40 protein-coding genes and 2 pseudogenes (1 of these 42 running past the window's edge) are annotated in these 47103 nt (G+C 55.5%); 15 read left to right on the forward strand and 27 right to left on the reverse strand.

What is annotated here, in order from left to right:
• Nucleotides 1-346 carry the start of a substrate-binding domain-containing protein gene (locus ACFQUU_RS10485; RefSeq protein WP_382246595.1) on the reverse strand. Its footprint begins 827 nt before the window's first position, so only the first 346 of its 1173 coding nucleotides appear in the window; it begins with the start codon at nucleotides 344-346; its stop codon lies off the left edge, out of view.
• Between the two features lie 240 nt (nucleotides 347-586).
• Here ACFQUU_RS10485 and ACFQUU_RS10490 point away from each other — a divergent pair, with 240 nt between their 5' ends.
• The 3 genes from ACFQUU_RS10490 to ACFQUU_RS10500 all read left to right on the forward strand — a co-directional run bounded on the left by ACFQUU_RS10490 (nucleotide 587) and on the right by ACFQUU_RS10500 (nucleotide 3017).
• On the forward strand, nucleotides 587-2065 hold the full coding sequence (locus tag ACFQUU_RS10490) for a DNA-3-methyladenine glycosylase 2 family protein (RefSeq protein WP_382246598.1): 1479 nt from the start codon (nucleotides 587-589) through the stop codon (nucleotides 2063-2065).
• A gap of 2 nt (nucleotides 2066-2067) precedes the next feature.
• Nucleotides 2068-2622 (forward strand): methylated-DNA--[protein]-cysteine S-methyltransferase, encoded by a 555-nt coding sequence (locus ACFQUU_RS10495; RefSeq protein ID WP_382246600.1) that lies wholly within the window; start codon nucleotides 2068-2070, stop codon nucleotides 2620-2622.
• 113 nt (nucleotides 2623-2735) lie between these two features.
• Nucleotides 2736-3017, forward strand: coding sequence for a hypothetical protein (locus tag ACFQUU_RS10500; RefSeq protein WP_382246603.1), 282 nt, complete (start codon nucleotides 2736-2738; stop codon nucleotides 3015-3017).
• A gap of 431 nt (nucleotides 3018-3448) precedes the next feature.
• On the opposite strand, the gene ACFQUU_RS10505 is transcribed toward ACFQUU_RS10500, so the two are convergent.
• Nucleotides 3449-3661, reverse strand: coding sequence for a glycine zipper 2TM domain-containing protein (locus tag ACFQUU_RS10505; RefSeq protein WP_382246719.1), 213 nt, complete (start codon nucleotides 3659-3661; stop codon nucleotides 3449-3451).
• A gap of 211 nt (nucleotides 3662-3872) precedes the next feature.
• On the opposite strand from ACFQUU_RS10505, the gene ACFQUU_RS10510 reads away from it, so the two are divergent.
• On the forward strand, nucleotides 3873-4280 hold the full coding sequence (locus ACFQUU_RS10510) for a GFA family protein (RefSeq protein ID WP_382246606.1): 408 nt from the start codon (nucleotides 3873-3875) through the stop codon (nucleotides 4278-4280).
• A 197-nt stretch (nucleotides 4281-4477) separates the two neighbouring features.
• Here ACFQUU_RS10510 and ACFQUU_RS10515 read toward each other — a convergent pair whose 3' ends face one another.
• The 4 genes from ACFQUU_RS10515 to ACFQUU_RS10530 form a co-directional block, all read right to left on the reverse strand.
• A complete protein-coding gene (locus tag ACFQUU_RS10515) occupies nucleotides 4478-7099 on the reverse strand; it encodes a DNA topoisomerase III (RefSeq protein ID WP_382246609.1) in 2622 nt (873 codons plus the stop codon).
• 267 nt (nucleotides 7100-7366) lie between these two features.
• Entirely contained in the window at nucleotides 7367-7843 is a 477-nt protein-coding gene (locus tag ACFQUU_RS10520; RefSeq protein ID WP_382246612.1) for a DUF494 family protein, read from the reverse strand.
• A gap of 208 nt (nucleotides 7844-8051) precedes the next feature.
• Nucleotides 8052-9164, reverse strand: a complete 1113-nt coding sequence (dprA, locus tag ACFQUU_RS10525; protein ID WP_382246615.1) for a DNA-processing protein DprA — start codon at nucleotides 9162-9164, stop codon at nucleotides 8052-8054.
• A 9-nt stretch (nucleotides 9165-9173) separates the two neighbouring features.
• Nucleotides 9174-10283: a LysM peptidoglycan-binding domain-containing protein gene (locus tag ACFQUU_RS10530; RefSeq protein WP_382246618.1), complete on the reverse strand. Its 1110-nt coding sequence runs from the start codon at nucleotides 10281-10283 to the stop codon at nucleotides 9174-9176.
• Between the two features lie 201 nt (nucleotides 10284-10484).
• On the opposite strand from ACFQUU_RS10530, the gene def reads away from it, so the two are divergent.
• Both def and fmt read left to right on the forward strand, forming a co-directional pair.
• On the forward strand, nucleotides 10485-11021 hold the full coding sequence (def, locus tag ACFQUU_RS10535) for a peptide deformylase (RefSeq protein WP_382246621.1): 537 nt from the start codon (nucleotides 10485-10487) through the stop codon (nucleotides 11019-11021).
• Between the two features lie 153 nt (nucleotides 11022-11174).
• Complete coding sequence (gene fmt, locus ACFQUU_RS10540; RefSeq protein WP_382246624.1) at nucleotides 11175-12128, forward strand: methionyl-tRNA formyltransferase; 954 nt, start codon at nucleotides 11175-11177, stop codon at nucleotides 12126-12128.
• 72 nt (nucleotides 12129-12200) lie between these two features.
• Here the strand turns inward: fmt and ACFQUU_RS10545 are convergent, their stop codons facing one another.
• Nucleotides 12201-12452: a hypothetical protein gene (locus ACFQUU_RS10545; protein WP_382246627.1), complete on the reverse strand. Its 252-nt coding sequence runs from the start codon at nucleotides 12450-12452 to the stop codon at nucleotides 12201-12203.
• Here ACFQUU_RS10545 and metH point away from each other — a divergent pair.
• The gene (gene metH, locus ACFQUU_RS10550; RefSeq protein WP_382246630.1) at nucleotides 12451-16194 is read left to right on the forward strand and encodes a methionine synthase; all 3744 of its coding nucleotides are present in this window, start codon (nucleotides 12451-12453) and stop codon (nucleotides 16192-16194) included. The two genes, ACFQUU_RS10545 and metH, sit on opposite strands and share 2 nt — an antisense overlap.
• Before the next feature lie 68 nt (nucleotides 16195-16262).
• Here the strand turns inward: metH and ACFQUU_RS10555 are convergent, their stop codons facing one another.
• From ACFQUU_RS10555 to ACFQUU_RS10565, 3 genes are all read right to left on the reverse strand, one after another.
• A complete protein-coding gene (locus ACFQUU_RS10555; RefSeq protein ID WP_382246722.1) occupies nucleotides 16263-17546 on the reverse strand; it encodes an EAL and HDOD domain-containing protein in 1284 nt (427 codons plus the stop codon).
• A gap of 268 nt (nucleotides 17547-17814) precedes the next feature.
• Nucleotides 17815-18600: a class II glutamine amidotransferase gene (locus ACFQUU_RS10560; protein WP_382246633.1), complete on the reverse strand. Its 786-nt coding sequence runs from the start codon at nucleotides 18598-18600 to the stop codon at nucleotides 17815-17817.
• A gap of 121 nt (nucleotides 18601-18721) precedes the next feature.
• Nucleotides 18722-19639, reverse strand: a complete 918-nt coding sequence (locus tag ACFQUU_RS10565) for a LysR family transcriptional regulator (RefSeq protein ID WP_382246635.1) — start codon at nucleotides 19637-19639, stop codon at nucleotides 18722-18724.
• A 1032-nt stretch (nucleotides 19640-20671) separates the two neighbouring features.
• On the opposite strand from ACFQUU_RS10565, the gene ACFQUU_RS10570 reads away from it, so the two are divergent.
• Complete coding sequence (locus ACFQUU_RS10570) at nucleotides 20672-21688, forward strand: LysR family transcriptional regulator (protein ID WP_382246638.1); 1017 nt, start codon at nucleotides 20672-20674, stop codon at nucleotides 21686-21688.
• Nucleotides 21689-21917: 229 nt separating this feature from the next.
• Here the strand turns inward: ACFQUU_RS10570 and ACFQUU_RS10575 are convergent, their stop codons facing one another.
• The 15 genes from ACFQUU_RS10575 to ACFQUU_RS10645 form a co-directional block, all read right to left on the reverse strand.
• The gene (locus tag ACFQUU_RS10575) at nucleotides 21918-23372 is read right to left on the reverse strand and encodes a sigma-54 interaction domain-containing protein (RefSeq protein WP_382246641.1); all 1455 of its coding nucleotides are present in this window, start codon (nucleotides 23370-23372) and stop codon (nucleotides 21918-21920) included.
• Nucleotides 23373-23693: 321 nt separating this feature from the next.
• Nucleotides 23694-24362: an SAM-dependent methyltransferase gene (locus ACFQUU_RS10580; protein ID WP_382246644.1), complete on the reverse strand. Its 669-nt coding sequence runs from the start codon at nucleotides 24360-24362 to the stop codon at nucleotides 23694-23696.
• Nucleotides 24363-24834: 472 nt separating this feature from the next.
• On the reverse strand, nucleotides 24835-25092 hold the full coding sequence (locus ACFQUU_RS10585; protein ID WP_057292409.1) for a DUF3567 domain-containing protein: 258 nt from the start codon (nucleotides 25090-25092) through the stop codon (nucleotides 24835-24837).
• Between the two features lie 166 nt (nucleotides 25093-25258).
• Complete coding sequence (locus ACFQUU_RS10590; RefSeq protein WP_382246647.1) at nucleotides 25259-25621, reverse strand: GTPase; 363 nt, start codon at nucleotides 25619-25621, stop codon at nucleotides 25259-25261.
• A gap of 6 nt (nucleotides 25622-25627) precedes the next feature.
• A complete protein-coding gene (locus ACFQUU_RS10595) occupies nucleotides 25628-26356 on the reverse strand; it encodes a response regulator (protein ID WP_382246650.1) in 729 nt (242 codons plus the stop codon).
• A gap of 82 nt (nucleotides 26357-26438) precedes the next feature.
• A complete protein-coding gene (locus tag ACFQUU_RS10600; RefSeq protein ID WP_382246653.1) occupies nucleotides 26439-28733 on the reverse strand; it encodes an ATP-binding protein in 2295 nt (764 codons plus the stop codon).
• Between the two features lie 2 nt (nucleotides 28734-28735).
• A complete protein-coding gene (locus ACFQUU_RS10605) occupies nucleotides 28736-29314 on the reverse strand; it encodes a DUF4390 domain-containing protein (RefSeq protein WP_382246656.1) in 579 nt (192 codons plus the stop codon).
• Nucleotides 29315-29529: 215 nt separating this feature from the next.
• Entirely contained in the window at nucleotides 29530-30837 is a 1308-nt protein-coding gene (gene rsmB, locus ACFQUU_RS10610) for a 16S rRNA (cytosine(967)-C(5))-methyltransferase RsmB (protein WP_382246659.1), read from the reverse strand.
• A 36-nt stretch (nucleotides 30838-30873) separates the two neighbouring features.
• On the reverse strand, nucleotides 30874-31512 hold the full coding sequence (locus tag ACFQUU_RS10615) for a LysE family translocator (RefSeq protein ID WP_382246662.1): 639 nt from the start codon (nucleotides 31510-31512) through the stop codon (nucleotides 30874-30876).
• Between the two features lie 101 nt (nucleotides 31513-31613).
• Entirely contained in the window at nucleotides 31614-32483 is an 870-nt protein-coding gene (locus ACFQUU_RS10620) for an alpha/beta hydrolase (protein WP_382246665.1), read from the reverse strand.
• Between the two features lie 17 nt (nucleotides 32484-32500).
• On the reverse strand, nucleotides 32501-32845 hold the full coding sequence (locus ACFQUU_RS10625) for a DUF1840 domain-containing protein (RefSeq protein WP_382246668.1): 345 nt from the start codon (nucleotides 32843-32845) through the stop codon (nucleotides 32501-32503).
• Between the two features lie 126 nt (nucleotides 32846-32971).
• On the reverse strand, nucleotides 32972-33514 hold the full coding sequence (locus ACFQUU_RS10630; protein ID WP_382246670.1) for a hypothetical protein: 543 nt from the start codon (nucleotides 33512-33514) through the stop codon (nucleotides 32972-32974).
• Between the two features lie 62 nt (nucleotides 33515-33576).
• Entirely contained in the window at nucleotides 33577-34557 is a 981-nt protein-coding gene (locus tag ACFQUU_RS10635; RefSeq protein WP_382246673.1) for a DMT family transporter, read from the reverse strand.
• A 31-nt stretch (nucleotides 34558-34588) separates the two neighbouring features.
• Entirely contained in the window at nucleotides 34589-35581 is a 993-nt protein-coding gene (locus ACFQUU_RS10640; RefSeq protein ID WP_382246676.1) for an AraC family ligand binding domain-containing protein, read from the reverse strand.
• Complete coding sequence (locus ACFQUU_RS10645) at nucleotides 35578-35910, reverse strand: hypothetical protein (protein WP_382246679.1); 333 nt, start codon at nucleotides 35908-35910, stop codon at nucleotides 35578-35580. Before ACFQUU_RS10645 ends, ACFQUU_RS10640 begins: the two co-directional genes overlap by 4 nt.
• Nucleotides 35911-36088: 178 nt before the next feature.
• Between ACFQUU_RS10645 and ACFQUU_RS10650 the strand changes: the two genes are divergently transcribed.
• Nucleotides 36089-37555 (forward strand): PLP-dependent aminotransferase family protein, encoded by a 1467-nt coding sequence (locus ACFQUU_RS10650; RefSeq protein ID WP_382246682.1) that lies wholly within the window; start codon nucleotides 36089-36091, stop codon nucleotides 37553-37555.
• A gap of 22 nt (nucleotides 37556-37577) precedes the next feature.
• Here ACFQUU_RS10650 and ACFQUU_RS10655 read toward each other — a convergent pair.
• A pseudogene (locus ACFQUU_RS10655) lies at nucleotides 37578-38906 on the reverse strand (YifB family Mg chelatase-like AAA ATPase); the annotation flags it as partial.
• A gap of 84 nt (nucleotides 38907-38990) precedes the next feature.
• On the opposite strand from ACFQUU_RS10655, the gene ACFQUU_RS10660 reads away from it, so the two are divergent.
• The 6 genes and pseudogenes from ACFQUU_RS10660 to ACFQUU_RS10685 form a co-directional block, all read left to right on the forward strand.
• Nucleotides 38991-40940, forward strand: a complete 1950-nt coding sequence (locus tag ACFQUU_RS10660) for a hypothetical protein (protein ID WP_382246685.1) — start codon at nucleotides 38991-38993, stop codon at nucleotides 40938-40940.
• A complete protein-coding gene (locus ACFQUU_RS10665; RefSeq protein WP_382246688.1) occupies nucleotides 40937-41458 on the forward strand; it encodes a hypothetical protein in 522 nt (173 codons plus the stop codon). Before ACFQUU_RS10660 ends, ACFQUU_RS10665 begins: the two co-directional genes overlap by 4 nt.
• 164 nt (nucleotides 41459-41622) lie before the next feature.
• Nucleotides 41623-43278 (forward strand): hypothetical protein, encoded by a 1656-nt coding sequence (locus tag ACFQUU_RS10670; RefSeq protein WP_382246690.1) that lies wholly within the window; start codon nucleotides 41623-41625, stop codon nucleotides 43276-43278.
• A 17-nt stretch (nucleotides 43279-43295) separates the two neighbouring features.
• Complete coding sequence (locus ACFQUU_RS10675) at nucleotides 43296-43925, forward strand: hypothetical protein (RefSeq protein ID WP_382246693.1); 630 nt, start codon at nucleotides 43296-43298, stop codon at nucleotides 43923-43925.
• 48 nt (nucleotides 43926-43973) lie between these two features.
• A complete protein-coding gene (locus ACFQUU_RS10680; protein WP_382246695.1) occupies nucleotides 43974-45245 on the forward strand; it encodes a hypothetical protein in 1272 nt (423 codons plus the stop codon).
• A gap of 345 nt (nucleotides 45246-45590) precedes the next feature.
• Nucleotides 45591-45878 (forward strand): annotated as a pseudogene (locus ACFQUU_RS10685) (transposase domain-containing protein); the annotation flags it as partial.
• Here ACFQUU_RS10685 and ACFQUU_RS10690 read toward each other — a convergent pair.
• Complete coding sequence (locus tag ACFQUU_RS10690) at nucleotides 45841-46845, reverse strand: integron integrase (RefSeq protein ID WP_382246698.1); 1005 nt, start codon at nucleotides 46843-46845, stop codon at nucleotides 45841-45843. The pseudogene ACFQUU_RS10685 and the gene ACFQUU_RS10690 sit on opposite strands and share 38 nt — an antisense overlap.
• Nucleotides 46846-47103 lie beyond the last annotated feature (258 nt).

Raw genomic sequence — 47103 nt, forward strand, 5'->3', positions numbered from 1 at the left:
TCTTGTATTCTTCGGCGATCGGCAGCATCGCCAGCGCCACACCGGAGCCGGTCGGGCCGACCGCGATGTCGGCCTTGTCGTCGGCATAGGCAGCGGAAAGCTGCGACTTGGCGACGTCAGGCTTGCCCTGGGTATCCTTTTCGATAACCACCAGCTTGTTGCCGTTCACCGTCATGGTGCCGCCTGTTGCATAGTCCAGGCCCATCATCAGGCCGATCTGCGTCTGCTTCGCGTAGGCTTCCAGCGGACCGGTCTTGTCGTACACGTGGGCGATCTTGATATCTTTGGCGTGGACTGCTGTGGTGCAGCAAAGCGCGGCGACTGCCGCAAGCAGGTGATGTCTCATGTCTCACTTCCTCTGAAGAGTTGTTGTTTTTACTGCCGTGATCTGTCGTGGAACCGTAGCGGACGGCGGACGGAATCAGGCTTGAAGCAGGTTACTCCAAGGCGTGTTTCGAGGAAAGTAGTAAAACTACGATGGACGTTGATCCGGCGCATTGTGAGCGCATTGCCGCAAAAAGGCAGGCGTCGGATGGTGTCCGAAAACGGCTAGACGCTGAGCCGGCCGGCGCGTATAACGTTCGACATGGATACCGTTACCCCCCTCTCTGTAGAGCCGCCAGATGCCATGGACAGCGCCAGCTGCTACCGTGCGCTCGCTGCGAAAGATACGCGGTTCGACGGCGTGTTTTTCACCGGAGTGACCACGACCGGCGTTTACTGCAGGCCGGTATGCACGGTGAAGACGCCGCGCGCTTCGTCCTGCCGTTTCTTCAGCAGCGCGGCGGCGGCCGAAGCTGCCGGTTTTCGTCCTTGCCTGCGCTGCCGTCCGGAACTGGCGCCGTACGCGCTTCAGGAAAACCTGGCGCATGCGGTGTGGCAGCGTATCGCCAGCGGTGCGTTAAATGATGGCGATGTCGAACGCCTGGCCGCGGAAGTCGGACTGTCGTCACGGCAGCTGCGGCGTGTGCTGTTGCAGCATTTCGGTGTTACCCCGGTTGAACTGGCGCAGACCCAACGACTGTTGTTCGCCAAGAAGCTGTTGCAGGAAACCCAGATGCCGATGACCGATGTGGCGTTTGCCGCGGGCTTCGGCAGTGTCCGGCGATTCAACGCCCTGTTTGCCCAGCGCTACGGGATGGCGCCCGGCAGCATTCGCCGTGCGGTGCCAAGACCCACGGCAACACCCGATGCATTGACGCTGCGCCTTGCCTATCGTCCTCCGCTCCAGTGGGAACGCTTGCTGGGCTACCTGTCCGGTCGCGCGATCGCCGGAGTCGAGGCGGTGGACCTGCAAGCGGCGGCTTACTTGCGCAGCGTGCGTCTGGATAGCGCCACCGGATGGGTGCGCGCCACGCATGTGCCATCGCGGCATCAGCTCGAACTGGAAGTCGCACCGTCGCTGGCCCCGGTCCTGATGCCGCTGCTCGGACGGATGCGCAAGCTGTTCGACCTCGATGCCAACCCGGCCATCATTGAAGCGCATCTGAAGCAGGACCCGTTGCTCGGCCCGCGTATCACCGCGACGCCGGGCCTGCGCGTGCCAGGTGCATTCGACGCTTTCGAGCTTGCCGTGCGGGCTGTGCTCGGGCAGCAGGTCAGCGTGGCCGGTGCCACCACGCTGTCGGGACGGCTGGTGCAGCGCTTCGGGACACTATCAGCCACGCCGTTTGCCGCCGTCACGCACGCCTTTCCGCTGCCGGCAGTGCTGTCACAGGCGGACGTCAGTGATATAGCGGCCATCGGCTTGCCGCAGACACGCGCGCAGACGATACGCAACCTTGCGCAATTTGCCGCGCAAGGCGGCTTGCATATGCGGCCAGGCATGACGCTGGACGATGCGGTGACCTGCCTGAGGACGGTACGTGGCATCGGTGACTGGACTGCGCATTACATTGCGTTGCGGGCGCTCCGTTTTCCTGATGCCTTTCCAGCCGGCGACCTTGGACTGCAAAAAGCAGCGGCCGAAGAGGGTGGCCGTCTCACGGAAAAGCAACTTGCCGCCCGGGCCAGTGCCTGGGCGCCATGGCGCGGTTATGCCGCACTTTCATTGTGGATGGGATAGACATGACTTCATACTCCGAATACCGCAGCCCCTTGGGCATCTTGCTGCTTGCCGCCACCGAGCGCGGCCTGTCGGGCCTGTATTTCGAGCAGCACAAATACTTCAAGGGCACGCAGGATTGGCGGCGCGACGATGCGCATGAACATCTTTTGCGTACGAAGGAACAACTCGATGAATACTTTGCCGGACAGCGACAGGTATTCGATGTCGCGCTCGATTTGCGTGGCACACCCTTCCAGCGTGCGGTTTGGGATGCTCTGGCATCGCTGCCTTTTGGACTAACCGCGACTTATCAATCCATTGCACAACGTGTTGCCAGTCCGAAGGCGGTACGTGCGGTGGGGACGGCGATCGGACGTAATCCGGTATCGATCATCGTGCCATGCCATCGGGTATTGGGAAGCTCGGGTGCATTGTCCGGTTATGCGGGCGGACTCGATCGCAAGAGGTACTTGCTGGCGCTGGAAGAAAAGAATGATCGTGGTACCGAAACGCTGATACCGGCTGCGGCGGATTTTTTCACTGGTGGTCAGCGGCAGCTTTTGCTGCAGGAATAGGGAAGGAATAGAGGGAAAAGAAATGGCTGGACTGGCCAGCCGCTTTGATCAGCAGTGTGCAGTGCTATCCGCGGCGTCTCGCGCATGGAGGGTTGCGCGTGAACCGCAGGTGCATGCAGCACACTGCCGAAAAGCTCGATTACTTCGCGCCAGCCGCTGCGCCAGCGCCACCGCCTGCGGCACCTGCGCCTGCGCCAGTGCCTGCACCGGAGCCAGTACCGGCGCCAACACCGGTAGTGCCAGTGGTACCCGCACCCGACATGCCGGATGAAGTGGTTGTGGACGAGCCTGCAGCGGAGCTAGGAGTCGGCACGTTGCTGCTCGGCGAAGACATGCCGGACGAGGACGAGCTGCTTGGGCTTGTGCTGGAAGCGCCGCTGGAGCTGGAGCCGTAGCCGCCGGAGCCGGACCTCATGCCGGAGCCAGAGGTGCCGCATGCGCTCAACACCAATGCGCATACCAGGGGGATAGTCCATTTCATCATAAGAATTCTCCTTAAGAATCGTTCAGTTACCAGAGACAACTGGATGACATGCTCATGCCAAAATTGCATGTTGCGAATGTGTAGAAACTTTCAATACTCGAAAGTTCCGGCAGATGCATTTGGTTACACGACACGGTCAATATGGCGTATCTGTGCGTCACTGGCGTACTCGTTGATCGACCTTATCGCTGCAGTCTGAACGCAATGGGAAGATCGATGAAAAAGCATGCGCAAGATCGCGGAAACCTTGGCACGCTATGGAAAGCCGTGGCAAATTACAGGCATCCGCGACAGGTGAAGCGAAGGTAAGGCCGGATTGACCAAGCCGGAATGGCTCTTCGATTACTTCGCTACCTCATTACCAAGCAGGCCACCCACTGCAGCACCGCCTACCGTACCCATGGTACTGCCGCCGGTTACTGCATGCCCTGCCACACCGCCAAGCACAGCGCCGGTGCCCACACCTACCTGCTGCCTTGTTGGTGTGCCGCATGCCGAGAGTGCGGATGCCAATGTGATGGCGCTTATTACTGAAATCAAAGTACGTTGTTTCATCATATCCTCCGGAACGTTGGAATCCATCGCTTCCCATCACCATCGGAAAACAATGTCTTATGGCTTTTGCAAAAGTTCGACCTTTGCGCTACGGTGATAGTTCCGGTTTGGCATTGTCTTGAAGAATGGCTTGTTGATATCGCGCATCTAGGATCTAAGCTTCCATGCACGCATGTACGGTACGGCAATCCTCACTATGGAAGGACGCAACATGATCAAGGGAAGTTGTATGTGTGGTGGCGTGCAATACGAATACGGCGGAAACTTCGGCACCATCACCGTATGTCACTGCAACGATTGCCGTAAGGCGCAAGGTACCAGCGCGGTCGTCGCCGCACCGGTCGACAGAAAGCAGTTCCAGTGGGTGCAAGGCGAGGAACTGATCACCGAATACGAGTCTTCGCCGGGCAAGAAGCGCGCATTTTGCAGCCGCTGCGGCTCGCCGTTGTATTCACGCCGGGATGACACGCCGGACGTATTGCGTTTGCGCATGGGGACGATAGACACCCCGACCGAAGCTACGCCTGCCGCGCATATTTTTACCTTAGGCATTCCGCCATGGGCTGCGATCAATGACGTGCTGCCGCAGTACGATACGCACGAACCGGGGCGGAGCTGAAGGCTTGAATTGCATGTTTGATTGTCGCGTATCGGATACCAAGAAGTACGTGACATTGCGAGGCATTGCAGGATCAATGGCCTGAAATGCAGAACGGCTTGCGCCTACGCGCATGCCGTTCTGTTTTTCTGTTTGGTTCATGTCCTTATCCGCAAACGAGCGAACCGAAACACGAACACATTCGCGAAATAAAGCGTTTAAGCGGCCTTCTTCGCTGATGCTTTTTTAGCGACGGCTTTCTTCGCAGCCGGCTTGGCGACACTCTTGGCCGGTGCCGCTTTCTTCGGTGCTTCCTCCGCTGCCGCGTCCTTTTCCGCAGCCTTGCCCTTGGCGGGTGCCTTGGCCTTGCGCTCTTCAAACTCGAAGCTCACCTTGCCGGCTTTGTCTTTTACCAGGTAAGCCTTGAAAGGCCTGCGGGTACGTTGCGAAATGAAACCTGGCAGCAGATCGGTCTTGCCATCATTGAGCAGCTTGGCCATCTGCTCGGGCAGGATTTCCTGTTGCAGGATAATACGACCGCTGCGGAAGTCGCAGGCCTTGGGTTTGGCGACAGTCTTTTCGCAGACATAGGCCAAGCCCATTTCGTACACGCCGCTGCCGCACTTGGGGCAAGCACCGAGCGCTGTCTGTCCAGTGAAATCGACACCTTCGCCATCTTCACCTTCATCCTGGTTCTGACCGAAATCGAATTCCAGCTTGAAGTTGTTGATTTCCTCGTCGCGTACGATCTTCAGGATGGCTGCAAACGGACGGCCCATCTTGGAACGGAAGCCTTGCAAGGGACCGATCTCGCGCTTCGCCAGCAACTCTTCGACTTCCGCAATTTCGAACTGGCGGCTGCCGGGGATTTTGCTCATCGAGAATTCGCACTTGGTGCAGGCGAAACGGCGATAGTTTTCCTTCACCACGCCGCCGCAATTCGGGCACGGCGTCTTCAGCGTTGCATAGTCGCCGGGGATGGTGTCGTTGTTGTATTCCTTCGCGCGCTTGACGATGATTTGCGTCATCTGCGCGATCTCTCGCATGAATTCCTCACGGCTGATCTTGCCGCGTTCCATCTGAGACAGCTTGTATTCCCATTCGCCGGTGAGTTCAGGTGCGGTCAGTTCATTCACGCCCAGACCGCGCAGCAAGGTCATCAGCTGGAAGGCCTTTGCCGTCGGAATGATTTCGCGCCCCTCGCGCAGCAGGTATTTTTCATTGAGCAAGCCTTCGATGATTGCCGCGCGCGTCGCTGGGGTGCCGAGGCCCTTGCCGGCCATTGCTTCACGCAGGTCTTCATCGTCGACCAGTTTGCCCGCACCTTCCATTGCCGACAGCAGCGTTGCTTCCGAATACCGGGCAGGCGGTTTGGTCACCAGACCGTTCGCGGTGATTTTTTCGGTTTTGACCTTTTCATCCTTCGCCACGGGAACCAGCGTGCCGGCATTTTCCTTGTCGTCGTCGTTGGCCGCTTCCTTGCCGTAGATAGCCAGCCAACCCGGATTGGTCATGACCTTGCCTTCGGTCTTGAACTGATGACCGGAGACTTCGGTATAGCGGGTCGTTACCTGGAATTCGGCTGCAGGGAAGAACACCGCCATGAAACGGCGTGTTACCAGGTCGTACAGCTTTTGCTCGGGTTCCGACAGGTTCTTCGGTGCCTGGGTGGTAGGAATGATGGCGAAGTGATCGCTGATCTTGCTGTTGTCGAAAATGCGCTTGTTCGGCTTGACCCAGTTCTTGTTCAGGATCTGGGAGGCGAACTGCTGATAGTTATGGTTTTCCGACACTGTTTCCAGCGTTTGCCTGACCGTCTGCAGATAGTCTTCCGGCAGGTGGCGCGAGTCAGTACGCGGATAGGTCAGCACCTTGTGCTTTTCGTACAACGCCTGTGCCAGGCCAAGCGTGTTCTTCGCAGAAAAGCCGAAGCGTGCATTGGCCTCGCGCTGCAGGCTGGTCAGGTCGAACAGGGCCGGCGCCATCTGGGTGGCCGGTTTCGATTCTTCAGTAACGGTGCCCTGCTTGCCGCGACAGGCGGCAACGATGGATTCGGCGGCAGCCTTGCTCCACAATCGTTCGGCGCGTTTTTCCGGATCGGTTTCGTCCTTCTTGAACTTGGTGTCGAGCCAGCGGCCTTCATAGATGCCGGCGGCACAGACGAATTCGGCGCGCACTTCCCAATAGTCGCGTGGCACGAAATTCTTGATCTTTTCTTCCCGCTCCACCACGATCGACAGGGTCGGCGTCTGTACGCGACCGACGGTCGTCAGGTAGAAACCGCCTTCCTTGGAATTGAAGGCAGTCATCGCGCGCGTGCCATTGATGCCGATCAGCCAGTCGGCCTCGCTGCGGCAGCGTGCGGCATCGGCCAGCGGCAGCATTTCGCGGTCTTCGCGCAGCCGGGCAAAGCCTTCGCGTATTGCGCCCTGCGTCATGGATTGCAGCCACAGACGCTTGATCGGCTGCTTGGCTTTCGCGTATTGCACGATCAGGCGGAAGATCAGTTCGCCTTCGCGCCCGGCGTCGCATGCGTTGATAAGAGCGGTGACATCCTTGCGCTTGATCAACTTATTCAATACCTTCAATCGCGATTCGGTCTTGGCGATCGGGTTGAGGGCAAAATGCGGCGGGATCATCGGCAAGTGCGTGAACGTCCACTTGCCGCGTTTGACGTCATATTCTTCCGGAACCGCGATTTCGACCAAATGGCCGACTGCGGAGGACAGGACATACTCGTCGGATTCAAAGTACTCATCGTGCTTTGTAAAGCCGCCGAGCGCCTTCGCGATATCGTTCGCGACAGAGGGCTTCTCTGCGATGATGAGGGTCTTGGTCATAAGCGTATTCTCTATAGTGCGCGGCTGGCGCGGTAACGCGGTAATGGCAGGTAGATGGGCTTGCTTCAGTGCAACCCCTACTAATATAGCAATTTATCTGGAGATTGAGCGGCCAATGATAAGCGCGTTGCGGGAGAAACCGCAAGCAACGAGAAATGTGAGTGCCCGCTGTGCGACGGTATACCGTACGGCAACAGCAGGCGGATGCTGCGGATAAACGTATGAACCGCCGTGTCGGCGATGGTTGCGGTTGCAGTGCTATTGCTGCTAATGCAAGAGGCGCGGCTCGGCGTCTTCGTCGTCGGAAAACAATTCATCGAAGATCAGGCCATCCGGTTCCTTGCCCTGGCTCCATAGCACCATCAGGACAATCACCTTGATCTTGTCGAGCGATACTTGTGAGTCGCTCACAGCAAGTGCGCGCTCAATGATGATTTCTCGCTGGATGGAATCGATGACTTTGGCTGACTCAAGAAACTGCAGGAAGCCGACAGTCTCTGTGCCTAGTACATCCATTTCCCGCTGCGCGTAGATGCGGATGCCGAAGGAAAATGCAGCCTGCTGCGGATAGCGGTCGGAAAACTCATTGGTCGCTTCGGCAAGATCGGTTAGCCAGCCGAGTGCTTTGGAAATCTCTTCTTCCTCAAAGCCGACAGCGGACAGCTTCTTGACGAGTGCTTCCGAATCCGGACAGGCGTCGGGACGGTAATAAGTTTCGTAGAGGTAAACGAGAACGTCGAACATGATTTCACTGTACCGTTAAGGTCATTGTCCGATGTGCAGGACAGCAACCAGGTTGCGAATAAATGACACTCTCGTGATCATCTTTTCTTGCATGAAAACACCTGAAGCCAAGAAAAGAGGTGCCATGCCAGCGACAGTACAAATAAATTGCAGTCTTACAGGTACAGCATATCTTAAAAAAGAAAATGCTGACAGCGTGTTTTTGGTATCAGGATGTTGCCACCCGGCGGATCATTCCACCGGGAAGAGTTTCCACCAGGCCATCAAGTTCATGCGTCAAAAGACGTGCGCTCAGTTCGGCAATACCGATTTCGCAACGCGCCGCCAACGTATCCATATCGACCGGGTCGTAACCCAGCGCAGAAAGTACCATACATTCTGGCGCGCTGCCGGAAACCGCAGGGGTCTTGACCGCAGGCAACCGGGAAGGCAGTTCGCCGAGTTCTTCAAGGATGTGTTGTGCCGAGTCGACCAGCTTGGCTCCTTGCCGGATCAGCAGATGGCAGCCTTTGGACAGCGGCGAGTGGATGGAGCCGGGTATTGCAAATACATCGCGTCCCTGTTCGGCCGCCATGCGCGCAGTGATCAAGGAACCGGACTGTGCTGCGGCTTCGATGACCAATACGCCGCGCGACAGGCCGGAGATAATCCGGTTACGGCGCGGGAAATGCGACGCGAGCGGCCCCTCTCCCAGGGCGTACTCACTGACGATGCAGCCCTGATCTGCAATCTGGTGCGCAAGTGCACGATTACGTGCCGGGTAAACCGTATCAGCACCGGTGCCGATGACGGCAATGGTCGAGCCGACGCCGCGCAGTCCGCCGAGATGTGCAGCGGTATCGATGCCCAGCGCCTGGCCGGAAACGATGGTCAGGCATTCGCGGCTGAGCGATTCGGAAAATTTCTCTGCATTCAGGACGCCCTGGGCGGTGGCATTGCGGCTGCCGACAACGGCAATCGACGTGGCCCGCAACAGGTCGATGCGCCCTTTAATATAGAGCAGCAGCGGCGGGTCGGAAATATTGAGCAGCTGCCGCGGATAGTCCTCGTCGGCCAGCGTCAGTACGCGATTACCCGGAAGGCTTGCCCAGTCCAGTGTCTTGTCGATCAGCGCGCGCGTGTCACTTGACAACGGTGCCAGCAAGGCACGGGCAACCCGCTCGGGCACGACGGCGGCAAGCGCCTCGAAGTCGGCCTCAAAGACTTGTTGCGGCAAGCCGAAGGCCGACAGTAGCTTGCGTCCTGTTTCGTTCCCTATGCCCGGCGTTTGTTCAAAGCGTATCCATCGCGCGAGGTCCCGCGCCCAGTCGGTATCGATCATCGCGTGATGTTAGTCTGGTGAGCGGGCAACGTCGCCTATCTGGACGCTGTCGGTCACCTGCATCACAAGACCATACGAGATGTTGTCGAACACCCGGAAAACGAACAGGCTGCCATACTGGGTGTCGGGAAGCTTGACCTTCTTGCGGCCCCAGGACGAAAACGAAAAGAAACCGCTGTCGTCGGTACGGTCGGACACTACCTGGCCGAAGCGATACAGTTCCAGCACCGTCCCGGTGTCGAGGCCATCCTTGCTGCCGCGGTTCACGGTCACGATCTGGTTCTGGCCCGCCTGCGACACGCCGCCATAGACAGAGACGATGCGTGCATCGACATTGGCCTCGGGCGGATGCGGCATGTAATTCAGGATGGGCGTCGGTGGCACTGGCATCAGGCGGTCGCCGATGCCCATTTCTTCCTTGACCGTGACGACCCGGAACACATGCGCTTCATCGGGCGATTTGGCCTCGCGTTCAAGCTTGACCGTACCTAGGTAAGCCGCCTCGTAGCCGATGACCTTGCCTGTGCTTGGATCTTTGAGAGGAATCCCGGGTCGAAATACCTGAAATGAAGTGCCGGACTGCAGGTCGCCGCGTACATAGGCCTTGTCATTCTTGCCAAGGATGACCCGTCCTTCGTCGGTTGCCATGATGCGCGGAACGTTCTTGAGTTCATTTTCCGAAACGATCAGCGGTTGTGACAGGAAAGGCTCGATCACACTGGAGGGGATGGCCGGAATTGCGTCCTGGCCCAGGCCTTCGGTGCGCACCTGTGGCGACAGTTTGACAGTCGGCATACCGGACGCGGAACCTACTGCATTGCCGAGGCGAAGCCTGCCGCTGGCGCGGTCGAAATAGACGATCTGGCCCGGATAAATCCAGTGCGGGTCGCGGATCTGGTCGCGGTTCAGGCCCCAGACTTGTGGCCAGCACCAGGGATGCTGCAGGAATTTGCCGGAAATGTCCCATAGCGTATCGCCGCGAACTACCTTATGCTGGTCAGGCGCATTGGGCAGGAAAGCACAGCGCGGGGAAATCGTACCGTTGTCGCCGGTGGCCGCGAAGCCATTTGCAGCCGACGCCAGAGCGAGTAGAAGGGCTGCTGTGCTAAACTTTTTCATAAATGTATCCGGTGAACGTGGCTTGTGTGGCGTGACTCCAACCTCATATCCATCGCGACGGTGATCGCCACTGTATATTGCCAACGTGTAAAGAATTGCCGCGACAAAACTTGTCAAAGTGAATCAAATTCTGCACATAAATCCTTGAACTAGCAAGAGAAACGACACCTCGTCAAGACGAGGTTGTTGCACAAAAGCCGTATGTCCCTATTAAATATTTTGCGTTATCCCGATCCGCGTTTGCATAAGGTGGCCAAGCCGGTCACCGTTTTCGACGCGCGCCTGAAGAAGCTGGCCGCCGACATGGCTGAAACCATGTACGAAGCGCCCGGCGTTGGTCTTGCCGCAACCCAGGTCGACGTGCATGAACAGCTCATCGTCATCGACACCTCGGATACCCATGACCAGCTGCAGGTTTTCATCAATCCCGAAATCACCTGGGCCAGCGAAGAGCGCCGCGTCTATGACGAGGGCTGTCTGTCGGTGCCTGGGATTTACGACGGCGTCGAGCGACCGGCCCGCGTAAAAGTCAAAGCCCTTGACCTTGACGGTAAACCCTTTGAAATCGAGGCTGACGACTTGCTGGCAGTCTGTATCCAGCACGAAATGGATCATCTGAAAGGCAAGGTCTTCGTCGAGTACCTGTCGCCGCTGAAGCGCAATCGCATCAAGACCAAGTTGCTCAAGGAAGAGCGAGAGCTGAGCCGTGACAAGAAGAAAACGGCTGCCGTACGCTAGATCTCGGCCAGTCCTTACTTGTTATCGAACTGACCCTGTTGCCTGTGCCCGGCAGGTAGGCTGGCGGCAAGCTAACGGAGCCCAGCTTCGCGGGACGCGCGAACTCCCTCTGCTTGTGCAACGCAAACGTTGCCAAAATTTTACTGCCGCTCCATGAAAATCATCTTTGCCGGTACCCCCGAATTTGCCGCGGTCGCCCTCGAAGCCCTGCACAATGCCGGCTTCTCGATTCCCCTGGTACTCACCCAGCCCGACCGCCCGGCCGGACGCGGAATGCATTTGCAGGCTTCCCCGGTCAAGCAGTTCGCGCTGGCTCATAACATACCGGTGGCCCAGCCGCAATCGCTGCGACTGGACGGCAAGTATCCGGAGGTGGCCGAAGAAGCGCACGCACTGCTGCATGCGACACCGCATGACGTGATGGTGGTTGCGGCCTACGGACTGATCTTGCCGCGCAGCGTCCTGGAAATCCCGAGATTCGGATGCATCAACATCCATGCGTCGCTGTTGCCACGATGGCGCGGCGCGGCGCCGATCCATCGTGCAATTGAAGCTGGCGATGTGGAAGCCGGCGTCACCATCATGCAGATGGAAGAAGGGCTGGATACAGGACCCATGCTGCTCATGGAAAGCCTGCCGATTGCCCCTGACGAAACGACGGCGACGCTGCACGACAAACTGGCGACGCTGGGAGGAAAGTTGATTGCCGACGCTCTGCATAAGCTTGAGCGGGGCGCATTATCGCCTACTCCCCAGCCGGAGCAGGGGACGACCTACGCGGCCAAGATCGCCAAAGAAGAAGCCGCCCTCGACCTGACACAACCGGCGGCCGTGCTGCACCGCAAACTGCGGGCCTTCAATCCATTTCCCGGCGCGGTTGCCCATTTCAATAACATTCCGGTGAAATTCTGGCGTGCTGAGCTGGCGGCGGCACCGGCCGGCGCAATGCCGGGACAAGTCCTTGCGGCCAATGGCCATGATGGTGTGCTGGTCGCCTGTGGTGAAGGTGCATTGCGCGTACTGGAATTGCAGAAGCCCGGTGGCAAGCGCCTGGCCGCTGTGGAGTTCCTTAAAGGTTTTCCCCTGGAAGGGGGGCGCTTCAGTTAGCGACCTGCTGTATCTCAACAACGTATTACATGACAATAAGAAAGCTTGTGCCGGATTGCGGCCAGATTTTTACTAGAAAGCATGAATCCATGTGGTTACAGTCTGGCGCTTTCTACGAAGCGAGCGCAGCTTTTCCATGTTTCTTCCCTTGTTACCCAACATATTGATTTCACGTATAATTTTTACTGCGCCGATTTGATTGGAAAAAGTCAAAACCCAGCTTGCGGGCGCCAGGGTCCAAGCCCCATACCAAATGCAGCTAAAGCGGACATCAGAACCCGGTCCCGCTTTGCAGGCCGGGTTTTTTGCTTTAAGGGATAACATGAAACGCGACGCCATTTCCTCCACTGAAGCGCTATTGCGCGACCTCCTGTCACAACGCATCCTGATTCTCGACGGTGCGATGGGTACCATGGTCCAGCAATACAAGCTGAGCGAAGAAGATTTCCGTGGCACGCGTTTCGCCGATTTTTCGGTGCCCGGCAAGGAAGTTTTCGTCAAGGGCAACAATGATTTGCTGGTGCTGACACAGCCGCAGATCATCCAGGAAATCCACGAGAAATACCTGGCGGCCGGTGCCGACCTGATCGAAACCAATACCTTCGGCGCAACCAGTGTCGCGCAGGACGATTACCACATGGGCCATCTCGCCTATGAGATGAACGTCGCCGCGGCGAAGATCGCCCGCGCCGCCGTCGACAAATATTCAAGCGCCGACAAGCCGCGTTTTGTCGCCGGTGCCCTCGGGCCGACACCAAAGACGGCCTCGATTTCGCCGGATGTCAACGACCCGGCGGCCCGCAACGTCACTTTCGACCAACTCGTTGCTGCCTACCTTGAACAGGTGCGCGGTCTTGTCGAAGGCGGTGTCGATGTGCTGCTGGTCGAGACGATTTTTGACACGCTCAACTGCAAGGCGGCGCTGTTCGCGATCGACACCTATTTCGAAGAAGCGGGCAAGCGCCTGCCGATCATGATTTCCGGTACCGTTACCGACGCCTCTGGCCGCATCTTGTCGGGCCAGACCGTCGCGGCTTTCTGGCATTCGGTGCGTCATGCGCGTCCGCTGACGGTCGGTCTCAACTGCGCGCTCGGGGCTGCGTTGATGCGCCCGTATGCGGAAGAACTGTCGAAGATCGCCGACACCTTTATTTCCGTTTATCCGAACGCCGGTCTGCCCAACCCGATGGCGGATACCGGTTTTGATGAAACGCCGGACGTGACTTCCTCGCTGCTGAAGGAATTTGCCGAGAGCGGCTTTGTGAACGTGGCCGGCGGATGCTGCGGCACCACGCCTGACCATATCAAGGCGATTGCCGATGCCGTGCGTGAACTGCCGCCACGCAAGGTGCCCGTGCTGGCACCGACAATGAAACTGTCAGGCCTGGAGCCATTCATCATCGATGAAGACTCGCTGTTCGTGAACGTTGGCGAACGTACCAACGTGACCGGCTCGAAAGCCTTTGCCCGCATGATCCTCAACGAGCAATACGACGAAGCCTTGTCGGTTGCCCGCCAGCAGGTGGAAAACGGCGCGCAGATCATCGACATCAACATGGATGAAGCGATGCTGGATTCGGTCGCGGCGATGACGCGCTTCCTCAATCTGATCGCGTCCGAGCCCGATATCGCGCGCGTGCCGATCATGATCGACTCGTCGAAGTGGTCAGTGATCAAAGCTGGCCTCAAGTGCGTGCAGGGTAAGTCGATTGTCAATTCGATTTCGATGAAAGAAGGCGAGGAAGAGTTTCTACGCCAGGCCAAGCTGTGCCGCCGCTATGGTGCCGCAGTGATCGTGATGGCGTTCGACGAGAAAGGCCAGGCCGATACCTTCGAGCGCAAGATCGAAATCTGCGAACGCGCCTACAAGCTGCTCACTGAAAAGCTTAGCTTCCCGCCGGAAGACATCATCTTCGATCCGAACATTTTTGCGATTGCCACCGGTATCGAAGAGCATAACAACTACGCGGTCGACTTCATCAACGCGACTCGCTGGATCCGGGAAAACCTGCCGCATGCGAAGATCAGCGGCGGTGTTTCCAACGTCAGCTTCAGCTTCCGCGGCAACGATCCGGCGCGTGAAGCGATTCACACCGTATTCCTTTACCATGCGATCAAGGCAGGCCTGACGATGGGCATCGTCAATGCCGGCATGGTCGGTGTGTATGATGAACTGTCGCCCGAATTGCGGGAGCGTGTCGAAGACGTGGTGCTGAACCGCCGGGACGATGCCACCGAGCGCATGATTGAAATTGCCGCTACGTTGAAGGCTGGCGGCAAGAAGGAAGAGCAGAACCTGGAGTGGCGCAGCGATCCGGTTGAAAAGCGTCTGGCCCATGCGCTGGTGCACGGCATTACGCAATGGATCGTCGAAGACACGGAAGAAGCACGCGTCAAGGTCTTCAATAGCGGCGGTCGCCCGATCAATGTGATCGAAGGCCCGCTGATGGACGGCATGAACATCGTCGGTGACCTGTTCGGCCAAGGCAAGATGTTCCTGCCCCAGGTCGTCAAATCGGCGCGTGTGATGAAGCAGGCGGTCGCGCATTTGATTCCCTACATCGAGGAAGAGAAGCGACTGGAAGAGCAGCGCACCGGCATCGTCGCCAAACCCAAGGGCAAGATCGTGATCGCAACGGTCAAGGGCGACGTGCACGACATCGGCAAGAACATCGTGTCCGTGGTCCTGCAGTGCAACAACTTCGAAGTCGTGAACATGGGCGTGATGGTGCCGTGCTCCGAAATCCTCGCCAAAGCCAAGGCGGAAAATGCCGACATCATCGGATTGTCCGGCCTGATCACGCCTTCGCTGGAAGAGATGGCGCATGTTGCCAAGGAAATGCAGCGCGATCCGCATTTCCGCATGATGAAGATTCCTCTGCTGATTGGTGGCGCCACCACCAGCCGTGCGCACACCGCTGTGAAAATTGCCCCCAATTATGAGGGTCCGGTGGTCTATGTGCCGGATGCGTCGCGCTCGGTATCGGTTGCGCAATCCTTGCTGACGCAGGAGCAGCGCGACCAGTACGTCGAAGATATCAAGAAAGACTACGAGCGTATCCGCGAACAGCATGCGAACAAGAAGGCGGTGCCGATGGTGTCGTTGGCCGATGCGCGGGCCAACAAGACCCGGCTGGAGTTCGCGCCAGTCAAGCCGAAGTTCATTGGACGCCGCGTATTCAAGAATGTCGATCTCGGCGTGCTGGCGCAGTACATCGACTGGGGTCCGTTCTTCCAGACCTGGGATCTGGCCGGACCATTCCCGGCGATCCTGAAGGACGACATCGTTGGCGAGCAAGCGAGCAAGGTCTATGAAGAAGGCCAAGCGATGCTGAAGAAAATCATTGAAGGCCGCTGGCTTACCGCTAATGGCGTGATCGCCTTGCTTCCGGCAAACACCGTCAATGATGACGATATCGAAATTTATACCGACGACACGCGTACCAAGGTGGCTTTCACCTATTACGGTGTACGCCAGCAAACCGCCAAACCGGTGATTGATGGCGTCGCGCGTCCCAACCAGTGTCTCGCGGATTTCATCGCACCGAAGTCTTCGGGCATTGCCGATTACATCGGCTTGTTTGCGGTCACCACCGGTATCGGTATTGAAAAGTACGAGAAGCGTTTCGAGGATGCCTATGACGACTACAGCAGCATCATGCTCAAATCACTGGCTGACCGTCTGGCGGAAGCCTTTGCGGAACACTTGCATGAACGTGTACGCAAGGATTTGTGGGGTTATGCGGCGGACGAAAATCTGAGTAACCAGGATCTGATCAAGGAAGCTTACCGTGGTATTCGTCCGGCACCGGGTTATCCGGCCTGCCCGGAACACACGGTCAAGGCCGACATGTTCAAGCTGCTCCAGTGCGAGGAAGTCGGCATGCGGGTTACCGAGTCCTTCGCTATGTTCCCCGGCGCATCGGTATCGGGTTTCTACTTCGCGCACCCCGATTCGAAATATTTCGTCGTCGGAAAGATTGCAGAAGATCAGGTTAACGACATGGCGGCGCGCCGTGGCGTGAGCAAGGATGAACTGGAGCGTTGGCTGGCGCCTAATTTGTAGTCTCAACAACGAAAAGCGGTGCATTGCTGTTAGGCAGCGCACCGCTTTTAGCCATCAAGGTTTTTGGCTCAATGCGCGCTACGCGCTACCGCATCACTCCATTCAAATGCCGAAACCTGCAGGTTATACAGGTCTTCGCTGCTTAGGCGCAGACGGTCAATAAGCTCGTCAAACATCGAACCGGCTTCTTCGATCTGCTCTATATGTTCGGCAAGCCGGAGCATGGAGCCGTACAATCCCTTGCGATGCAACAGTGCATCGCAAACTTCGTCAATAACCGCAACCTGCTCCAGAATTTCCTTCATCGGAATACTGAACAGCGTATCCATCAGTGACATGATCCCCACGGTGAACGCGGTGTCCGCCATGCTTTGGTTACGAGGCTCTATCTGTTGCGCGATCAGTTCAAGCAACTTGCCGCGCGTCGCTGCCAACGTCAGCAATGGCGTCATGCTATGGCCCTTCTTGCAGGGTTCCGCGTACAACATGATTTGAAGCCAGCGCTGTAGCTGGCTGCGACCGAGCAGCATCAGGGCCTGGTTGACCGAATCGATACGGCGGCGCGCACCCACTGCCGGCGTATTCACCAGGCGCAGTAAATTGAAGCAGAGCGAGACATCCTGCTTGACGCTGCGCTCGATGTCCGCAGTGTCGGCGTCTGAATTCAGCTGTCCCATCAGTTGCATGATGGCGAGCTGCGATGGCGATAATTTCTTACCAGTCAGGATGACCGGTTTCGCGAAATAGTAACCCTGGAAGAAATCGAAGCCGAGCTTCATGCAGGTATCAAATTGCTCCTGTGTCTCCACTTTTTCGGCGAGCAGTGCCTTACCTGCCAGCTTGAATTGCGGCATCAGTTTGAGCAGCGCGGAAAGCGGCATGTCGCGCAAGTCAAACTTGATGATTTCCACCAGCGGCAGCAGTTGTTTTACTTCGGTCGTGTCGGCAATGACATCGTCCAGCGCGAATCGAAAACCTTCCTTCACGAGCTGCTCGATACGCGCCAGGATTTCCGGTGTCACTTTCATCGTCTCGACGATTTCAAGCACAACCTTTTCGCGCGGCAGGAACTGGAAGATATCGCTCATTAATACTGCCGCATCGACATTCAGGTAACCGAGCGAATCGCCGATCACTTTTTCCATGCCTAGCTGGGAAGTATGCGCAATCACGGATGCGGTCGCCGACAAATCGCTGGTGACGTTGGCCGGTCCGGTAGCTGCATTGCGGAATAGCAGTTCGTACGCCACCAGCGCCTGGTTACGGTCGAGGATGGGTTGGCGGGCAAGAAAGAATTCGCGCACGCGCAGTGGGCGTGTCGCACCGTTCTCTGGCAAGGAAGTGGCAATCATCGCGTTATTCTTGTCTTCGCCATCGTTGGAGGGAGCGAGCCATGCACCGCCTGTCCGCATTCGCAAGTGCGAACAGGTCGTATGGGTCACAGGTAGCGATTGAGATTGACCGTCGGTTCTCCGGCCTAAAACTACTCCGCTACACTGCAACGCACACGGCCTCTTCGCACGTGGTCAACGTTCGGCGAGTTACAACTCTTCTTTTAATACACTCTAGCGCATTTTAATTGCCGAGTTGCAACTTTCGATGTTGCGCTGCATTTTCCGATTATTGCTCAGGTGCCGACTCGTCGACTGGTGCGCCGTCGACAAACACCTTCAGCTCGCCGGGTGCGAATTGTGTCCAGGTTTCATTATTGGTCAGGGGGGCGGTAACGATGACGGCGACCCTATCCTTGGGCGTTGTCACTTCCGAAAAGTCGACCGTCATTTCTTCATCCGACAGAACCGCGGTCGCGAACGGGTATTGCCGGATGATGTAATGCAGATTGGTCGAGCAATGCGCAAACAGGGCGGAACCATCGGACAGCATCATATTGAACGGCCCGTGCGTCGCAATCTCCGTGGTCAGTTCACGCAATGCCGCACTCAATTCCGGCAGGGCGGGCGCAATATCGCCGAAGCGCCGCCGCAGTTCCTGCAGCAGGAAACAGAAGGCCAGCTCGCTATCGGTATTGCCGACTGGCCGAAATGCGCCTGTCAGCGGGGGCGCGAAATTCTTGAGATCGCCGTTATGGGCAAAAACCCAGTAGTGGCCCCAGAGTTCGCGTACGAAGGGATGGCAGTTTTCCAATGCCACGCGACCCTGGGTCGCCTTGCGAATATGGGCGATCACGTTTTTCGACTTGATCGGCCAACGCTTGATCAGGTCGGCGATCGGTGAAGCAATCGCCGCATCATGGTCGACGAAATGGCGAACGCCCGCACCTTCGAAGAAAGCAATCCCCCATCCGTCGTTATGGACATCCGTGCGGCCGCCCCGAGTGGCAAAGCCGGTAAAGCTGAAGACGATGTCCGTGGGAACATTGCAGTTCATTCCGAGAAGCTGGCACATAGCGCGGCGAGTGATAGTACTTTTGGGATGGGTAAAACGATTGTGCAAAATTTAAAACGATCATGCGAACAACCGATAAGACAGCGTACACCAACAAGTAGCGGTCGTCGGTCGCATTATTTCACGTTGTTTGCCACGGATCATGCTCGGGACGCGGAAATTGTTTCGACATGAAATCGACGAAGGTGCGTACCTTTGCTGACAACAGGCGCCGGCTTGGATACACCAGCATGACGGGTAGCTGGCCAAGTTCATAATCTGCCAGCAAGCGCACCAGCTTGCCTGCGGCAAGGTCGTCGCCCAGTGCAAACGAAGGGCGGATCGTAATTCCCATTCCCGCGATCGCGCAGTGCCGCAATAGATCGCCATTGTTGGAGACTACTTTGCCGGTCACGGGAATGTTGATCAGGCTGCCATCCTGCCCTTTGACCGGCCACTGATGGCGCAACTGTTCGTACGAAAAGTTCAGGCAGGAATGGCGAGAAATATCCTCTAGCTCTTCGGGAGCGCCGTGCCGCCTGACATAGTCTGGTGACGCACAAAGCAGTGCCTCGGACACCGCGAGCTGACGCGCGATCATGTTGGCATCAAATTTCTGGAAATTAATAAAAATACCGACATCGAAGCCGTCTTCCACCAGATCAACCGTCCTGTCCGAAAGTGTAACGTCCAGAGTGACTTCCGGATACTGGCTTGCGTAGAGGGGAAGCAAGTGTGCAAGCTGCTGTTGTCCGAAGCCAAGGTGAGAGTAAATTCGCAGGATACCGCCTGGCTTTTTGGATTGTGACGATGCGATGGCCTCCGCATCCTCGACTTCCTGCAAGATCTGCAGAACGCGCTCAAGATATGCATGTCCGGTTTCCGTCAGCGAGAGTTTGCGCGTCGTGCGGTTCATCAGTCGCGTACCGAGGTGATCCTCCAGATCCGCGACATGGCGCGTGACTACGGCATTCGACATGTCGAGCGCCTGTGCTGCCCGGGCAAAGCTGCCCTGTTCCACCACTTTCGCGAACACGCGCATTGATTGCAATCGATCCATATTTCTACCTTCTGTCCCTTGGGTCTTGACTGTTTCTGATTGGGGAATAGTCGCCGGTGATTATTGGTCTTTTTTGCGGAGCGCACAATGGATGTACTGTGCTTGATAGGGAAAAAATTGTGTCCGATGCAAGTTTTATGTGCCGAGTTGCAAGCAGTGTAGGCCCATGCAAAAGATTCGACACAATCATGGACGGCTGCTATGCGCATGGCGACCGTTCAAACCGGGTAAGTCAATTGAATCAAATGCTTGGGTGCGCAGGCATATGTCTTGCGAAGTCATCCGGGCCGGCTGTAAAAAGACACGATGTACCGATATTAATCCGTGGACATTGGTTCCGGTGTTGTTTGAGCCATCGTGTTAGCAGCTTTCTCGCATAGCCTCCTGCCTTTGACGACTGAGCGAGCCTATCAATCTCCGGTTCCCGCCATTGTCCGCATCTGTGGGCGTGGCGGGTTTTTTCTTACTTCATCACCCATTCACCTGCGACCTGCGTCTAGGCAGCAGCCCAATATCCGTGTCCTATCGCTTGAAATGCCAAGCAGAACCATGATGGGATGGAAGTTGACACTTTTGGACAAGCACTACATATAACAGAACGGGCGCAGTTCGTTTCCGTACGTTATGAAATCGAGTAAACCAACAGTTGTCATATGGCTGAAACAAAGAAGCTTTTTTCACCGCGAAGCATGATAAAGACAGAGATTGCATGCGTGATTACCGCTTGGGCTTACCGCGGCCAATGCCCTTCAGCAACTTAGTTTCCTGACGGGGAGTAAGCGAATCTTAAAAAATGAACAAGGAATTGCACCATGAAAATTAAGTCCTGCGCGTTCCTTTACATATTTGGACAGTTGTTTTTCACATAAAAGAAGAAGTCTAGGCGAATCAACGGTTTAGCTACCGGGCTTGCCTTTTGCTTCAGGACACTCGAGCCAGCGACATCAGGATGAGCGTCACGGTAAGCCGTGCCTGCGTCACATCTGGTGCCAAGGCGCTGATCGTTTGCCTAGAAGATAAAGGATGAAACACATGACGCAAACAAGAACGCAAGCATCGGAGCATGGACCGGCAATGGCTCTGGGACGTGCAACCTATCGCTCTCGCCCGCACGACATCCACAATCTTTACGTCAGTCTCAAGCAATGGCGAATTTTCCATGCAGTGATTGATTGCGGCGGGTTCGCCGAAGCTGCCAAGTCGCTCCATCTGAGTCAATCCACCATTAGCTATACGGTGTCGAAATTGCAGGATCAGCTAGGCACACCACTGCTGCGTATCGAGGGTCGAAAGGCGAATTTGACCCCGGAAGGAAGAGCTTTGCTCGATCGCTCACGCCACGTTCTGAAGGAGGCGATCGAACTGGAAAACTTTGCGAAAAATCTCGGACAGGGCTTGGGTGGAGAAGTGCGTCTGGTCGTTGATCACAACTTCCCTCCACATTTGCTGGTACGCGCGCTAAGCGAATTTTCCCGGATAGGAAGAGTCGCCAGCCACGTCAAGCTGAGCGAAGTCGATACCCTGCATGCCGAAGATGTGTTGCGAGACTTGAGTGTGGATCTGGCCATCAGCGAACGCGTGCCGCTCGGATTTCTGGGAGAACCCCTGATCGAGGTAGAGCATCTGCCGGTCGCACATCCCGAGCATCCGCTACTCAAGCTCGGACGCGACGTCACTGCAATGGACCTGGCGCAGCATGTGCAGATCGGGGTAGGCCAAACGGGTGAGCGCGAGCGTCCAATGTCAAGCTCGAAGCCCATGCGCCGTTGGGCAATGAGCAGTCTGGATACAGTGGTTGAGGCAGTGACCGAGCGTCTTGGTTACGCATGGCTGCCAGAACATCGGATCCGTCGCTGGCTTGATGACGGCTCGCTGGTACGGCTGCCGCTTGGGGACAGTCGTCCACATAAAACGATCCTGTACCTGATCCATGGGCGCCCTTGGGCATCTACTGCAGCGGCGGGCAGGCTTGCCGATGTCCTAAGGGGGATAGCGGGCGATTCGTCGACGCAGTCACAGACGAAATACGACAACATCATGACAAGGTAAACAGAAGACTCCGAACGAATGGTGGATATCCGTGCGCTCGTTTGTCCACCCTCTCTTCGAAGGAAACGGATAGGTTAAACATGAAAAATGCCTGAAGGCGTGGATGCACCTTCAGGCATTTTTCATATGAGTCTCCCTCTGTTCGCCAGGCCTTCCGGTAAAGGCACTTCTACCCCCGGCGCTGCTCCTGTTCAAGGAGTTCCGGCGCGGTTAGTGAGCCACCAACTCCTTACTTGTGCGCTTCCATGTCTGCATTGGCGCCAGCGTTTCCGGCAAAGCTGCGTCCCGCTCCCGTGATCACCTCCGGCCGGATGTTGTATTTCTCGATCAGCCGGTACAGTGTCACCCGCGATACGCCCAACAGTGACGCGGCGCGCGAAATCTGGTTCCGTGACTGTGCGAGCGCGCGCCTGATCATCGTGCGTTCCGCCGCTGCACGCGCATCCTCAAGCGACATCAGTTGCGTATCGGCGCTGCCACGGTTCAAGCCAAGATCTTCCGGCTGGATGAATCGTCCTTCCGCCATCACCGTCGCGCGCTGGACCCGATTGACGAGTTCACGCACATTGCCCGGCCATGAATGGCTTAGCATTGCATTCATGGCCGCCTTGGAAAATCCGCGCAGACTGCGGTTGTGCATGCTGGCGAACTTGGAGAAGTAATATTTGGCGATGTCTTCGATATCCTGTCCACGGTCCGCCAGTTGCGGAATCTCGATGCAGACAACATTGATACGGTAATACAGGTCTTCACGAAAACGGCCTTGCGCAACCGCCTCGGCAAGGTCGACATGCGTTGCCGCAATCACGCGTACATCAATGTCGAGACTGTCGTTGCCGCCGACACGTTCAATGGTCTTTTCCTGAAGAAAGCGCAGCAGATTGACCTGCATGTCGTAAGGCATGTCGCCGACCTCGTCGAGAAAGAGCGTCCCGCCCTGAGCGGCCTCGATACGTCCTATCTTGCGCTGGTTCGCTCCGGTGAACGCCCCCTTCTCATAGCCGAAGAGTTCGGACTGGAACAACTGCGGTGCAATCGCTCCGCAGTTGACTGCCACGAAGGGCGCATTCCTGCGTGCCGATTGACGATGGATAGACAGCGCAGCGAGTTCCTTGCCGGTACCGGAAGGCCCGGTAATCAATACCGATGCATTGGTACGTGCTACCTTTTGCAGCTGGCTGAACAGCTGCAGCATCTGCGGCGTCTTGCCGACCATCGCAAAATCGCCGTCGTTGTTGAGCGGCGTCGGCTGGATGGAAGAGGCATTCTTGAAATCGCGCAGATATGCCATGCCCCAGGCATGACGTAGAGTCAGCACGATATGGTCAAGCTGTGCTGGAATGGAGATGAAATTAAATAGATGCTCGCCGATGAATTCACGCATGCGTGGCAACGGAATCAATTCCTGGGCGACAAGGCCAACCCAGGTGATCCGGGTATTGCTGACAAACGGCTCGCATTTGTCGAGATGCGCGAGATCAGCTACATGAGTGACGCTGAGCAGGCCGACACGACATCCTGCTTGTATGGCATCGTTGGCCGCTTCAAAACTGAAGCACTCGATCAGGCTCAACCCTTGTCCACGCAGCACGTCGGTGTACTGGCACGCCGGCCCGTTGCGGCCTGTAAGCCGCAATACCAGGACCGGCTGGGCCGCAGGTGCAGAATGAGACGCGTAAAGCATTTCACAATACTTTCTTGTTGATGCTTATTGAAGCATCGAGCCCGCGTGGAAACGGTCAGCAGCATCCGGTGCAGGTCCTGCCACCGCAAATCGCGCTCGGGCAATTAACGGTGTCCTCGACGCCTAAACGTTGGCAAAAGAGTCTGAAATGAGACTCGAACCCGACTGAGCTTAGCTGCTTTTATCAGGCCGAACAATGCCATAAATAGGGGATTTCCTTTCAACTGGAAAGGCATTTGTTTTTTGTCAATAAGTGTGGCTTTGTCGGTCTATTGCCTGCAGCATGGTGTCTTTTTTAATGAATTCAGTCAGGATCGACCCTTATCCCAGGGAGACACGACAGCGCCAAAGGTCGTGACCGGATGCCGTGTATTTTTGCTCGAACGGTGTGATGGGCGAGGTGGCAATGTACGCTTCGCAAGTGATCGTTTTTGTGGTCAGTCGTCCGAGAGCCGCCGCAAATTCGGCGATATAGAGACGCCAGTTACTACGGCATTCCAGTTCGCCGCCAAGGCTGACAATGGTAGGAAAAACGGCGTGGCCATGCCAGCGCCTGGCCAGTTGTCCCTGCTTTGGCCAAGGATTGGGATACAGAATGTAGTGCCGTGCCGGGCGTACGGCTGCCGCGTGCATCAGACGCCAGTAGTCAACCAGGTCGGCACGTACGGTCATGCAGTTCTCTGGTGGTGTTCCCGACCAGAGTGTCTTACGAGAAAGACGATCAGCTGATTGGTCGACGCCGATAACGAAATGATCAGGATAAAGAGTCGCAAGATGCAACGTAGACAGTCCGACACCACAGCCTGCATCCAGAATCAGTGGCGGTGAACCGGCTTTCACCCATGCGGCCATACTGCGTTCAAAGGCTTCCGTGTTGTAAGGCATGACCGGCTTGTGAAACCGCGTGCGAACATGTTTATCGACAAGTGTAAATAAGTGCTCGTGTATGTCGGTTTGGGTACTGCTGACGGGACTGGAGTTGGCGTACATAGGTGGAAATTGGGAAAGTATCCGTCATCAATAGCGAGTGCGGACGGTGTTGCACGCCGAGATTGTAATGGGACCGCTATACCGTGGACAGCGCGCAGCAGCAAAGACTGCTGTGCAGCAGAGCGTTTTGCCTGCATTGAGGACTCATCAGCATCAAACAAGCTGCCGTGCTGGTAGCTGGCTGCCCTGTGCATCTTCCCGTGTTGGCATGTTTATGCTTTACGCACAGCACGAGGCGTCCGCATTCATTGCAACCTGGCTTGCCAGCGCACCATGTTCATCCTCAAGACGCGATAGTATGACCGCCACCGGTCATGGTCGATGGGCTACTCAGTCTTGCAAGGAGTCAGGGCGGATGCCGCGATCATGCCAATAGGGCAGGAGTCGGGCGCAGCAGTGGCCGTAGGAATGGCCGCGTTATCTGCTTAAGCGCCACAGAATGCCAGGCATTCCGTGGCGAGCATTGAAAAAACTAGTGCAGCGTGACCGGCTGGCGCATCAACGCGTCATATTTACCGAGGAAGTCGTCGATTTCTTCAACGCTGGGTTCGGTGGCAATCAGGTTTTCCACTTCTTCGCGGAACGACCTTGCAAGAGTACCGCCGATGAAGATTTCACGTTTGCCGGACTTATCCATAATTTCATATCCGCCAAAGCGCAAGGCCTCGCGGCCATCGTCTGCACCAAACTCCACCACGCTGTACTGCTCGCTGTTGTAGATTAAGTTCATATTGCGCTCCTTGTTACGGGATTGTGTGGTTAACCCACTTCCCTCTGATGCAAAAATGAGGCCACCTCCCTTCTTTTCAAGATGGACGCCCAAATTCCGTGTTGGAGAACTGACAACTACCCGGTCCGCTGCATACGCAAGCCCTGATTGGCCCGTTTTCACGTGCTCAAGTTTGAAGGTCGGCTGTGAGCTGAAGCAGGCTGTCGTAAGGAGCTTGAGAAAGAAACAGGCGGATCTGGTCCAGATGTTCCGAGTTCGCCAGAGCAATAAAAAGGCGTTCAGGGCGCTTGCGCAACATGCGGTTCAGGGTCACGCGCATGGTCAGATTACCGGTGCAGCACAGGCAACCCGGCGCAATACGGGAAACAAGGAGGGTAGGGACATGTGCGCTGTCGTCCAGCGAGCCGGCACCGCCATCGGGCAGGCCTTCGAGGATGAGCGCTGTGGAGAGCTGCGGCTTAAGCAAGGCGGCGATTGCCGCCTCACGTTTTGCCGCAGTGGAACCGGTTACCAGCGTTGTCAGGGTCACCCGGCATCAGCCTTTTCTGGAGACTTTACTTGGTTCGACGCCCAACTGCTTGAGTTTGCGATACAGGTGTGTTCTCTCAAGTCCGGTACGCTCGGCAACGCGCGTCATGCTGCCGCCTTCACGAACCAGATGGTGTTCGAAATACGCGCGCTCAAAGGCGTCGCGGGCTTCCCGCAGCGGCATATCGAAGGACAGTCCAAATACCGCCGTCTCGGCTTGGACTGGCACTTGTGGGGACTGTGCAATGCCATTTCCGGTATTTAACCCTGGTGCATAGGCGGCCGTCGCCACTGCCGCTGCAGTCGCAGGTTCTTCCAGAGCAACTGGGGCGGGTCGTGGCTGGTACACGGGCGTGGGACGGATGGTTTCGGATGTCCGGGTGAGCCCTTGCTGCACGGCCTTGAGTAATTTTTGCAAAGCGATCGGCTTTTCGAGAAAATTTAGCGCGCCGATCCGCGTTGCCTCCACGGCTGTATCTATGGTTGCATGTCCAGACATCATGATGACGGGCATCGTCAGCATGCCGTCACGTTGCCATTCTTTGAGTAGTGTGACGCCATCGGTGTCTGGCATCCAGATATCAAGCAACACCAGGTCGGGTGCACCCTGAGCCCTGACGTCGCGTGCCTGTTGCGCGTTTTCCGCGGTGGTGACGACATGGCCTTCATCTCCCAGGATCTCCGAGAGTAATTCGCGGATTCCCATTTCATCATCGACTACCAGAATATTTGCCATATGCTTACCTTATCTGCTTCCAATGTCGCCAAGTTTGTTCGTATGCACCATTGCACTTCAGCATGCAAAAGCCAAAATCTTGTCACGTCGCTAACTTTAACAGCAAAATTGCCACTTTTGCACCAGTGCCGCTTGATTGGTTTTTGATATCAATCCGGCCACCGTGTTCATCAATAATCTTTTTTACCATCGCGAGGCCCAGTCCGGTGCCTTTTGCCTTTGATGTGACATAGGGCTCAAATGCCCTCGCCAGGATCTTCGACGAGAAACCGGGACCATTGTCTGTCACCGACAGCCTTACCGCAGTACGGCTCTCGCCGTCCGAATCCTGGTAGTGCACTGTTTCGGTCAATACATCAATTCTTGCTTTCGTCGCATCAGCAGGGCGATCGGCTACGGCATCCTGCGCATTCTGTAGTAGATTGTGAATCACTTGCCGAAGTTGCGTCTCATCACCCATTACCTGCGGTAAATTCGGGGCGAGCACGGCATGAATGATGTCACGTTCATCGCCGGCGGTGTAGAGATGCAGAATTTCCTCTACCAGTTCATTCAGGCTCAGTGGCGTCAGCACCGCCGGCGGCGTTTTCGCGTAATCGCGGAAATCGTCCACCATGCGCTTCATGGCCGATACCTGATTGACAATGGTAGCGGTGCTTTTTGTCAGCATTGCTGCATCCGCGTCCGCCAGCTTGGCTTCCAGTTTCATCTGCAGACGCTCCGCCGACAACTGGATCGGCGTCAGCGGATTCTTGATCTCATGGGCCAGACGCCGTGCGACTTCACCCCATGCAATGGACCGTTGGGCGGAAATAACGTCGGAGATATCGTCGAACACCACGATATAACCTTTTCCTCCTGCGATCGGCAGATACGAGCCGCGCGCCAGCAAGGTAAGGTTGTTGTCATTTTCGACGCTCGCGGTAGGACGAGGTATTTCAATCTGTTTCTGCCAATGCAATTCCTCGGTGCTGCCCGCCGATTGTGCGCTTTGTTCCGAAAATGCCTTGGTGATCGCGGTTGCCAACGGCTCCAGTCCATCGATGCCAACCAGCGGTTTGCCGATGTGCGGATTGAAATCATGCTGCAGGATGCGTTCGACCGACTCGTTGCATGTTACCAGCCGGAACTGTCCGTCGAGCACCATGACGCCTGCGGACATATTGGCCAGTACCGACTCCAGGTAAGCTTTCGCGTTTTCCAGCGCAGCACGATTGCGTTCAACGGACATGCGCGCTTCCGATAACTGCCGCGTCATGGTATTGAACGACTGGGTCAGTGTGCCAAGTTCGTCGGAACTGGCGACGATGGGTCGCGGCGATAAATTGCCTTCGGCGACGGCCTTGGTACCTTCAGCCAGCACCAGCAACGGTTGCGCAAGGTCGCCTGCAATCAGGAATGCGGCTGCAATCGCGCCAAAAATGGCCAGCAGCAAAGTCAGGGTCAGCGTGACGATATAAATCTTGCGCAGGCCGGTACGGGCCAGTGAGCGTTCCTGATACTCACTATAAGCGGCCCGTAAGGCTTCAGCGTTGGCCGCCAGATGCGCGGGCACCGGTTGCAGCAGCTGCAGGAAGCGCGATTCGCTTTGCAGGCTGAGCTCGTTGTTCGATGCGGGAATTGCTACCACCACACGCAAGCGCAAGCCACCCGCATCGCTTGCGGAAGCGGCGTTCGGCTGTCCGCCCGAGGCGTTCTCTTCCTTGGCAGGATTCTCGTGAAAATCAAAGCCTCCCTCGATGGCTGAATACGAACGCGTCAGGCGGGCCTGTCGCAGCATCGTCGCATTCGGCAAGTCGGGAATGAAGGTTCCCAGTCGGCCACCGACGGTCGCGACAATTTGACCGCTCGACGTAACGATAGTTGCTTCCTGCGTTTGACTTTGATCACGCACACGTGACAGCTGGGTGATTTGCGCCGCGTCGGACAGCTCGGACAATTCAAGGGCAATGCTGCGTGCCTTGCCTGTGAGGTCGGCGAGCGAGCCGTCAAGCGCGGTACGTCCCAGGGTAAGGCCGGATTCCAGCGCTGACTCGACCCGCACGTCGAACCAGGATTCAATCGAGCGCGATACGAATTGCACCGAAACGATGTAAATGACGGTGCCCGGCAGGATGCCGATCATGGCGAACAGCAGGACCAGCCGCGCCATCAGCCGCGAGCCGAACTCGCGCCGTTTATAGCCTCTGTATAGCCTGGCGAGGAGCAGGCCCACCAATGCGAGCAGGGCAACCGCGATGACGGCGTTAAGGACCAGCAGCTCGGGATAGTGCCGGTCAAAGAAAGCAGAATTCTCGGAGGCCGACGCCAGCAGAAACAGCAAAATGCTGACGATAGCGCCGCCAACGATCAGGAAGTAACGCAGGAAACGCTGCACGGTTACTCAGCCTTGAAAGTGAATTGCAGCCAGTCTGACGAAAAACGCCAGTCGGAACTGTTGAGCGCATGGACCTGGAATGGCTTGGGTAGCCTTGCCACATCGAGTCCCATGCGGACCGCGACATAATAGATTTCGCCGGGCTTGAGCGCGCCCTTGTCGGCCACGATCCAGCGGCTCGGCCGTCGCACCAGCGACAGCGCATCGTCGAGCGTGGCAAAGCTTTGTTGCAGGCGCCCGCCGATCGATGCATGGTATTGGTGAGTCAATACATTGTAGGAGATCCGGATAGTCTGCGACGCCGTGATGGTTTTTTCATCGAACCAGTACCAGCGTGGACGATTGATCTGTACCTCGGTGGTGAAATACAGCGGGATGCCACGTGTGATCGCGTCTTCCAGACCACGCGTCAGTTCGAATGAAAATCCCAGGGCCAGCCGGTAACCGTCCTCGGTGCTTTCCAGATTGGCATGCGTAATATCGACGCCTTCCGCGGCGTGTGCGGAAGGCGTGACTATCGGCGCCAGCAGAATCGCCGTCAGGAAAAAGCCTGTCAGGAATCGGAAAAAACGGTGAGTCACTCGTATCGGGCGCCGTTCAGGGATGATGAGACATGTCGGTACTCAAATATTGCCTGATCAGCATTGCAATGTCGGCGTGTTTGCTCGCGGCGTCGTGCCCGTATGACGGCATGCCATGGCCTCGCTGGAACAATCCAGGCAAGAAAATGCAAAACTGCAAACAGTTGTATTCATGCGTCCTTCCAGCGGTGACCGGTTTATCGAAAAAGATACTATCAGACGCTGCTCTTTTGGAATAGCGCATAGAACAAACCGTCGTGATCTTCCTGTTGCCCTGCAGTCGGCAGCAACTGGCCCGGCGCCGGCAACCGGATGGCGTCATTTCTGACTGCAAATGCGGCTGCCTGTGCTTCCGATTCCTGTGGCCACAGTGAGCAGGTGACAAACAGCAGTTTGCCGTCGGGTTGTAGCATTTGCCACAGATTGTCGAGGATTTGTGTCGACAAGGCGGCAAGTTGCGCGGTATCGGCTTTGCGTCGCAGCCAGCGAATGTCCGGATGACGGCGGACAATGCCGGAAGCGGTACACGGTACGTCGGCCAGAATACGGTCGAACAGGCGGCCATCCCACCAGTCGCGCTGCGCGGCATCGCCTTGAAGTAGCGTTGCATCAAGTTGCAGCCGCTGCAGGTTTTCATTGATGCGTGTCAGACGGTGGGCATCGCTGTCCAGCGCAGTGACGTCGACCGCCGCTTGCTCAAGAATATGTCCGGTCTTGCCGCCGGGCGCTGCGCAGGCATCGAGCACGCGCATGCCGTCTTGCAGGTCCAGCAAGGGAGCTGCCAGTTGCGCCGCGGCGTCCTGCACCGAGACCACGCCCTCGGTAAAGCCGGGAATCTGCTGGACCGGTAGCGGACGTTCAAGGCGAACGGCGAACGGACCGATGGCAGTGGCGGCCATGCCGTGGGCTTCCAGTGTCTGCAGATATTCGGTCACCGTGGCCTTGCGGCGGTTCACCCGCAAGGTCAGTGGTGGCGCACTGTTGCCTGCCGAGAGAATGGCTTGCCACTGCGACGGATAAGCGCTGCGAACACTGTCGATCCACCAGGTCGGGTAATTCCATTGTCCCGGCGGCTGCTTGCCGGCTTGCTGGAGGAGGCTATCGCGCTCCCGCAGGAAGCGCCGTAACACCGCATTGACCATGCCTTTTGCGTGCGCCATCCCGGGGTCGGCCGCGCAAGCGGTGACGGCCTGATCGACTACGGTAAAGGATTCATAAGGGGCATCGTCGCCGGTCTGTAGCATCAGCGCCAGCGCGCAGCACAGCAGGCCATGCAATTCCGACGGCGAAGGCGGCTTGCTGGCCAGCAGGCCAAGCAGGCCTTCTGCCTGGCCAAGCCGGCGCATCGTGCGGTAGGAAATGTCCTGAATCGCCCCGCGCGCTTGCGGCAACGGATTGTCCCGCGCAAAGACCGCGGCCAGCGCCTGTGGCAGGGCGGTTCCTGCCTTGACCTTTGCTACGGCATGTGCCGCACCGTACAGGCTGAAGGCAAGAGAGTCGTTTTTGAGTTGAATTTTTGACACGGGGGTAACGCAGTTGGTCTGCGTGTTTTCAAATGGTTATGGCCGGGTCAGCATGAGCTTGACACCGAGTCCGACAAAGGCTGCGCCGACAAACCGCTCCAGCCACAGCCTGACTTGCGGGTTATTGCTGGCGCGACGCGCCAGCGTGCCGGCCAGGAAAGCTGTCCCGCTATTCCATCCCATGCTGATGAAGGCGAACGCCAGGCCGAGAAACAGGAAGCCCAGGGTCTTGTGCGGCGCATCCGCCTGAACGAATTGCGGCATGAATGCGAGAAAGAACAGGACGACTTTCGGGTTGAGCACGTTGGTCAGCATCGCCTGCCAGAAAATCGTGCGTAGCGGCCGCACATCGGCTCGTGCGGCCGACACGTTGTCCTCAGCCGGTTTGGCCAGCAGCATGCATATGCCGAGATAAATAAGGTAAGCGCCGCCCGCCAGCTTGACCAGCATGAATGCCGTGGCCGATGCGGCCAGCACCGCACTCAGGCCGACTGCCGATGCCACTGCATGCACGCAACAGCCGGCCGAGATGCCGAGTGCCGACATCAGGCCGGCGGAACGGCCTTGCGCAATGCTGCGCCCGACGATGTAAGCGGTGTCCGGTCCGGGTGTCGCATTCAGTAACAGCACGGCAGCCAGGAAAAGACCGAAATTGTAAATGCCGAAGGAGTCCATGATACGGTCGCGCAGAAGTGCGGGTGCAGATGCAGTGGGATAAAGACAGGATTGTAGCCGTTGTCGGCGGCAAACCCGCTTAACGGCAAAAACGATCGGCTTCAGGCCGCGTGTTCGGGCTTCAGCACCCTAGTCTCCTGTTGGGACAACCAGTCGCGCAGGTCGGCAAAGACGCGCGCCGCCCCAACTTCATTGAAAATTTCATGATAGTAGTCGGCATAGCGGTGCATGGTGCCGACACCCGGAGATAGTCTGTTGTAAAACACTTCACTGCCGGAAGCATCGACCAGGTGATCGTCACCGGCGACCAGCAAGAGTGTTGGTATCTTGAGCGCAGCCGCATGATGTCGCGCGCAGGCCCCGGCTTCCAGCATGCCGGTGAGCAGGCGCGCGCTGATCTTTGAATGCACCAATGGATCTTTTTCATAAGCGGCGACAACGGCGGGATCATGCGACAGGTATCGCGTCTGCAAGCCATTGGGGACGCCCAGTCCGGGCGCAACCGCGCCTAACGCCTTGAGCAGCATGCCTTGCACGCCTGATAGCGGCACACTCAGGGCAGGGGAAGACAGGATCAATCCACGTAACCTAGCCATGCCGGCCGTGGCAAAACGTGCCGCGAACAGCCCGCCCATGCTGTGACCGAGCAAAAGCGGCGGCCCATCGAATCGATCCGTGAAATTACTGATGACAATAGCGGCGTCGCGCAACATCGCTTCACTGTCGGGAATGTCGCCGCGTGGTCCGCCGGACCGCCCATGGCCGCGATGGTCGTAGGCGCGAACCGACCAGCCGCATTCATTGAAAAACCGTGCAACGTGCGTGTAGCGGCCGCAATGTTCGCCAAGGCCATGCATCAGTACGACGCCGCCTTTGGCATCGGGCAGGCACCAGTCCATGACAAACAGCGATGTGCCGTCGGCGGCATTGAGCCGACGCTCGACCGGGGCGGCCGCGGCAAATGTTGCCATGGTCGGCGCCTTTTCCACTAGACGCCCCACATGACGTCGTGGCCTTCATGTTTGGCCGCACGCAGCATTTCGAGCAAGGGATAGGCGCGCGTGGCAAAGGTAACGAATTCGATCGGTTCGTGTTCGTTGTCATCGCCATGCTCGCCATGATGGGCGCGCACGTCGCGTTGCACTTCCTCCGATGTCGGATGCAGCCGGCTTTCCGCGATTTCCGCTTCGAGTCGCTTTACGGCAAGGGGAGTTTCCTCGGCGGTAATAACGCCACGCCGGACGTCCTTGTTCAGCAAATCAAGAATGCGCTTGGCATGCTCTTCGTACATCAGCACTTCGGCAGCGGCTTTTGATTTGAATTTGACCAACATGGAGCCTCCAATTTCGATTCGATATGATTAAACGATAGCATGGCTTTACAAATTTGCTATACGCCAAATCAGACAATTGGTGGCCTTCCCGGGTTCAGTGACTGGCTTCGTGAAGTCAGGCTTTGCTCAACCCGGCTTGAAGGAACTGAAGAAAGTATCAACCTGTTCGCGTGAAATATTCTTTTCCGCACCGACCACGACCAGCTGGTAGACCCGGCGTTCGCGTGTGGCAAAACGGGCGATCAACAGGCGCGGCTGACCGCTGGCACCAGCACCTGCCGGGCTGGCGACTTCGATTTCGGTCATGCCCGGCGCGGTCGGGGTTGCCACCGACTTGTCATACCGCACCGCACCCGCCATGTTGCGCGCCAGGGCGGTTTTCATGGCCAGCAAGGCTGTCTGGGCTTGGGTGGGGTCCGCCAGCACTGCGCTGCCGATGGCGAAAGTGACGCCATCGACTTCGGCAGCGGTCATGCTCATCGTCACCTGGGTGCCGTCCAGATTAACGGGACGGGAATGGGATGCGGGCTTGCCGGGAAACATCGCCAGGAAGTTGGCATCGGCGCTGCGAACTTCGCGCCAATCATATTTGGGGCTGCAGGCGAGCAGCAATGCGGTGGCGGCAATGCACGCCACCTTGCATAAACGGGTAGATGTGATCGGAAACATGCCGCCATGGTAACAGCTGCGGCCGGTGAACGACGCTGTGCAGAAAGGCCGGCAAATACGGCCTACCCGGCAGCGACTTCTTCCACCTCGGCTGCCGCTCCGTGTCCGGCTTGCTGGAAAGCGCGCATACCCAGCATCACCCCGATACACAGCAGCACGATCCCGGCCACGACGGGCACGTTCGGTACCGTCCCGCGCCAGATAAATGCATACAACAGCGCGGACAAGGTCTCAAAGACGATCAGCTGGCCGGCCAGGGACGTCGGAAGCTTCTGGCTGGCCTTGTTCCATAACATGGTGCCCAGCCATGACGCGCAAAGGCCCAATACCAGCATCAGTCCAATGAATTGCAACGGTCGTGGGCCGAGCGGGAAATCATAGCTGCCGCCGCTGACTGCGTTGACCGCACCGTAGCCGGCCAGACCGGTCAACGCGAGCGGCAATGTCGCCAGACCCTGTACCGTCGACCAGGTCGAGGAACGAATATGCGGATGCTGCTTCATGTGACGCGCGTTCATGATCGGATACCAGGTCCACGCGGCCAGCGCGCCCAACGCAATGCAGCAGCCCAAGGCATAGTCGCGCAGCGAGCGCGAACCATCGAGATGGGCCAGTTCGCTGGCATTGACCAGCATGAGGCCGCCAAAAATGATCACCAGCGATGGTGCGAGGCGTCTCCACGCAATCGCTTCCGATGGATGGCCGGGCGCCCAGTTAGAAAAAATGGAAATAATGACCGGCAGCGTGCCGATCAGCATCGCGGGCAAAGGCGCGTCGGCCAGTTGGATCGCGGTGGCGAGCGCGGCGTAATAAAGAATGTTGCCGACCAGCGCGAGCTTGAGGGCTGCAATCCAGTCGGTGCGCGTCAGCGCGGCGATCCGTCGCCGGTCGAAATACGCCGGTACCAGCGCAATCAGGCCGAAACCCAGATAGCGTCCGAACGAAAGCATGAGGCCTGGATAGTCGCCCAGCATGAGCGGGGCAACAAAGACCAAACCCCACATGAGGCCAGCGCCAAGAGCGCAGAGTAAACCGATCAGCATGATGCAAATGAAAAAAGGACAGAGGGGCCGATTATGCGCGGACGTATCCCTGTGGTCTTGTACCAATTTGCTGTTGGTATTGTGCAGGTGTGACGCCGTAGGTGCGTTTGAACCAGCGATTCAGGTGGCTCTGGTCAGTGAGGCCTGCGGCCGCCGCGGCGTCCGATGGCGTTACGCGCCGGGCCAGCAGGGACTTGGCGCGCGCCGCACGCCGGGCCTGCAGGTATTGGTGCGGCGTTGCATGAAAGGTCGCTGAAAAACTGCGCACGAAATGAAATACCGATAAACCCGCTTCCGCCGCCAGAGTCTCGATGCTGAGTGTTTCGTCGAGATGCGCTTCGATGCAATCGACGACTCTCTGCATGCCTGCCATGCGTTTGCGTTCACGCGGCGAGGTTGGCTGTACATCGCGCGCATTACGGCCATAGCGTGCGACAACCACATCAACCAGGTGCGTAAAGCCGGACAGGAAAGCAATGTCATCAGGCGCATTCCACATCTGGCGAAATGTCTTCCGGTAGGCGTTCGCGAGCACCGGGTCATGCACCGCTGCATCCGGAAAGAAAGCTTCACTACCCGTCATCTGCAGCAAGGTAGCGGGTTCGATGTAAAGCATCTGATAAGTCCATCCGCTATCGACTTCCGCTTGTCCGGTATGTAACTCATCCGGATTGAGCAGCACCAGTGTACCGGCCGGTGCGATATGTTCCTCGCCCTGATAACGAAAGCGCTCCACCCCCGCTTCAATTGCGCCGAGCGAATAGCCGTCATGCACATGCGGCGAAAACGCATGGTCGACAAGGCGTGCGGAATACAGCTCCACGCCCGGCAGATGCGGGCTGGCCTTGAAGGTAACGAATTCGGACGGATGCTGGAACATAGGCTGCGGTGTCTGCGGTCGTAATAACACGCCACCCGGTATTGCCGTACCGACAAGGCTGGGTCTGTCGTGTGCTGTAGATACCCGCCATGATAGAACGTTATCGCGTGGCGCGCGCAGCAGCTTAGTGTCTTCAATACTCATGTGCCATAGCGCGACGCCGTCCCCCGACGCATCAAGCCGAGCGCCGCAAGCAGGCGTCGCCACAGCGACCGTGCTTCGGCGCTGCCGCCCATGCATATCAACTCGGCCGTGGATGTCGCTGACAGGCAAATCCATCCGGTATCCGAAACCAGATGTGTCTCGCCTTCCCGAAGGGCAACGACTGGTCGCATCGTGTGCCCATCCGGAGTGGACAGCGGTCCCTCGATACGCAGACCGCCAGCTACAACCACGATGTGCATACCGGGTTTGACGTACCGAGGCAGGCGTTGTCCCGCTTGCAGAATAATTCTTTGTGAAAACTCTTCCATCGCACACCTTCTTTTCTATTAGTTGGCATGCCTTCATCGTAAGGACGATGCACACACCGTAACAGGCACAAGAAACGGTTTGGTGAACCGGAACAGTTTCGTGCTAGGCCATCTGTTATTGTTCGTTTTATCAATATCTATATCTGTCCGGCCAAGCCCGGGCAGGCGATCATGCGATATGGACGTGCAACGACTGCAACCGGAGCAACCACTCTACCGGCAACTGGCAAACCACTACCTTGGCGCGATCAGGGCAGGCGCCATCGCGCAGGGCGAACGCATGCCATCGGTAAGGGCCATGATGCGGCTGCACGATGTCAGCCTGTCAACCGCACTGCAGACTTGCAGGCAACTTGAAAGCGAGGGCTGGATAGAAGCGCGCCCGCGTTCCGGCTACTTTGTGCGCCAGCCGCGCCGCGCGGCCATCATGCCGCCGGATGAGCCAAACACCACTGTCCCGCCGGACCCGGCGCAATATGTCGGCATCCATGCCCGGGTATCGGACTTCATCGCAAAAGGCCGGACCATGCCGGTCAAGGTAAATTTTTCCGGTGCGCGCGCCGCGCCCGAGTTCTATCCAGCCGCACACCTGAAGAATGCGGCCATCCGCGCATTGCGCCGCTATCCGGAACTACTGGTGCGCAGCACGCCGGCAGGCGGGAATCTGCATTTTCGTACAGTGCTTGCAAAACGAGCGCTTGCCAACGGCATGGTGCTGGCACCGGAAGAGGTCACCATCACACATGGCTGTATTGAAGCCCTCAACCTGGCACTGCGCGCCGTCACCCAACCGGGCGACACTGTGGCGGTGGAATCTCCCACCTTTTACGGCTTGCTGCAAATCCTCGAAAGCCTGGGCCTGCGCGCACTTGAAATTCCCACCAGCGCAGGTAGCGGCCTGTCAATCGAAGCGCTGGAAATGGCGATGCAAACCTACGACCACATCAAGGCCGTCGTCGTGGTACCGCATTTGCAGAATCCGCTTGGCAGCATCATGCCCGACGTGAACAAACAGCGGCTGGTGCAACTCTGCGAACGCAACGGCGTCGCGCTGATCGAGGACGACACCTATACCGCACTGGTGGAAAGCGAAGTGCCGCCGAATGCATTGAAGGCCTGGGACCGCAGCGGCAACGTCATCTATTGCGCGTCATTGCACAAGACGCTCGCGCCCGGCATGCGGCTGGGCTGGATGGTGGCCGGCAAATGGCAGGCGCGGGTCGCGATGCTGAAGTATGCGCATACCCGCGACAATGAAGAATGGTCGCAGATCGCCGCCGCGGACTTCCTCGGCTCCACCGGATACGACCGTCACCTGCGCCGCCTGCGTTCCGCGCTGCGGCCACAACGCGAGCGCATGGCTGAAGCAATCGCGGCCAGCTTTCCGCTTGGTACGCGTCTTACCATGCCCAATGGCGGCATCACGCTATGGATGGAATTGCCCCACAAGCTGTCTTCGCAAAAGGTATTCGATGCGGCATTGCACGATGGCATCCTGATCGCGCCGGGATCGATGTTTTCCAATTCGAATCGCTTCGATGCCTTTGTGCGTGTCAGTTGTGGCTGGCGCTATTCGGCGGATATCGATGATGCGATACGGCGCGTTGGGCATATCGTCTCGGATTTGGCGCGGGACGTCGCATAGGCTGACAGCGGGAGTATGCGTGTTAATGCTCACGCAATGCACGTCGGTACTGAATCGCTTCAGCCACATGTGCCTTCGTGATAATCCCGGTACCGTCCATGTCGGCAATCGTGCGCGCCACCTTCAGTACCCGGTGATACGCACGCGCCGACCAATGCAGGCGCGTCATCGCGGTGCGCAGAATCTGTTCACCCGCATCGTCGGGTTTGCAGTACAGATCAATTTCCGTTGTCGTCAATGCATGGTTGCTTTTGCCCTGACGCTGCAATTGCCTGTCGAACGCAAGCTCTACCCGATCGACGATCGCGCTCGACGCTTCGCCATTGGCTTGTCGCAGCAACTCGTCATGCGGCAATGCGGAGACCTGTATCTGCATGTCGATGCGGTCGAGCAGCGGCCCGGAAATCTTGTCCTGATAGCGTGCGATCACATCGGGCGTGCAGCGGCAACGATTGGCGACATGACCGAGGTAACCGCAGGGACAGGGATTCATCGCGGCGATCAATTGAAAACGGGCGGGAAAATCGGCCTGTCGTGCCGCGCGTGAAATCGTGATGTGTCCAGACTCGAGCGGTTCACGCAACACCTCGAGCACCTTGCGATCGAACTCGGGTAGTTCATCAAGAAAGAGCACACCGCGATGCGCCAGCGAGATTTCTCCTGGGCGCGGCGTACTGCCACCGCCGACCAGCGCCACGCCGGATGCGGTATGGTGCGGCGCGCGGTAAGGACGGGCCTTCCAGCGAGCGATTGAAAAGCCGCTGGTCAGCGATTGCACTGCGGCCGATTCCAACGCTTCTTCGTCGGTCATCTGCGGCAGGATGCCGGGAAAGCGTTGCGCAAGCATGGATTTTCCGGTGCCCGGAGGACCTACCATCAGTACGCTGTGGCCACCTGTCGCGGCAATCTCCAGCGCACGTTTGGCCTGTGCCTGTCCCTTGACGTCGGCAAAATCCGGATAGACCGGCCTCGCCGGTGCGGCTTCCGCGCGATGGCGGGCAAGACGGGCGCTGCTGTCGCGTGACGCAAAGTGCGCGCAGACCTGCAGCAGCGATTCCGCCGGGTAGATCGATGCATCGGTCACCATCGCCGCTTCGTCAGCATTGGCGCGCGGCAGGATAAAAGCACGCTGTTTTCCGGAAGTGCCACTGGCACGATGCATGGCATACGTCATTGCCAGTGCGCCCCGGATGGGACGTAGTTCGCCGGACAGCGATAGTTCACCGGCAAATTCATACTTGGCCAGTTCGTCGCCGGGCATTTGCTCGGACGCGGCGAGGATGCCGAGCGCAATCGGCAGATCAAAGCGGCCGGATTCCTTGGGCAGATCGGCAGGGGCGAGATTGACGGTCCCGGTAAATGTATCCTACGTGGAATGAGCAATATGGTACTAATCTTATATTCATTCGTATTTCCACATAGAAGACCACTCTGTATGAGCAAAGTAGCTAACAAACATGTCGTGGAAATATTAACTACGCACAAAATGCGAACGCGCAACTATGATCGTGCCGTTGCGTTCGACGTTTCCTCTTTGAATCGCGATTCTTGGTTCAGAATTTTGGCAACTAGATTGAGTGAGCAATCTAAATTTAAAAAAGAGTCCACCTCTGACATTGTCGCCTTGCATTATGGATACCAACTTGCTGTAGCTGATTCTGAATGCAACAAAGTTCTTAATCTGCATCCCGACATAGTTGGTAAAAGTGAAATGCGGCGCTTTTTTACAATCTTTGAACAGAATTTGATAAACAGCGGTAGGTGGTCAAAGTCCGTAAAAGATCGGATTTCGACATATTTTCGAAAGTACGTCTTCGACCTTGCTGGTGCTATCCCATTCAGAAATGAGATCTCCAAACGAACGGTTAGGTTCTCGACAAAAATGTATTTATCATCGCTTCCACGAGCGATGATAAGTGACTTAGAACACGTTTCCTTTGAAGGCACAGAAAGACGAGAACCACTTGGAGCAATTACACATACAACCTTAGACGACCTTCATAAGAAGGGGCGGATTCGAGTCGAGTCAGATTTAAAACTCATTATTGATGCTTGCATTTCTGAGCTAAAGCTTTGGGAAACAGCACGAGAGAAACTCAATCAGCTTTCGAAATTGCGTTTCTCAGCAGATGAAATTCGTATCGGAAAACAGGTAGTCAAATCCGGCTCAGAATCAGTTTTGTCAAAATTCGAAATCACTATATCGCCCGAACGTCGTTTAGGTATATATGCGAAGCTAGCTCGCGAATTAAAAGTCCATTCGTCTGTTGATAAACGTGTATCGTTTCCAACGATACGCACATTGCTGCCGCAGGTACTAGGCCTTACTGTAGATCAACTTGCCGGTGCGATGCCGCGCAACATACTGTTCCTTCCAGAGCGTATGAGCTCTAATGAACTAATAGCGGTATTCGTTTTGCTCCTCTGTTACACGGGGTGGAACTCGAATTCTTTGATTAACCTTACAACTGAACGAATTAAGGAAGGCGGCCGCACAGTCACTCAAGCGGTAAAACAGGCGGAAATCCAAGGTTACAAATCAAAAACTGACGACGATACACCTTCTACGGTACTAGATTCGACTCTTCCTCGTAGCGTGTATGCCATCAACTTACTTCTTTGGAATTTAACTGCGCTACGTCAGTTCGGTATCGTTGAGAAAAACGAACGAAGGCTATGGTTTAGCTACTCGGTCGGAAGGACTTATCCGTATCGAGAGCAATACATTGGCTTTCAAAATGCCTTAGAACATTTCATAAAAAAATATAGGCTTCCGCACTTTAGTTTCGACCAAATTCGAACTCAAGTTCTCTTAGCGGAGCAGCTACGATCAAAAGACGTAGAAACGGTACGACGCATCGCCGGGCATAGCAGCATCTCAACGACAGGTCGTTATCTCGAACACGAATTCATGAAACGGATCAGTTCATCTATAAATCTTGAATTTTCAAGAAGGCTAGAAGCAACGGTTATTTTCCGCATGGGCGCCACATTGGCAGGGAAAATTCCTCATTTCGACGAACGTTATATCGATGAAAAATTGTTAGTGCCAATCGGCGACGGCACAAGCTGTGCCGACCCTAAAACACCGCCATTTGAAGAGTACATAAAAAATGAAATATGTACAGGTACTGCATGTCACCTTGGGGATGGTTGTCCACAACGGAGGATGGTCATCACAAGAACGCGCATCGAAGAGCTTGTTCGAAAGCGAACGTACTATGCCAAGAATTGGGGAAGGTTAATGGATCAGAATGCGTCAGCGTTTGAGAAAATTCATGCTCCAAGCATTCTATTTACTTACGGCTTATACGATTTCTTGGCAAACGGCCCATATGCAAATGTGCTTCGTCAGATCGAAAAACGTGTCAAGGAAACGAGTTGAGATCGAAAGGTAAGAAAACTGGACTCATTGATGATCCACAGGTCATAAGTCATCCAAAAACGTTCGAAGACGACGTACGTTCGCTGCTCGGGCCAGATATTGAGTTATTAAACGGATGGCGAATACAAATCAAACGACTTGACGCTCGATCAGATGAGTCGAATCTGGTCGAATACGATTTGTCAAAATACTGGCTACCACCTAACAACGTATATCCAAGACCGCAAACTCTTACAAGCCAGCCTACCCTTGCCGCTTCGGTGGTGCTTGCTATAAACGAGTATTTGATTCGTGCACGAGCGGAAAAGAGTCGGCATAAACGAGGTGCGATGCTCCTTACAACAATCGTAAAGTTTTTTGAGTATTCGTGGCTATCAAATAGGTATCAATTTAATCAGTGGGAAAAAAGCGATTACCAGAAACTTGCGACGAAGTTGGCATCAGGGGGATGGCAAAGAGCGTTAGATGTTCAACACCGATTTGCAAAATATTGTATCGACGCCTCCAAATCTGACTGAAACTACTTCTTGAAAGTAGTCGTGATGGCGTTCGTCAAGGCTCATTAAACACTGAACGCTTTCAAGCGGCACTTGGTACAAACGTCCGCGGAAGAGAGACCAAAAATTACATATGCGCGATTGATCAAATTCTTAAAGCACGACGAGACGGCTATGTATCTAGCGTGCACATTAACGAAATACTTTGCCAGTCTGGCGACTATGCTCCATCAGCAAGTATGCTGCGTCAGTCATTTGATTGGATAAATCATTTATACGATTTACCTCTAAATCTCGGCGCCAGGATTATTCCCTATCCTACAGGTCACACTTTATCAAAAAAGCTCGGTAAGCCAGTAGGCCGTACTAAGAATTTGGGAGCCGATGAAACGGCACGTATATTCTTCGAAGGTTTTAAATGGATCTATGAATACGGGCCGCACATTGAACTGCTTTTGAGAGAATTATGCGATTCCGTAATCAAGGCATACGGCGAGAAACGCGAGGTACTCGGATACGACCTCGATAAAGTCTTCTTTAACTCCCAAAACAAAGAGTGGTTAGATACAAACCTACCGGCACGACTCGCGGGTATTGACATGGTACGTATTTCCGCAGGAACTCTATCATTTCGATCGTGCCTTCTTTGCTTGTACTCAGCTTGCTTCTTCATAATTGCAACAATGAATGCGCGCCGTCGCGACGAGATTGCTCACCGGAGATTTGGCATACATAGCGGTTACATAACTGTTCGAAATAGGGACATGCGGCTGTATGAAGCTGAGTTTTATATCGAAAAAACGTATTGCGATTACCTTTCATTCTACGTAAATCAGGCTACAGTCGACGCTACTGCGATTTTGGATCGCATCCAAAACGCGTTCAGTGATGTTGATGAGGCGCTCGGACGGCGCAGGAAAAGCGACACTCCTAAAAGAGAGCGCTCGCTTTTTTCCTACCGCAGATTCAGTCGAATTGAGGGGGTCGGCTATGACAGATGTTGGTTCAATTTCGAAACGCGTTCGAGAGGAGCCGCAGCCGACTTTGTAAAATTCGCGCTCGGTGAAAACTCTACTATTGTGCCTACTCCGCATATGTTTAGACGAGGCTACGCGTTGCTGTTCTATTATCGATATTCAAATGCCACACTGCAGTCGCTTTCGCACCAGCTACAACATACCAATCTTAGTACGACACTGATTTATGTAACAGATCCATGGTTTATTGATGACGCCAAAAGCATAGGGCAAAAATTCAAGAAAGAAGTTTCTAAACGTCGGCAAGCGTTCGATCTACACGTTAGCGCCATAAAAAATGAATTCACTACCGTAAGTGATGAACTTCTCATCGAGACGATCCTAGAAATCATTGCTGGCGAATCACTCCTGGGCGGTTACACGCGATTCATTAAATTTGTTTATTCAAGAATGGCAAAGCATATAACCTTTGACGTGAAAGACCTGGCGCAAACAGCTCAGCACCTGGCAGAGATCTTGAGAGAGCGTGGACATTCGCCGCTTCCTATGCGTCACGGGCAATGTATGGCTGGAAGTACTAGGAGTATTCATCTAGCAAACTGCAAGCGCAACACGGAAAGTTCCCTCCATAGAGAAAGAGCGAATGCAGAAACGTGTGGACCTTGCGTATATCACCATTCGAATCGAAAGTATTTGAATAACCTTTATAGCGATCTCGCAAATCTGAACGCACTGGCAAAACAAAATGGAACTGTTGAGGCTCTGAATGCGGAGAGAGATGCCAATAATCTAGAAAGAATAATTGCATTGTACGAGACGAGACTTGGAAAACCTTTAAAAATCGACGGAAGCGACACCAAGTGACCGCGTCGCATACTAATTTGAAGAAAAACGGTGGAGGCATAGCTGCGTTGAATCAGCAGCGCGCAATCCAAAATATTAAGACGAAGATTGGAATCCTCGAGCACTGGGTATCGCAAGGAATTCCACGTCGGTACAACGAGGCCGGTCAGCCAATGTTGAGCAGTGGTCTGCACGAACTTGACTATTTTCCGAAGAGCCTTCGGCAATTTAACTTATGGGACGGCAGCCAAAATTGCTCCGAAACCTTACGAGCGTTCCCCATCTTTAGAAAAAATGCAAATGATACTTTGAGAATCCACACAAGCTTGCGTCAATGCGTGCAAAAGCTCATTGCGGAACTTAGGCGGAAACGCAAAGAGCAAAGTTATATTGAAAAGCCCGATACTTTAAATAGTCTAAGAAGCCAACTTGTAATTGAAAAAGGTCGTCTTAGATTGCTAGAGAAAGAGCTATACAATCACCGTAAACAGATGAAAATTCTTCAAGGTGAAAATCTTCGTTTAACCGAATTAGTTGAACTCGCATCCGAGGAATCTCACAGAGCAATTTCAGAGCTACAAGATGACTTGAATAGCGCTCGAGAACAAAACGCGGCGTTGGTTAGGAGAATACAACAGGTGCTGCCATTGAAAAATCTTAAGCCTTAATCATTAAAGATGAACGTCTTCAGGAAACGTCAAATTCAAGTTTCATGGATGGATGAAGGTGAACACATTGGGTTAACCGCGTATGGTCCGACAGGAGAAGACCTTGTATTTCCGTTGATGGACTACTGTCTGTATCTCTCGACAGTTGAAGCGTTGAATAAAAAAACGGTAAAAGGTGAGACCATTTATGTAAAGCGATTCTTGGAATTTCTGATAGCGGGAGGCATCGATTTATGTAATGCGAGCGACCTTGTTCTTACAAAATTTCGAGACGCAGAATTCAAACGTGTAATGGTGAATGCGAATTCATCAGGGAGTGAGAGGGCAGCTCGTCGAACAGTCAATGCGAAACTGCGCCGTGTGTATTTGTTTCTTGAATGGTTTCAAGATGTTGAGAAAGCAAAGCAATTTTTGATCGGTCCTCTTGGCTGTCAGGTCAAATCTATCTTAGGAAGAAACAAGAGGCCATACAAAACTTCAGACCAAAAGCTACGGTTTTCGAGTAATGATAAGTGGCGGTATCCACTTTTATATAGGCAGGTTGGAAGTCATTCCAAACATCAAACAAAATATATTTCAACGTCTAAGGACGTAGAAGAGCTGACGGCGCACTTTTTGAATAGTTATCCAACCGTTATCGCATCACGAAATATTTTAATATTAGAATTGGCAAATCGAGTTGGCTTGCGACGTTCGTCAATCAATTCACTGCGAGCGGATCAGTTCTCAGGCGAGCAGCTTGAGCGGTCCGACGGCGACCTTTCGGTAGTTCCGGACTCACAAAAGTTTGGTTATGAAAATCGGTACGATATACCGTTTCGACTTGCATATCGCATTGCAGACTACATAGAAAATGTACGTACTCCGATGATGAGGGCGAAAGGCTGGTCTGAACAACAAGCAAAGGGTAGGCTTTTCTTTTCATTCAAAACGGGGAAACCCCTTACAGACAACAGTCTGTCGCAGATATTTGGCAAAGCACACGATAGTCTAGGAAATCATGAACATGGTGCGAATATCCATAGTATGAGACGCAAGTTCACAAATGACCAGATTGAAAACGAAATTTTAGTCAGGAAAGAACAAGGTCTAGATACAAGTGTCGCATCAATAGCGGCGTCGGTATCTTTGGCATTAGGGCATCGAAATGCAGACTCAATTGCGCCATACGTCAGTAGAAAACAGGGAAGGTTTCGTCTGAATGACGAAATGACGCCGAAAGAACGGATAGCTGAATTGGAAATGGAAGTTCAACACCTGAAGGTTAGGCTAGCCGAATCGAAGATAGAACGAACTCGTAAGTTAAAGAAAACGAAATAAACTTTAGCGGTAGTGAACCAGACTCGAACCAGGAGCTCCTGTCTCATTTGCTCTCGATTGAAACTAGTCGAACTTTCGAGTTAGATCGTAAGAAGTCGATCAGGGGAGTGCCTCGATGCTCCAGAGCGGACGCTCAGAAGGTTGATCCTAGATCGATCGGCGACGATACTCCCCGCGTACCTTTGTTGGTAAGCGTCAGGTCTTGGCCGTCTGGACGAGATAAGCAAACCTGTCGATGATGAGCAGCGGGGCACCCATCCGGTTTGTGGCCACAAAGGCTATCGTGGATACAATGATCTGACCAGTCAAATCCGACTCAATCCATACGCATCGTCGCCATTCCGTTGCGATGATGGTCGAATCGAGATCGACAATTCTGCCGCCGAACGCGCCCTGCGTGGTGTAGCGATTGGGCGTCGCAACTATCTCTTTGCCGGTGCCGATTCGGGCGGCGAACGTGCTGCGGCAATCTATTCGCTCATTGGCACATCAAAGCTCAACGGAGTCGATCCGGAAGCCTGGTTACGTCATGTCCTGGCGCACATCGCCGACCACCCCATCAACCGCGTTGACGAATTTCTACCGTGGCACTTTACTAAGCTTGAAGGCTCGCCTGGTCCATTGGCGATGTGACCCCTCGGCCGCCTTTGTTGAGTACATGCAAGTAAATCATCGTGGTGGAAACATCTGTGTGGCCAAGCAGCTCTTGCACGGTCCGGATGTCGTATCCCGACTCCAGCAACTGCGTGGCAAATGCATGCCTAAATGAATGTGTAGTCGCCGGCTTGGTCAGTTTGGCCGCTTCCACTGCGCGCTTGATGGCACGTTGAACTGTTTGTTGATAGATATGATGCCGGCGCACGATACCGGACCGGGGATCGGTGGACTCATGGTCTGACGGAAAGACCCAGAACCAACCCAGTTGCTCGCCTGCTTTCGGATACTTGCGCTCCAATGCATGAGGCAGCATGACACCCGGCCGAAGGGAAGTTCGATCCTCATGCCACAGCAACCGGGACTGTTCGATGTGCTCGCGCAAAGGGGCAACCAGTGACAACGGCAACATTGTCACCCGGTCCTTGCCACCTTTGCCCTCGCGAATGGTGATCTCCCGGCGCTGGAAATCCACATCTTTGATGCGCAGACCCGCGCACTCGGATAAGCGCATGCCAGTGCCATACAGCATTTGTGCAAATAACTTATGTACGCCTGTCATCTGCGCGAACACGAGATTGACTTCTTGAGGCGTTAGAACAACTGGTCGTTTCGGTGGCCGCTTCGGGCGATGGATACCTTCGATCCAGGGGAGGTCAATCTCCAGCACTGATTTATATAGAAACAATAATGCACACAGCGCTTGGGTATGAGTGGAACCAGAAATATGACGTTCGTTGACGAGAAACGACATAAACGCCTGTATTTCAGGTCCTCCCATCTCCTTGGGATGGCGAAGTCCATGAAATCGAATGTACCATCGAGCCCAATACACGTAGGCGCGCTCAGTCCGCAGGCTGTAATGTTTCTCGCGGATACGCATGCGCATTTGATCAAGCAGTTTGGGAGGACGGTCAGCAATGGATTCGGATGAGCCTTGTTTCACGGGAAATTATCACTGTATGAATATACAGTATACTGCCGAGGCCAGTGCAGGCGCGGTTTGCGTCGGATCAAGCCCAAGTGCTTATCAGCCTAAGTCCGTGCTTACCGGCAGAACAAGCCATCTAACTCACAGTTATACCTCATGAACAATCGCACCGACCGACCCGCTATGGCTGCACCGCTGGAGCAAATCCTGAGCGAAGAACTCGCTGCGGGGAATGCAATCGCCGAAGTTTCTGAGTGGCCGCCGAAATGCCAT

The organism is Herbaspirillum sp. GCM10030257 (assembly GCF_042666555.1).
Classification (GTDB): domain Bacteria; phylum Pseudomonadota; class Gammaproteobacteria; order Burkholderiales; family Burkholderiaceae_D; genus Noviherbaspirillum.

What these genes read in the sequence shown, in the direction of transcription:
- ACFQUU_RS10625 (WP_382246668.1), bottom strand. Translation starts at nt 32,845, where the DNA reads ATGTTGGTCAAATTCAAATCAAAAGCCGCTGCCGAAGTGCTGATGTAC.
- ACFQUU_RS10650 (WP_382246682.1), top strand. Translation starts at nt 36,089, where the DNA reads ATGGACGTGCAACGACTGCAACCGGAGCAACCACTCTACCGGCAACTG.
- ACFQUU_RS10660 (WP_382246685.1), top strand. Translation starts at nt 38,991, where the DNA reads ATGAGCAAAGTAGCTAACAAACATGTCGTGGAAATATTAACTACGCAC.
- metH (WP_382246630.1), top strand. Translation starts at nt 12,451, where the DNA reads ATGAAACGCGACGCCATTTCCTCCACTGAAGCGCTATTGCGCGACCTC.
- fmt (WP_382246624.1), top strand. Translation starts at nt 11,175, where the DNA reads ATGAAAATCATCTTTGCCGGTACCCCCGAATTTGCCGCGGTCGCCCTC.
- ACFQUU_RS10565 (WP_382246635.1), bottom strand. Translation starts at nt 19,639, where the DNA reads ATGGATCGATTGCAATCAATGCGCGTGTTCGCGAAAGTGGTGGAACAG.
- ACFQUU_RS10490 (WP_382246598.1), top strand. Translation starts at nt 587, where the DNA reads ATGGATACCGTTACCCCCCTCTCTGTAGAGCCGCCAGATGCCATGGAC.
- ACFQUU_RS10555 (WP_382246722.1), bottom strand. Translation starts at nt 17,546, where the DNA reads ATGATTGCCACTTCCTTGCCAGAGAACGGTGCGACACGCCCACTGCGC.
- ACFQUU_RS10640 (WP_382246676.1), bottom strand. Translation starts at nt 35,581, where the DNA reads ATGAGTATTGAAGACACTAAGCTGCTGCGCGCGCCACGCGATAACGTT.
- ACFQUU_RS10530 (WP_382246618.1), bottom strand. Translation starts at nt 10,283, where the DNA reads ATGAAAAAGTTTAGCACAGCAGCCCTTCTACTCGCTCTGGCGTCGGCT.
- def (WP_382246621.1), top strand. Translation starts at nt 10,485, where the DNA reads ATGTCCCTATTAAATATTTTGCGTTATCCCGATCCGCGTTTGCATAAG.
- ACFQUU_RS10645 (WP_382246679.1), bottom strand. Translation starts at nt 35,910, where the DNA reads ATGGAAGAGTTTTCACAAAGAATTATTCTGCAAGCGGGACAACGCCTG.
- ACFQUU_RS10585 (WP_057292409.1), bottom strand. Translation starts at nt 25,092, where the DNA reads ATGAACTTAATCTACAACAGCGAGCAGTACAGCGTGGTGGAGTTTGGT.
- ACFQUU_RS10680 (WP_382246695.1), top strand. Translation starts at nt 43,974, where the DNA reads ATGGATGAAGGTGAACACATTGGGTTAACCGCGTATGGTCCGACAGGA.
- ACFQUU_RS10635 (WP_382246673.1), bottom strand. Translation starts at nt 34,557, where the DNA reads ATGCTGATCGGTTTACTCTGCGCTCTTGGCGCTGGCCTCATGTGGGGT.
- ACFQUU_RS10615 (WP_382246662.1), bottom strand. Translation starts at nt 31,512, where the DNA reads ATGGACTCCTTCGGCATTTACAATTTCGGTCTTTTCCTGGCTGCCGTG.
- ACFQUU_RS10560 (WP_382246633.1), bottom strand. Translation starts at nt 18,600, where the DNA reads ATGTGCCAGCTTCTCGGAATGAACTGCAATGTTCCCACGGACATCGTC.
- ACFQUU_RS10570 (WP_382246638.1), top strand. Translation starts at nt 20,672, where the DNA reads ATGACGCAAACAAGAACGCAAGCATCGGAGCATGGACCGGCAATGGCT.
- ACFQUU_RS10595 (WP_382246650.1), bottom strand. Translation starts at nt 26,356, where the DNA reads ATGGCAAATATTCTGGTAGTCGATGATGAAATGGGAATCCGCGAATTA.
- ACFQUU_RS10505 (WP_382246719.1), bottom strand. Translation starts at nt 3,661, where the DNA reads ATGAAACAACGTACTTTGATTTCAGTAATAAGCGCCATCACATTGGCA.
- ACFQUU_RS10545 (WP_382246627.1), bottom strand. Translation starts at nt 12,452, where the DNA reads ATGTTATCCCTTAAAGCAAAAAACCCGGCCTGCAAAGCGGGACCGGGT.
- ACFQUU_RS10630 (WP_382246670.1), bottom strand. Translation starts at nt 33,514, where the DNA reads ATGTTTCCGATCACATCTACCCGTTTATGCAAGGTGGCGTGCATTGCC.
- ACFQUU_RS10520 (WP_382246612.1), bottom strand. Translation starts at nt 7,843, where the DNA reads ATGTTCGACGTTCTCGTTTACCTCTACGAAACTTATTACCGTCCCGAC.
- ACFQUU_RS10495 (WP_382246600.1), top strand. Translation starts at nt 2,068, where the DNA reads ATGACTTCATACTCCGAATACCGCAGCCCCTTGGGCATCTTGCTGCTT.
- ACFQUU_RS10580 (WP_382246644.1), bottom strand. Translation starts at nt 24,362, where the DNA reads ATGTACGCCAACTCCAGTCCCGTCAGCAGTACCCAAACCGACATACAC.
- ACFQUU_RS10500 (WP_382246603.1), top strand. Translation starts at nt 2,736, where the DNA reads ATGCAGCACACTGCCGAAAAGCTCGATTACTTCGCGCCAGCCGCTGCG.
- dprA (WP_382246615.1), bottom strand. Translation starts at nt 9,164, where the DNA reads ATGATCGATACCGACTGGGCGCGGGACCTCGCGCGATGGATACGCTTT.
- ACFQUU_RS10575 (WP_382246641.1), bottom strand. Translation starts at nt 23,372, where the DNA reads ATGCTTTACGCGTCTCATTCTGCACCTGCGGCCCAGCCGGTCCTGGTA.
- ACFQUU_RS10515 (WP_382246609.1), bottom strand. Translation starts at nt 7,099, where the DNA reads ATGACCAAGACCCTCATCATCGCAGAGAAGCCCTCTGTCGCGAACGAT.
- ACFQUU_RS10620 (WP_382246665.1), bottom strand. Translation starts at nt 32,483, where the DNA reads ATGGCAACATTTGCCGCGGCCGCCCCGGTCGAGCGTCGGCTCAATGCC.
- ACFQUU_RS10510 (WP_382246606.1), top strand. Translation starts at nt 3,873, where the DNA reads ATGATCAAGGGAAGTTGTATGTGTGGTGGCGTGCAATACGAATACGGC.